We start from the raw sequence: 54607 nt of genomic DNA, 5'->3' as shown, positions 1-54607 counted from the left end.
GCCCGGTCCCCGATTCCGCCGCAGGGGTGTCCCCGACCACCCCGAAACCGGACACCCGACGCAGCCCGGACCCGGCCCCCTCCCGCCGAGCCCGCAATGTCCCCGCCACCGACGTCCCGCCCGCCCGCGTCGCGCCTGCCCGCGTCCCGCCGCGTCGATCATGAACTTAGCGGCATCGTCTGTCCGATTTGTCTCCGCCAACCTCATGATCGGCCCTGCGGGTGGGGCCGCGAGGGCGGGACTGGTGGCGCGAGCCCGGCCGGAGCGGGGCGTCCGGCGTCCATCCCGCGGTCGGCGGGGAGATCTTGGTACGAAAAGGCCCCCAGAGGGGCCCAAACCTTCCAAGATCTCGCCCGGGTCACGCACCTGAACCCGGCGCGCGCGGCCCGGGCGTCGCCCACGGGACGCTTCCATCAGCCGATCATGAAGTTGGCCGGGATCGGTGTCCGATTCGTCCAGGTCAACCTCATGATCGACGCCGAAGGGGGCGGAGGCGGGCCGGGAGCCGGGAACGGCCGGGAACGGGCTGTCGTTGCGGGACGATCATCGGGGGGCGTACCGCCTAGGGTGGTCAGCGTGGCGACCCTTCTGCTTCTGCGACACGGCCGGACCACCGCGAACGCCGACGGCGGCCTGGCCGGACGGCAACCGGTGGAGCTGGACGACACCGGCCGGGCGCAGGCCACAGCGGTCGGCGCGCGCCTCGCCGGGCTGCCGCTGGCGGCGGTGGTGACCAGCCCGCTCATCCGCTGCCGGCAGACCCTCGACCTGGCGCTTCCCGGCGCCGAGCCGGCGGTCGAGGACGGGCTGATCGAGTGCGGGTACGGCGACTGGGAGGGGCAGTCGCTGAAGAAGCTGGCGAAGGAGCCTCTCTGGCCGGTGGTGCAGCAGCACCCGAGCGCCGCCGCGTTCCCGCAGGGGGAGTCGATGGCGGCGATGTCCGCGCGCGCGGTCGCCGCGGTACGGGAGTGGGACGCGCGGGTCACCGCCGAGCACGGGCCGGAGGCGATCTGGCTGGCGTGCAGCCACGGCGACGTGATCAAGGCGATCGTGGCGGACGCGCTCGGCGTACACCTTGATCTCTTCCAGCGGATCGTGGCCGACCCGGCGTCGGTGACGGCGATCCGCTACACCCCGTTGCGGCCGTTCCTGGTCCGCCTCAACGACACCGGCGGTGACCTGTCGGCGCTGGTCCCGCCGCCGCGCAAGCGGCGCCGGCGACCGGCGCGGGCGGCCGAGTCCGACGCGGCGGTCGGCGGGGGCGCGGGCGCGGCCGGGTGAGGCAGGCGTACGCGGTGCGTTCGCTCTGGGCGGATTCGGCGTCGGTGGGCTGCGCGGTGCTTCCACACGCCGGATAGGGTCGTGGGTATGACGCACCAGGTGCACGCCTTCGAGCCGCCGGAGCGGTTCGTCGCCGGTACGGTCGGCCCGCCGGGGGAGCGCACGTTCTTCCTCCAGGCGCGCGGCGGCGGCCGGCTGGTCAGCGTGTCGCTGGAGAAGGTCCAGGTGTCGTTGCTCGCCGAGAAGCTGGAGGAACTGCTCGCCGAGGCGCAGCGCCGCTTCGGCGTGAAGCTCCCGGAGCCGGTCACCACCGTGACCGGTGACAACGAGCCGCTCGACACGCCTGTGGACGAGGAGTTCCGGGTCGGCACGCTGGGCCTGGCCTTCGACGTGGACACCGCCACCGTGGTGATCGAGGCGATCGCCGTCGGCGAGGCGGAGGTCGAGGTCGAGCTGGGCGACGCGGACGACGACGCCGACGAGGATCCGGACGAGCCGGACGACGACCTCGACCGCCTGCGGGTGCGGCTGACCCCGGAGGCGACCCGCGAGTTCATCGAACGCGCCAAGCGCGTCGTCAACGCCGGCCGGCCTCCCTGCCCGCTGTGCGGCCAACCGCTCGACCCGGCCGGTCACCTCTGTCCCCGGCACAACGGCTATCACCGGTGACCTCGTCGGAACTGCAGCCCCGACAGGACGGCGCCGAGGCGCTGCGGCTGCTCGCCGACGGTGAGCTGACCCTGGAGGGGCGGCTCGTCGACGCCTCCAACGCGACGCTGCGCGGCGTGATCGCGCTCGGCGACGTGAGCGCGCACTGCGTCTACAAGCCGGTACGCGGGGAGCGCCCGCTCTGGGACTTCCCGGACGGCACGCTCGCCGGCCGGGAGGTGTCCGCCTACCTGGTGTCCCGGGCCACCGGCTGGGGCCTGGTGCCTCCCACGGTGCTGCGCGACGGCCCGTTCGGTCCCGGCTCGTGCCAGCTCTGGATCGACGAGCCGGACGACGCCGAGCCGCTCGTCGGGTTCGTGCCGGCGCGGGAGATCCCGCCGCGCTGGTTCCCGGTGGCCGCGGCCCGCGACGACGACGGGGCGGCGTACGCGCTGGCGCACGCCGACGACCCCCGCCTGGCCCGGCTCGTCGTGCTCGACGCGATCATCAACAACGCGGACCGCAAGGGCGGGCACGTCCTCGTCGGCCCGGACGACCGGATCTACGGCGTCGACCACGGCGTGAGCTTCCACGTCGAGGAGAAGCTGCGTACGGTGCTGTGGGGCTGGGCCGGCCGCGAGCTGCCGCCGGACGCGGTGGAGATGCTCGACGGCCTGGCCGGGCAGCTACGCGGACCGCTCGGCGAGGAGCTTGCCGAGCACCTGACCATCGGCGAACTGGCCGCGCTGGCGGAACGGGTCGAGCGGCTGGGCGAGAGCGGCCGGTTCCCGCTGCCGCCGCAGGAGTGGCCGGCGATGCCCTGGCCACCGATGTGAGCTGCTGTCGCGTTGATCACCTGTGGGGCGGCACCCGAGCGTCTGACGGATCGTTAGGCTGGCGGTCATGGAGTCTTGGGCGGGACATGACGTGCCACGGCTGCCCGGCGAGGGCGTGTCGCTGAGGTTGTACGACTCGGCGCGGCAGGGCGCCCATCCCAGCCGGCCCGAGGGCGCGGCCTCGATGTACGTCTGCGGCATCACCCCGTACGACGCGACGCACCTCGGGCACGCCGCCACCATGATCACGTTCGATCTGGTGCAGCGGATGTGGCGCGACGCCGGCCTGGACGTGCGGTACGTGCAGAACGTCACCGACATCGACGACCCGCTGCTGGAGCGCGCCGAGCGCGACGGCGAGGACTGGAAGGTCCTGGCCATGCGGGAGACCGCGCTGTTCCGCGAGGACATGGAGGCGCTGCGGATGATCCCGCCGGCGCACTACGTCGGCGCTGTCGAGTCGATCCCGGACATCGCCGAGAAGGTGCTGGTGCTGCTCAAGGACGGTGCGGCGTACCGGCTCGAGGACGGCACCGGCGACGTCTACTTCGACGTCTCCGCCGCGCCCCGGTTCGGCTACGAGTCGAACCTGTCCCGGGAGCAGATGATCGAGCTGTTCGCCGAGCGCGGCGGCGACCCGGAACGCGCCGGCAAGCGCGACCCGCTCGACCCGCTGCTGTGGCGCGGCGCCCGCGAGGGCGAGCCGTCCTGGCCCGGCGGCGAGCTGGGCGCGGGCCGTCCCGGCTGGCACATCGAGTGCACGGTCATCGCGCTGAACCTGCTCGGCGACCGGATCGACGTGCAGGGCGGCGGCAACGACCTGATCTTCCCGCACCACGAGTGCTCCGCGGCGCACGCCGAGCGGCTGACCGGCGAGGCGCCCTTCGCCGACCACTACGTGCACGCCGGCATGATCGGCCTGGACGGCGAGAAGATGTCGAAGTCCCAGGGCAACCTGGTCTTCGTGTCCCGGCTGCGGGCCGACAAGGTCGACCCGATGGCGGTCCGGCTGGCGCTGATGAGCGGGCACTACCGCAGCGACCGCTCCTGGACCGACGAGCTGCTCACCGAGGCGCAGGAGCGGCTGGGCCGCTGGCGGCGGGCCGCCGCCGCGCCGGCCGGGCCGTCGGGGGCGGCGTTGCTGGCCGAGGTACGCGAGCGCCTGGCCGACGACCTGGACACGCCGGGTGCCCTGGCGGCAGCCGACCGCTGGGCCGACGGAGCCCTCAACGGCGTCACCGACGACCCGACCGCCCCGAAGCTGTTCGCCGAAACCGTCGACGCCCTCCTCGGCATCGCCCTCTAGCCCCACCCTTCCCCCGCGCTCCCCACCTTCACACGCGTCGATCTTGCACTTGTGGCCGTCGGAGTGTCGTGAATGCCCCGTCTGTCCGGGCGGAGAGTGCAAGATCGCCGAGCCGGGCCGGGCCGAGCCGGGCCGAGCCGGGCCGGGCCGAGCCGGGCCGAGCCGGGGGGTCAGCCCAGGACCAGGCCGGGGTCGGGGTCCTGGTCGGGAGCGGGGGCGGGGATCTTGTACTCCTCGGTCAGCGTGGTCATCGGACCGGGCCAGGTGGCCTGCGCGACCTCGATCGGCTTGTGCCGCTCGTCGTACGCGACGTGCAGCAGGTGCAGCACCGGCGTGTCCGGGCGGATCTGGAGGATCTCCGCCTCCTCCCGGCTGGGTTGACGCGCGCTGATCGTGTCGGTGGCGGTGACGTACCGCCGGCCGGTGACCTCCTCCGCCTCCTGGTAGAGCGGCCGGCCGAACGCCTCGGCCCGCTCCAGTGACGTGCCGGCGGTGTCGGCGGGCAGGAACCAGGACGCGCCGACCTCGACCGGGGAGTCGTCGGTGCGTACCAGGTGCCGCCGGCAGAGCAGCTCGGTGCCGTCGGCGACGCCGAACGCGTCGGCCACCTCGGCCGGGGCGGGGGAGCGGCCGACCGAGACGAGCTGCTGGCGGTACCGGGCGGCCAGGTCGGTGTGGTAGCCGCGGAAGCCGCCGTACCGGCCCCGGGACAGACGGTTGAGGCGGCGCCGGGTGCCTCGGACGTACGTACCGGAGCCGGGTTTGGTGATCAGGATGCCCTCGACCCGTAGCTGGTCGACGGCGCGCTGCACGGTCTGCTTCGCGACGCCGAACATCTCGGCTATGGCCGGGATGGACGGCAGCCGCTCGCCGGGCCCCCAGTCGCCGCGGCGCACCTGGGCCTTGAGCTGCGCGGCGATCTGCCGGTGCGGGAACTCGGCCGCGCCCGGGTTGATCTGCATCCGGACCTCCTCAGAACAGCTAGGTTCCTAGGATGCCCTAGAGGGTGTGACGGCGCCACCCCGGACACGAAGAAGCCGGGCCCCCGATCCGAGGCCCGGCTTCAGCGAAGCGGGAGAACTACCAGGAACCCGCTGTCGGCCCGGCGGAACCACCGCGACGACGCAGGTACTTCTCGAACTCCTGGGCGATCTCGTCCCCGGTCAACGGGGTGATGCCGGCGTCGCCCACGCGTTCCTCCAGCTCACGCACGTACTCACCGAGTTCGGCGTCCTGCTCGGCGGCGCTGCGCACCCGCTGCTCCCACTCGGCTGCCTCCTCGGCCAGGTCGGCCATCGGCACCGGCAGGTCGAGCACCTCCTCGACCCGGTGCAGCAGCGCGAGGGTGGCCTTCGGGCAGGGCGGGTTGTTGGCGTAGTGCGGCACGTGCACCCAGAACGACACCGCGTCGACCTCGGCCCGGGTGCACGCGTCGTGCAGCACGCCGACGATGCCGGTCGGCCCGTCGTACCGGGTGGGGGTCAGCTGGTAGCGCTTGGCCGCGTCGGCGTCCGACGCGCTGCCGCTGATCGGCAGCGGCCGGGTGTACGGCACGTCGGCCAGCAACGCGCCGAGCAGCACCACCCGCTCGACCTCCAGGCTGTGGCAGATCTCCAGCACCTGCTCGCAGAACGTCCGCCAGCGCATGCTCGGCTCGATGCCGCGGATCAGCACCACGTCGCGCTCGGTGCCCTCCGGACTGGCCACCATGAATCGCGTGGTGGGCCACTCGACGCGCCGGGTCTCCCCGTCGGCCATGGTGATCGTCGGCCGGCTCACCTGGAAGTCGTAGAAGTCCTCCGGGTCCAGCTCGGTCACCTGCCGGGCCTGCCAGACCTGCTCCAGGTGTTCCACGGCGGCGGTGGAGGCGTCGGCGGCGTCGTTCCAGCCCTCGAAGGCCGCGATGGCGACCGGCGAGCGCAGTACCGGCAGCCCGTCGAACTCGGTCACGCCGTCACCTCACCCTGCTCGTCGGGCGCGGCGCCGCCCGGTCGCACTGTCGCACCCCTGTTGTCCTTCACGTCCGTCAGCCTACGTGTCCCCGCGAGGGCCGGCCCGTCGGCCGCGCCGGTCGCCGGGCCGGACCACCCGGGCGAACCGGCGGAAAGGGGTACGACGGCCCGGTGGGCAGAATGTGGGAAGGCCCGGTTCGGGTGACTCTGCCGCACTCGGGCGCACTACCCTGGAGCATGTGTCTATCTCGTTGCGTGACCTGCTGGCGGATCGGATCCTGATCGCGGACGGCGCGATGGGGACGATGCTCCAGGCTGCCGACCTCACCCTCGACGACTTCGACGGACTCGAAGGCTGCAACGAAATCCTCAACGTGACCCGGCCGGACGTGGTCCGCGGCGTGCACGACGCCTACCTGGCCGCCGGCGCGGACTGCGTGGAGACCAACACCTTCGGCGCCAACCTGCCCAACCTCGCCGAGTACGGCATCCCCGGCCGCATCCGGGAGCTGTCCGAGGCGGGCGCGCGGATCGCGCGGGAGGCAGCCGACGCGTACGCGACGCCGGAGCACCCCCGCTTCGTGCTCGGCTCGATGGGCCCGGGCACCAAGCTGCCCACACTCGGACACGCGAGCTACGCCTCGCTGCGTGACGCGTACCAGGAGAACGCCGCCGGCCTGATCGCCGGCGGCGCGGACGCGCTGATCATCGAGACCTGCCAGGACCTGCTCCAGGTCAAGGCGGCGGTGGTCGGGTCGAAGCGGGCCCGCGCCGAGGCCGGCCGGGACGTCCCGATCATCTGCCAGGTGGCGGTGGAGACCACCGGCACCATGCTGCTTGGGAGTGAGATCGGCGCCGCGCTGACCGCGATCGAGCCGCTCGGTGTCGACCTGATCGGGCTGAACTGCTCCACCGGCCCGGCGGAGATGGGCGAGCACCTGCGTTACCTGGCGCAGCACTCACGTATCCCGATCTCGGTGATGCCGAACGCGGGCCTGCCGGTGCTGACCGCCGACGGGGCGTACTTCCCGCTCAGCCCGGACGAGCTGGCCGACGCGCTGGAGCAGTTCGTCACCGACTACGGCGTGGCCCTGATCGGCGGCTGCTGCGGCACCACCCCGGAGCACATCCGGGTGCTGGTGGAGCGGCTGGGCGGGCGGGCGCCGGTGGCGCGGGAGCCGAAGCCGGAGGCCGGGGTCTCCTCGATCTACCACCATGTGCCGTTCGCCCAGGACGCCAGCATCCTGATGGTGGGGGAGCGGACCAACGCCAACGGCTCGAAGGCGTTCCGCGAGTCCATGCTCGCCGGGGACTGGCAGGCCTGCGTGGAGGTCGCCCGCAGCCAGGCCCGCGACGGCTCGCACCTGCTGGACCTCTGCGTCGACTACGTGGGCCGTGACGGTACGCAGGACATGCGGGAGCTGGCCGGCCGGTTCGCCACCGCCTCGACGTTGCCGATCGTGCTGGACTCCACCGAGCCGGCGGTGATCGAGGCCGGGCTGGAGATGCTCGGCGGCCGGTGCGTGGTCAACTCGGTGAACTTCGAGGACGGCGACGGCCCCGAGTCGCGCTATGCGCGGATCATGCCGGTGGTCCGGGAGCACGGCGCCGCCGTCGTGGCGCTGCTCATCGACGAGGAGGGCCAGGCCCGCACCCGCGAGTGGAAGGTACGGGTGGCCTGCCGGCTGATCGACGACCTGACCGGCCGGTGGGGGATGCGCCGGGAGGACATCCTCATCGACGCGCTGACGTTCCCGATCGCCACCGGGCAGGAGGAGACCCGGCGCGACGGCATCGAGACGATCGAGGCGATCCGGGAGATCGCCGCGCGCTACCCGGGGGTCAACTTCACCGCCGGCATCTCGAACGTCTCGTTCGGCCTCAACCCGGCGGCCCGGCAGGTGCTCAACTCGGTGTTCCTGCACGAGTGCGCCCAGGCCGGGCTGACCTCGGCGATCGTGCACGCCAGCAAGATCCTGCCGATGTCGCGGATCCCGGACGAGCAGCGTGAGGTGGCGCTCGACCTGGTCTACGACCGGCGCCGCGAGGGCTACGACCCGGTGCAGCGGTTCATCGAGGCGTTCGAGGGCGTGGACGCGGCGTCGGCGCGCGCCACCCGGGCCGAGGAACTGGCCGCGCTGCCACTGGACGAGCGGCTCAAGCGGCGGATCATCGACGGCGAGCGCAACGGCCTGGAGGCCGACCTGGACACCGCGATGGCGCAGGGGCGTACGCCGCTGTCCATCATCAACGACCTGCTCCTGGACGGCATGAAGGTGGTCGGCGAGCTGTTCGGCTCCGGTCAGATGCAGTTGCCGTTCGTGCTCCAGTCCGCCGAGGTGATGAAGACCGCGGTGGCGTACCTGGAGCCGCACATGGAGAAGACCGACGACGACGGCAAGGGTCGCATCGTGCTCGCCACGGTCAAGGGCGACGTGCACGACATCGGCAAGAACCTGGTCGACATCATCCTGTCCAACAACGGCTACGACGTGGTGAACATCGGCATCAAGCAGCCGATCAACGCGATCCTCGACGCCGCCGAGGAGCACCGGGCCGACGCGATCGGCATGTCCGGCCTGCTGGTCAAGAGCACAGTCATCATGAAGGAGAACCTGGCCGAGATGGCCTCTCGGGGCGTGGCCGAGCGCTGGCCGGTGCTGCTCGGCGGCGCGGCGCTGACCCGCGCGTACGTGGAGGACGACCTGCGGTCGATCTACCCGGGCCAGGTGCACTACGCGCGCGACGCGTTCGAGGGGCTGTCCCTGATGGACCGGGTGATGGCGGCCAAGCGCGGTGGCGCTCCGGTGATCGACCCGGAGCGGGAGGCGGCGCTGGCCGCCCGCCGGGAGCGCCGCGAACGGCAGCGGGCGCAGGTCCGCGAGGCGCTGCCCGAACTGGACGACGCGTCGGTCCGCTCCGACGTGGCGGCCGACGTGACGGTGCCGAAGCCGCCGTTCTTCGGCACCCGCGTCGTCAAGGGCGTGCCGCTGGCCGACTACGCGGCGCTGCTCGACGAGCGGGCCACGTTCCTGGGCCAGTGGGGGCTGCGCGGCGCACGCGGCGGCAAGGGCCCGTCGTACGAGGAACTGGTGGAGACCGAGGGCCGGCCCCGGCTGCGGTACTGGCTGGACCGCCTGATCTCCGACCAGGTGCTGGAGGCGGCCGTGGTGTACGGCTACTTCCCGGCGTACTCCGAGGGCAACGACCTGGTGGTGCTGGACGAGAACGGGCACAGCGAGCGGGCCCGCTTCTCCTTCCCGCGGCAGCGGCAGGAGCGGCGGCTGTGCCTGGCCGACTTCTTCCGGCCCCAGGGCGACCAGCTCGACGTGGTGGCGTTGCAGCTGGTCACCGTCGGGCAGCCGATCAGCGAGTACACGGCGAAGATGTTCGCCGGCAACGAGTACCGCGACTACCTGGAGGTCCACGGCCTGTCCGTGCAGCTCACCGAGGCGCTCGCGGAGTACTGGCACCGGCGGATCCGGGCCGAGCTGGTGCTGCCCGGCGGCGGCACGGTCGCCGACGACGACCCGGCCGACCTGGCCGGCCTGCTGCGCACCGACTATCGGGGCTGCCGGTACGCGTTCGGCTACCCGGCCTGCCCGGACCTGGAGGACCGGGCGAAGATCGTGGAGTTGCTGGGCGCCGAGCGGATCGGGGTGCAGTTGTCGGAGGAGTTCCAGTTGGTGCCGGAGCAGGCCACCGACGCGATCGTGGTGCACCACCCGGAGGCGAACTACTTCAACGCCAAGTGACGTGCCCGGCGTCGAACAGGACCGAGGCGTACGGGTGGCGTCGGACGTGCACGCGGTTCTGCCGGGTGTCCTCGATCATGGAGTCATGCATCACGTCCTGGATGATCCGTCGGGGTTGTCGCCGAGAGCCGTCCGCTTCCTCCGACACGCCGCCGAACGAACGTCGCTCGACGTGTCGCACTGGCCCACGACCGACGAGCTGCCGCTGCTGTCGAGCCGTCTGCCAGGCGTCGACGTCCAGGCAACGCTGACCCTGTTCCGGCGCGCCGCGGCCCGGTACGGGGGTCTGCGGTACCGCAGTGTCGCTTGGTCGTTCGAAGAGACCGTCACGCTCGTACCGGTCCCGTGGGAGGCGGACGACTACGGCCCCGAGGACCGGGAGGCGATGGCCGACCTCATCGCGCACGACACCGCGCACCCGTACGCGGTATGGCTGCGCGGGGACGGCGCGGTCGTCTACTGCTTCACGGGCCCGCACTCAGCGCCGGCGGTGCCCGTCTTCCCCGGCGTCGACGCGATGCTCGAAGCCGAGGCGCTCTACCAGGAATGCGCCACCTGGATCCCGGTGTCGCTCGACGACGCGCCAGGCCTGGCGGCGGTCGAGGCGCACGCCGCGCGCCTCACCCCGATACCCGAGGCCTCCGGGTACACCGAGCGCTGGTGGGAGCAGGACGGTTTCCGGCTGCACATCTGGAAGACGTTCGCCGCCGTGTTCCCCGGCTCCGGAGCCCGGTGGGCGGTGTGGGCCCGCAGCCGTTCCGGCGAGCTGGCCGCCCGAACGTTCCTCACGCAGGCAAGGACGTAGCCGTCCCTGATTGATCGTGTGACCCGTCAGCTGGATCCGACAGCTGAGGTGCGACGCACACCTGCAACCGTTGCCTCCGCTGCGGCTCACGGGCATACCGCCACGGGTTCCCGCCAGTAGCCTTGATGAATGAGTGGTAACGATGCTCCGCGACCAGTTGATGCAGATCCACTCTCCGCTGACCGCGGCCGTCGGAGCGGTGCTCCGCCTCCGTTCGATTCCTCCACGGTGGTCGGAAGTGCCCCGAACCCGGGCGACGTGGCCACCTGGTTCGGGGCAGCGATGGCTGCCGGAGTTGTGGGCAACGCCGCCTATGATGCGCTCAAGGGAGCACTGAGCCGTCTCTCTCGACGGGAGGGACGTCCCCCCGCATCACCCGAGTTGAAGGCTGACGCATCGCTTGTCGCCAGGACTGTCGTGCGGACGCGGATCCACCTGCCCAGCGACGCCGTGCTGAGTGTTGACTGCCGGCCTACGCCGGATGGTTGGCAGGTCACCGTCTCCGGCGACGGTGTCGTGGCAGAGGTGCGGATCCGCTCGTCAGGCATCTCAGAAGAGGGTGCCATGGTCGTCACACGGATCTCCCAGCGTCGCATCGAGGCCCGTCCGAAAGAGAGGGTAGGCGTGACGCGCAGGTGGATCCCGGGTTTCCTGTCGATGCGCATCTTCCGCCGACGAGGCTGATCGTCCACTACGCCGAGCGCGCCGGCGGCTTCGAGCTTGCCTGCGGTGTCTTCGACGAGGTCGCGGTGTCCTTCGCAAGACGCGGCATCTCCAGCCCCAGCAACGCTTGATCTGCAGCGATGAGGTCACCACACGGAAGGTCGGCCGTCGGTGACACGTGGGACGTGCGGCGGTCTCTGGGCGACGGTTGGTCGGTCGAGCTGTCCGGCTCCTGGACGCGGGAGACCACCGATGACGGTGTTACCAGGTGGCACGTGCCCGGCCGGGCGATGCGGGCCGGTCCAGGGACCGTCGTGGCGGTGTGCCGACGGAGCCGACATCATCGCCTCGCTCGATGCCGAGATGCCACCGAACCCGACAGCCAAAGTGGGGGAGGGCGGCAGAGACGGGGTGGGGCATCGCGCCGCCTGGCTCTACCACCGTGACGACGGTTTCGAGCTCTACGGCTTCACCTTCGTCGACGGCGCGTACCTGGAAACGGTCTTCGCCGGTGCGGACACGGCCGACCTCGATTGGGCCTTCGACGCCTGGCGTTCGGTGGCCCGGTCTGACGACGCGTGATGGGACGACTCGTCCACCGTCGGCGCCCACCGGTTACTCGTGTAGCCACTGACGAGCGCGGGGCGTCCGCCGGAATGGCGGACGCCCCGAAGGTAGGCGCGTCGGTCAGCCGATCAGCGTGACCGAGTAGTCGTACGTCGTCCCGGTCACCGAGTACGTCGCGGTCTGCCCGTTCTCGCAGTACGACACGAAGCTGCTCGGAGTGCGTTGCGCCCCGGCCACCGCGTCGACCACCGGCCGGACATCGGACCCGACGGGCAGCGCGGTGGTGGTGAGATCGATCGTCCGCGACTGGTTGATCGGGTAGGTGTCGGTGTTCGCCGTCTCCAGGCCGTTGCTCGCCTGAACGCTGAAGGACATCACGAAGGCGGCGTTGTTCACCACGGCGATGCGCTGAACGCAGGGTTCGGCCTGCGCGCTGGCCGCGGAGGCCCCAGCCAGTGCCGATGCACCGGCGGCGAGCGTCCCGGCGAGTGCGGCTCCGACGAGCCTGGCGCGGAAGGTCATGGTGTCACCTCTCGGTCGTACGTGGCGCCGGGCGCCGACTGGGGGCGCCCGGCGTATGGTCCGTATCGAAGTGCCCGAGTGTTCTCGATCGAACCCTGTGGATCACATGAGATTCTCCGGACGGGTCCACAGCTCTCGATCCGTCGAACTGAGGGATCGGTCCTCATGGCGTGCGAGCGTCCCGATGCGAGGAGTCCGAAGTGGTGATCTCCGCCCTCTCCGCTGTCGTCCACGCGGTCGGAGCCGGCCCGCCACGGCTCGCGGACTCGGATCTCGACCCCGGCGCGACTTACTCCACCTTCGTCGTCCTGTCCGGCATGTACTTCGCCCCCATTCTCATGTCCGGGCTCGGGTTTCTCTGCGCCGCGGGCATCGGGCTCAGCCGCCGGATCGGTACGGCTGTCACGATCGTGATCGTCCTGTTCTACGCGTTGTCGCTGCTCGGCAGCGCCTTCACCTGGCCCGAACTGGAGCACCAGGGAGAACCGAGTGAGACGCTGTGGCTGATCGTGATCGGTTGCGGCGGCTTCCTGGCCTTACCCTGGCTCCTCGCGTTCGGCGGCACCAAGGTGGCCCTCCGCCGTCGCGGAGTCACGGCCGAGTAGCCGGATGGTCCGCCCGATCACGGTTCCCTGTCGAGGGTGCAGCTACCCGCGGTCGCCCTTCCTCGGCCACGTGGCCAGCGCCGCCAGGACGGCGCACGGGAGCAGACAGCCCAACAGGCCGCACAGCGCTACGACGGGCACCCAGAACAGACCCTCCACGGGTGGGGATGGTAGGCGTTCGGTCGAAGCCGTCGCCTGGTGGGAGGTTCGCGGACCACCGTGCCTCCGGCCGGAGACAGCAGGCACCCCGGAGCCGCGATTCGCCGCCGGAGGCGGGCGTCAGCCGGTTCTCGCGCGCAGGCTCCGCGTCAGGGCGGGGATCATCACCGCCGCCGCCACCAGATGCAGCCCGACCAGCGTGACAGTGGTGGCTGCGTCGCCACCGGCGATGAACGGCGGGACCATCGACAGCGCGGTCAGCGCCACCGCCGTCCAGACGAACCGCCGCGCGGGACGCGCGCTGAACCGCAGCAGGACGGCGGCGATGACGACGCCGACGAGCGAGAAGAATCCGGTCACCACGGCGAACCCGCCCAACGGGATCGTCTCGCCGCCACCGTCGGGGATCTCGAAGTCCACACCGGCGGCCCGGGCGAGCGCGGCCGCGAGCGTGGTGACCACCGCCGCCGCGAGCGTGGCGACCAGACCGGTGACGGCGAGCCGCCGGAAGCCGTGCGCACGGCGAGAGACGACGCCGGTGTCGGTGCTGCTGATCATGTCGTTCCTCCGAACGTCTTCATGAGGGGTGAGGATCCGTACCGTCGCGGTGCGACGGCCGGGATTGCGCAGCGCGCGTACGCCGGTGCCGCGCAGCCAGAAACCGGCGTCGCGGCCGAGGACCGGCCCGGGGCTGCCGTCGTGCAGCTCCAGCTGCACCCGGCCGCGCGTCACCACGCCGTACGCGTGATGCCACTGGGCCGCGACCACCGGAACGCGCGCGCCGCCGGGCAGCGCGAGCGTCCGCGCGGGCACTACGGCGTACGGTCGGCGGGCAGGCGCTCGGGCAGCCCGAGCCGCGGAAACCGGTCGGCGTGGAACGTGACGATCTCGGTGATCGCCCCGCCGGTGACGCGCAGGGCGTCGACGGTGAGCGGCAGGTACGCGCCGTCGCTGTCCTGCCAGAGGTAGAACGCGACGGCGGGCTGCCGGTTCACGGCGGTGGGCACTGCTCGCATGCTGCCCAGGCTCTCGAAGCCGTCCGCGATCCAGTCGCTCACCACCGCGTCGCGGCCGATCTGCAGGCCGGGGGTGGGCGGCATCGAGCAGCGCACGTCGTCGCGCAGCATGGTGGCGAGCGCGCCGACGTCCTTGGCGACGGCGGCGTCGGTGAAGCGGCGTACCAGCTCGCGGGTCCGGGTGTCCGTCTCGTCGCCGGTCCAGTCCTGCCGCTGGGCGGGCAGGTGTTCCCGCATGCCCGCGCGGGCACGCTGCAACGCGCTGTTCACCGAGTTGACCGAGTCACCGAGCAGCTCCGCGACGTCCTTCGCGGGCCAGCCGAGCACGTCCCGCAGGATCAGCACGGCGCGCGGGCGCGGTGCCAGGTGCTGCACCGCGACCAGGTACGCCAGCTCGATCGTCTCCCGCGCCACCGCCACGGTCTCCGGCTCGTCCGCGCCGGCGGCGGGCAGCTCGTCGAGCAGCCGGTCCGGGTACGGCTGGAGCCACCGCACCTCACCGCCGGTCGCCGGCTCGGGCCGGCATTTCGCGAGCAGGTCCAGGCAGGCGTTCGTGGCGATCCGGTACAGCCAGGCCCGGAACGTCGACCGGCCCGCGAACGTCTCCCGCCGTCGCCAGGCCCGCAGGAACGTCTCCTGGACGGTGTCCTCGGCGTCCTCGAACGACCCGAGCATCCGGTAGCAGTGCACGTGCAGCTCCCGCCGGTGCCGCTGGGCCAGCCCGGTGAACGCCGGTTCGTCGACCTCGGCCAGATCGCGTACGCCCGGCTCCGCCGGTCGCGTCTCCGCACCCATCACGTCATCCTCCCGCTTCGTCGTGTGCCGTCGTCTGTGTGACGGGTACGGGCGGGAGAACTCATCACCTGCGCTCGCGCCGCCGTCAGCTCGCGCGCGGGGCGTACATGATGACCGCGACGCCGGCCAGGCAGATGGCCGCGCCGACGAGGTCGTAGCGGTCGGGCCGGAACTTGTCGACGACCATGCCCCAGGCGAGCGACCCGGCGACGAAGACGCCGCCGTAGGCGGCGAGGATGCGGCCGAAGTTCGCGTCCGGCTGGAACGTGGCCACGAACCCGTAGGCGCCGAGCGCGATCACACCGGCGGCGATCCAGAGCAGCCCACGGTTCTCCCGCCAGCCCTGCCACACCAGCCAGGCACCGCCGATCTCGGCGAGCGCGGCGAGCAGGAACAGCAGGATGGAGCGCACGACCGTCATGTGTCAGACCGTAGCCGGGCCTCGGTCCGCACCGGTGAAGGGCAGCGGGCAGCGCCGGCCCGCGCGGCCGTGGGCCGCAGGGCCAGGGCATCGAGTACGGCGACAGCCAATACATCCCTTCGTGAATACAGCGGACGCTGTACAGTCACGGCATGCGGACGCTGCACCACTCCCAGGCGCTGTCCCGTTTCGGTCACGCGCTGTCCGACCCGCTGCGCGCCCGGCTGCTGCTCGCCCTGCGCGACGGGCCCGGCTACCCGGCCGAACTGGCCGAGGCGCTCGGCACCAGCCGGCAGAACCTGTCCAACCACCTGGCCTGCCTACGCGGCTGCGGCCTGGTCGTGGCCGTCCGGGAGGGGCGCCGCACCCGGTACGAGCTGGCCGACGCCCGCCTCGCCCACGCGCTCGGCGACCTGGTCGGTGTCGTGCTCGCTGTCGACCCGGCCGCCTGCCCGGCCGCCGCGGACGGATGCTGCTGATGAGCCTGCCGCTGATCCCGGCCACGCCCGCCGGCCCGGCGCCGGACCGCCGCGCGCTGCTCACCCGCCGGGTACGCCTGCTGGTCGCCGCGACCATCACCTACAACGTCATCGAGGCGGTCGTGGCGATCAGCGCCGGCACCGTCGCGTCCTCGACCGCCCTGATCGGTTTCGGTCTGGACTCGGTGATCGAGGTGGCCTCCGCGGCGGCGGTGGCGTGGCAGTTCGCCGGTCCGGACCCGCAGGCCCGGGAACGGGTCGCGCTGCGCGTCATCGCGGTGTCGTTCTTCGCGCTCGCCGCGTACGTCTCCGTCGAGGCGGTCCGGGCGCTACTGGGCGGCGCCGAGGCCGCGCACTCACCGGTCGGGCTGGTGCTCGCCGGGCTCTCGGTGATCGTGATGCCGGTGCTGTCGGCCGCGCAGCGGCGCGCCGGGCGTGAACTGGGCTCCCGGTCGGCGGTGGCCGACTCGAAGCAGACGTTGCTGTGCACGTACCTCTCGGTGGTCCTGCTCGTCGGGCTGGCCCTCAACGGCCTGTTCGGATGGTCCTGGGCCGACCCGGTCGCCGCCCTGGTGATCGCCGTCGTCGCGGTCCGCGAGGGCCGCGACGCCTGGCGCGGCGACACCTGCTGCGCCGCCTGCGGCCCGGGCGGCCCGCAGGCGTGATCACCGGCCGCTACCTGCGGCGACGTCGGGAATACGGCTGTGCTCGGCGGCCCGGCGGGCTACCGTCACCGGAGTACGGGCCGGCGTGGGTCAGGCGCGCCGCGTCCACGCCCCGCCGTCGGCGTTGACGTGGCGGAAACGCCCGCGGACGAGCATGGGTACGACGAAAGGGGCGGACATGACCGACGAGGTGACGTCGCAGGTCCCGCCGGAACCGGCTCCCGTGCTGACCCGACCCGCCGGCACGGGCCCGGTCGGGCCGCCGAGCAGCCTGGATCTGTGGGCGCGCGCCCAGGTGCTGCACCGCTGCTTCGGCGACGACGACGGCGAGCCGCACATCATGCGCGGCCTGGACTGACCGCAGCCCGGTCAGCGCACCGTCACGCCGGCCCGCGCCAGCACCTCCCACCAGGACGCGAGGTCGGGGATCGGCTCGGCGCGGGCCGTGTACTCCTCCAGCCGCCGCCGCTGCTCCGCGCTCGGCGCCGGTGAGACGGTGGCGCCCACGCCGACCAGGGCGTACCGGTGGCCGCCGACGGTGAGCAGCATCGTGCCGACGATCGTTCCCCGGGCCTCGACCTGCCCGGCGGGCGCCGCGAACACCTCCGCGCCGCGCCGGTCGCGGGCGCGCAGCCGGCCCTCGTCGAGCGTCAGCAGCACCGGTACGCACCGCATGCCGTTCCAGAGGCTGCGTCGCCAGTAGACGATTCCCGCGTACGACCGGTCCACGACGCCGACCGTACCGTTCCCGTGCGCCGGTGAACGATTCCCGGCGGCGGTGCGTGAGAGCCGGTGAGCATCACCGGCGGCCGCCGGGGGTACTGCTGCCGGACACGGGAACGACAGCCGGGAGGTCATGGTGGGGGACAGGGCGGGACGTCTGGGGCGCGGGCCGATCGCCGGACTGGTGGTGGCCGCGCTGGTGGCGGCCGGCTGCATGGCCGGCGGCTACGACCAGGGCGAGCCGCAGCAGCCCGCACCCCCGCGCAGCGCGCAGCCCGAGTCGCAGACCACCCGCGCGGACGGCACGACGAGCGTGGCCGAGTTCAAGCAGGACATCCAGGACGCGGTGCGGCTGGCCGAACGCTACTGGGCGGAGCAGTTCCGCGCCTCGGGTCAGCGGTTCACCCCGATCCGGCGCGTGGTGGCCTACAGCCGCGAGGGTGAGGTGGCCTGCGCCGGGCAGGGCCTGCCGCGCAACAACGCGGTCTACTGCTCGGCCGGCGACTTCATCGCCTACGACGTGAACTGGTCGGTGGCGGCGTTCCGGCAGATCGGCGACGCGTTCCTGTTCTACCTGCTCGGCCACGAGTACGCCCACGGCATGCAGGTGCGCCTCGGCATCCGCTACAACTTCACCATCCAGCAGGAACTGCAGGCCGACTGCATGGCCGGGGCGTACCTCGGGGACAGCGTGCGGTCCGGGGCGCTGGAACTGGAGGACGGTGACCTGGAGGAGTTCCGGGAAGGGCTGCTGGCGGTCGGCGACGACCCGGACCAGCCGTGGTTCGCCGAGGGCTCGCACGGCACCGCCGAGCAGCGCAGCGAGTCGTTCTTCCGGGGGTACGAGAAGTCGCTCCGCGCCTGCGGCCTCGGGTGATGCCGCGGGTCACCGGAGATCGGGGACGGTGGCTGGCGCACCGGACGCGGCTGGCAGGATCGGCGGGGTACGCGTACCGAAGGAGGCCCCCGCTGAGCAGCAAGCACCCCGCCGCCGTGCTCTTCGACATGGACGGCACCCTGGTCGACAGCGAGAAACTGTGGGACGTCGCGTTGCAGGAACTGGCCGCCGTGTACGGCGGTGTCCTGTCCGAGGACGCCCGCCGCGCGATCGTCGGCACCGGGATGGCCGACGCGATGCGGATCGTGCACGACGACCTGGGCCAGCCGGAGCGGGACGTGCAGGAGAGCGCCGACTGGATCAGCGCCCGGATCCTGGATCTGTTCCGCACCGGGCTGCGATGGCGCCCCGGCGCGCTGGCGCTGCTGCGGGCGGTACGCGACGCCGGCATCCCCACCGCGCTGGTCACCTCCAGCGGCCGGTCCCTGGTCGAGGTGGCCCTGGACACGCTAGGCCGGGACAGTTTCGACGCGGTGGTCTGCGGCGACGAGGTGGACGCGGCGAAGCCGCACCCGGAGCCGTACCTGACCGCCGCGCGTCTGCTGGGCGTGCCGGTCGAGCGGTGCGTGGCGATCGAGGACTCACCGACCGGGGTGGCCAGCGCGCTCGCCGCCGGTGCGGCGGTGCTGGCCGTACCGGCCGAGGTGCCGCTGGCGCCCGCCGACGGCGTGCACCAGCTGGAGAGCCTGCTCGGGGCGGACCTGGAGCTGCTCGCGGCCCTGCTCAACCGTTAGGAAGGGCCCCTTCTTATGCACGAGGCGTTAAGAAGGGGCCCTTCCTTTCACGTCAGTCGTGGGCGATGGCGCCCAGGACGTTGATCCGCGCGGCCCGGATCGCCGGCAGCACCGCGGCGACCACACCGATGATCGCGGCCAGGATCAGGAACGTCACCATCTGACCCCACGGCAGGACCAGGTCGGTGATGCCCTCGTCCTTGAGCGCCTCGACCACCGCCGCGCCGAGACCCGTGCCGACCACCACGCCGAGCAGCGCGCCGAAGATGGAGATCACCACCGCCTCGACCGTGATCATGCGCATGGTCTGGGCGCGGCGCAGGCCGATCGCCCGCAGCAGACCCAGCTCGCGGGTCCGTTCCAGCACCGACAGCGCGAGCGTGTTGATGATGCCCAGCACCGCGATCACGATGGCCAGCGCCAGCAGGATCTGGATCATCTGGAGCAGGGAGTCCAGCTGACCGGTCTGCTGCTCGATGAACCCGGCCCGGTCGGCCACCGACACCTCGGGGCTGTCCGCCAGCAGCCGCTCGATCTGCGGCTGCACCGCGTCCACCGACGTGCCGGGGGCGAGCTGCAGGAAACCCTGGATCGGCTGCGGGATGGCGAAGTCCGCGGCGGCCTGTGGCGGCAGCGTCACCGGGTTGGTCAGCTGCGAGCTGGAGTAGATGCCGCTGACCGTGTACGTGCGGGCGTCGCCGCGGGACAGCTGCACCGGCACCGTCGAACCGACGCTGAGGTTGCGTGCCTTCGCGGTGTCCGAGCTGACCAGCATCTGGTCCGGTGCCAGCTTGCTGATGTCACCGGCGGCGGCCTTCGCCCCGAAGATCTGCTGGAGCGCCGCCACGTTGCTCGACACGGCCACCCAGGTCCGCTCGCCGCCGACCACTGCCATGTCGCCGTACTCGCCGTCGACCATCCGCACACCCGGGATCGCGGCGGCCTTCTCCAGCACCGCCGGGTCGAAGCTCGCCGGACGCGGCCCGGACGTGGACCCGGAGATCACCAGTTCCGCCTTGATGGTGTCCTCGGCCAGCGCGCCGATGCTGCCCTTGGCCGAGTCCAGGATCACCGTCACGCCGGTGACCAGGGCGATGCCCACCATCAGCGCGGCGGCCGTGATCGCGGTCCGGCGCGGGTTGCGGCCGGAGTTGAGCCGGCCCAGCTTGCCTGGCACCGACCAGGAGAACATCGCGCCGAGCAGCGCGACCACCGGCCGGCTGATGATCGGCGTCAGCAGCGCCACGCCGATGAACGCGAACAGCACGCCGCCGAGGATGGTCGCCAGGGTGCTGTCGCCGGCGTGCCCGCCGAGACCGAGGAACAGCAGCACCGCGCCGATGCCGGTCACCACGGCGCCGCCGATCGTGACCTTCGTCAGCGGCCGGTCCGGCGTGGCGACGTCCTGCATCGCGGCGATCGGCGGGATGCGCGAGGCACGCAGCGCCGGCAGCAGCGCGGCGATCACCGTGATCAGCATGCCGACCGCGAACGCGCCGATCACCGCCGAGGCCGGCACGCCCAGCCCGGCCAGGGTCAGACCCCCGGCGAGCTGACCGAACAGGTACGCCAGCAGCGCGCCCACGCCGATGCCGGCGGCGAGCCCCAGCACCGAGGCGATCAGGCCGACAGCGAGCGCCTCCAGCACCACCGAGCCGATGACCTGCTTGCCGCTGGCCCCGATCGCGCGCATCAGGGCCAGCTCACGGGTGCGCTGGGCCACGATGATCGAGAACGTGTTGAGGATCAGGAACGTGCCGACCAGCAGCGCCACCGCGGCGAACCCGAGGAGGATCTTGTTGAAGAACGACAGCCCCTCCTTGAGGCCGGCCGACGCGTCGGCGGCGAGCTGCTCGCCGGTCTTGACCTGGTAGTCGGTGCCCAGCGTGCGGGCCACCTCGTCGCGCAGCGCGGCCGGCGTGGTGCCGTCGGCGGCCTGGACGCTGACGTTGCTGAACACGTCCGGCTCGCCCAGCATCAGCTGCTGCGCCACCGGGGTGGTGAAGTAGACCTCGTTGGCGCCACCGATCGAGTCCCGGCCACCGCTGTAGCCGAACACGCCGACGAGCGTGAACTCCTTCTTCGGGGCGAGCGTCAGCACGCCGACCCGGTCGCCGACCTTGACCTTGCCCGCCTCGGCCAGCGCGGCGTTGATCACGATCTCGTCGTCGGCCTGCGGCGCGCGGCCCTCGCGGATCTCCACCAGGTCGCTCTCGCCGAGCCAGTTCTGGCCCAGTTGCGGCGGACCGAACGAGGTGACCACCTTGCCGTTGCTGCCGATCATGCGGGCGCCGTCGGCGGCCACCACGCCCTTGGCGTCGGCGACGCCGGGCACCGCCTTGATCCGGTCGAGCACCGACGCCGGCATCGGGGTGCTCAGCGGCATGCCCTCCGCGGTGGAGACGTCGATCTTCGGCTTCGCCTCGACGCTGACGTCGACCTCGGCGTACGCGTCGGCGAAGACCGCGTCGAAGGACCGCCCGAGCGTGTCGGTGAGCACGAACGCGCCGGAGACGAACATGACGCCGAGCACCACGGCCAGGCCGGACAGCAGCAGGCGCAGCTTGCGCGCCAGCAGGCTCTTGAGCGTTGCCCGCAGCATCAGTTGCCCACCTCGACCGGGGCGTCCAGCTTCTTCATCGTGTCCAGCACCGTCTCCGCGGTCGGCTCGATCAGCTCCGAGACGATCTGCCCGTCGGCGAGGAAGACCACCCGGTCGGCGTACGCGGCGGCGGTCGGGTCGTGCGTGACCATCACGATGGTCTGACCGTGCTCGCGGACCGAGTTGCGCAGGAACTTCAGCACCTCGGCGCCGGAACGGGAGTCCAGGTTGCCGGTCGGCTCGTCCGCGAAGATCACCTCGGGGCGGGCGACGAGCGCGCGGGCGCACGCCACGCGCTGCTGCTGGCCGCCGGAGAGCTGCGCCGGGCGGTGCCCGAGCCGCTCCCGCAGGCCGACCGTGTCGATCACCGTGTCGTACCAGGCCGGGTCGGGCTTGCGCCCGGCGATCGACAGGGGGAGCAGGATGTTCTCCTGCGCGGTGAGCGTGGGCAGCAGGTTGAACTGCTGGAAGATGAAGCCCACCTTGTCCCGGCGCAGCTTCGTCAGACCCGCGTCGTTGAGACCGGTCACCGTCGTGTCGCCGATCATCACGGTGCCCTTCGTCACCGTGTCCAGACCGGCGAGGCAGTGCATCAGTGTGGACTTCCCGGAGCCCGACGGCCCCATGATCGCGGTGAACCGGCCGCGTTCGAACTCGGCCGTCACGCCCCGCAGCGCGGCGACCTGCGCCTCGCCGCTGCCGTACACCTTCCACACATCGTTCGCCCGGGCCGCGGCCTGCTCTCGGCCTACCGTCGCGGTCACGTCATCTACCTCTTCCATATGGTCGTTCTCATGCCGCACCGCCCCCGCTGGCCGGTGCGGCGGAATCCATCCTCGGGGCCGTGAGGCCGAAAACCCTCCGACCTGGGGTGGAATCCGCGCCGATCTTCCGCTGAGGGTCGCCCCCCATCCGGGCTCAGGGTGACCCCTGACCGGTCGGCGGCGCCGACGTTAGGGCCTCACCCGGCGTGATGGTCAACACATCGGCCCCACCGCTGGTCACGGTAGGTGAGCCGTGCCACCTCAGCCGCCGGGACGGATCAGTCCCGTCTCGTACGCGAGCACGACCGCCTGGACCCGGTCGCGCAACCGTAGCTTCGTCAGCACATGGCCGACATGGGTTTTCACAGTCGTCTCGCTGACCGACAGCACCCGGGCGATCTCCGCGTTGGACAGTCCGCGCGCCATGTGGGTGAGCACCTCGCGCTCCCGGTCGGTCAGCGGCGCCAGCGCCCGCGCCGGCGCGGCGGCCGGGTCCGGCAGCACCTGGGCGAAGCGGTCCAGCAGCCGGCGCAGGACGCGCGGGGACATCACCGCGCCCCCGGCGGCCACCGTGCGGATCGCGGCGACGAGGTCCTCGGCCGGCACGTCCTTGGTGAGGAAGCCGCTCGCCCCGGCCCGCAGTGACCCGACGACGTGTTCGTCCTGCTCGAACGTGGTGAGCACGAGCACCCGTACCGGCAGCCGGGCCGACACGATCGCCCGGGTCGCGGCCACCCCGTCCAGGCGCGGCATCCGGACGTCCATCAGCACCACGTCGGGCAGCAGCCGCCGGGACAGGTCCACCGCCTCCGCGCCGTCGCCGGCCTCACCCACCACGTCCAGGTCGTCCTCCGCGCCGAGCACCATCCGGAATCCGGTACGCAGCAGCGGCTGGTCGTCGGCGAGCAGAACCCGCACCGGCCGGGACACGGCGCCCTCGGTCATGCGTCCCCCTCGTCGTCCGGGCGGGTGGTCCGGCCGGGACCCGGGCACCGGCACGCGCCCGCGATCCGTCCGGCGTGGAACCGGGCCGCCGCGAACCACCGTAGAGGGCGACGGCCGCCCGGCCGCCGATCAGGCCGCCCGATCCCGCGGGTTGGCCGGGCTCTGCGCGCCCGGCCAACACGGGATCGCGGGGCACCACGGTGACCCGGCGCCGCATTCGTCCGAGGGTGACCGGCATCCGATTCGCCCCGCGGTGACCTGCCACGGGACTCGCCCGGCTCGGGGAGCGCGGCGCGCCGGCTCGGCGAACCCGTCCCGGCCGGTGGTGCACGCCCCACACGCTCGATCGACTCCATTTCGCCGAGGTGGCTGCATCCCACCCCCGTCGACCCCGCCACCTCCCCGAGGTGGCGCGTCCCGCTCCCGTCGACACGGGGGTGGTTTGCCAGCGGGATCGCGGGCGGCTGTGCGTGCTGGCCCTGCACGGGAGCGCCTGCCGATCCGGTGCCGCCCGGCCCGGCGTCAGCCCGGGCATCCTCCGGCGGGAACGGAGGTCACTCGTCGGCGCCGGGGGCCGCGGGGCGGGAGCGGGCGTCCACGAGCGGATCGGGCGCGGCGGCGGCCACCGGGAACGGCGGCGGCGTACCGCCGTAGCTCGGGCACAGCGCCTGGTGGTTGCACCAGTCGCACAGGCGGCTCGGCCGGGGACGGAAGTCCTGCCGGGCGGTGGCCTGCTCGATCGCCCGCCACAGCGCCACCACGGTGCGCTCGAAGCGCACCAGCTCGTCGGCGTCCGGCGCGTAGTCGCAGACCTCGGCGTCCTTGAGGTAGAGCAGGCGCAGCACCCGCGGCACCACACCCCGGGTACGCCACAGCACCAGGGCGTAGAACTTGAGCTGGAACAGCGCCCGTGCCTCGAACGCCTCGCGCGGCGCCCCGCCGGTCTTGTAGTCGACCACCCGCAGCGCGCCGTCCGGCGCGACGTCGAGCCGGTCGAGGTAACCCCGGATGAGCAACTCGTCGTCCACCACCGCGGAGATCAGCGCCTCGCGCTCGGCCGGCTCCAGCCGGCGCGGATCCTCCACCGCGAAGTAGCCGTCCAGCAGCGCCGTCGCCGACCGGAGGAACTCCTGCGGCCCGACGGCGTCGCCGTCGGCGAACAGCGTGGCCAGCTCCGGCTCCTCGGTGAGCAGCCGGTCCCACTGCGGGGCGACCAGGTCACCGGCCGACTCCGGGGTGCGCGCGGCGGCGGGCAGGTCGAACAGCCGCTCCAGCACGGCGTGCACGAGCGTGCCCCGGGCCTGCTCGACGGTCGGCCGCTCGGGCAGCCGGTCGATGCTGCGGAACCGGTAGAGCAGCGGACAGGTCTTGAAGTCGGCCGCCCGCGACGGCGACAACGAGGCCCGCACCGTGGCCGGCGCCGCTGCCGCCGTCTGGTCGCCGGGACTGTCGATCATCGGTTCCGCCGTCATGCCCGGAAGGTTAGGGCACGCGTGTGACAGGGCCCCCGTCGCCGCACCGAAGCATGATCGGAACCGCGCGACCGCGGCGGCCCGCTTCCCGCGCTCACGTAGCATCGGGCCGGTGCAGCAGCGGAGCCGAGGACCCCGCCGGCCGGGCCTCAGCCTCGGCCGGGTGCTCGGGGTGCCGCTGCGCGTCGACGCCTCGATGCTGCTGCTCACGGTCGTGGTCACCGTGCTGTACGCGGCGCTGGCCCGCCGCCAGCTCGACCTCGGCCCGCTCGGCGGCTACCTGGTCGGCCTCGGGTTCGTGATCTCGCTGCTCGGCTCCGTGCTGCTGCACGAGCTGGGGCACGCGCTGACCGCTCGCCGGTACGGAATCGGTGTGCGGGGGATCACGCTGGAACTGCTCGGCGGGTACACCGAGATGGACCGCGACGCCCCCAGCCCCCGGGTCGAGCTACTGATCTCCCTGGCCGGGCCGGCCGTCTCCGCGGTTCTCGGCGCCGGCGCGGTCGCCGCCACCCTCGCCCTGCCCGCCGGCACGCTCGGCCACCAGCTCGCCTTCCAGCTCGCGGTCAGCAACGTCGTGGTGGCGATCTTCAACAGCCTGCCCGGGCTGCCGCTGGACGGCGGCCGGGCGCTGCGCGCCGCCGTGTGGGCGCTCACCCGCGACCGGCACCGCGGCACCGAGGTGGCCGGCTGGGTGGGCCGGGCCGTCGCGCTGGGCACGCTGGCGCTGGTCGTCGTGCTCACCATGCGCCGGGCGCTGGCCCCGCTGGCCCTGCCGCTGCTGCTGCTCGTCGCGCTGACGCTGTGGCGCGGCGCCGGCCAGTCGATCCGGATGGCCCGCATCGGCCGCCGGCTGCACCTGGTCGACCTGGCCCGGCTGGCCCGCCCGGTGCTGCCGGTGCCCGCCGGCACCCCGCTGGCCGAGGCGCAGCGCCGCCGCGACGAGGCGGGCACCCCCGACGCGGCGCTCGGCGTGGCCGACTCGGCCGGCCGTACCGTCGCCCTGGTCGACCCGGCGCGCGCCGCCCGCGTACCCCCGGAACGGAGGCCGTGGGTCGCGGTGGACGAGGTGGCCCGCGACCTGGCCGCCGTGCCGGCCCTGCCGCTCGGGGCCGACGGCGAGCGGGTGCTGGAGACGGTGCGCACCCACCCGGGCGCGCAGTACGTCGTGACGGCAGGCGAAGATGTGGTCGGCGTGCTGCACATCGCGGATCTCGCCCAGCTCCTGGAACCCGAACGGAAGACGAACACGTGACCGCAGAGATCTCCACCGTCCCGGCGTTGCCCCCGGTGCACCGTGGGCCGTTCCGGCCCGGCGACCGGGTCCAGCTGACCGACCCGAAGGGCCGGATGCACACCGTGACGCTGGAGCCCGGCAAGGAGTTCCACACCCACCGCGGGATCCTCAAGCACGACACCCTGATCGGCCTGCCCGACGGCAGCGTGGTCACCACCGCCGGCGGCGGCACCGCGTTCCTGGCGCTGCGGCCGCTGCTGTCGGACTACGTGCTGTCCATGCCGCGCGGCGCCCAGGTGATCTACCCGAAGGACTCGGCACAGATCGTCGCGATGGGCGACGTCTTCCCCGGCGCCAAGGTGCTGGAGGCCGGCGCCGGATCCGGCGCGCTGTCCTGCTCGCTGCTGCGGGCCGTCGGCACCGAGGGCGAGCTGCACTCGTTCGAGGTACGCGACGACTTCGCCCAGATCGCCCGCCGCAACGTCGAGGCGTTCTTCAACGGCCCGCACCCGGCCTGGAACCTGCACGTCGGCGACGTCGCCGACTGCGCCGAGACCGGATTCGACCGGATCATCCTGGACATGCTCACCCCGTGGGAGATGCTCGACATGGTCGAGCGGGCGCTCGTGCCCGGCGGCGTGCTGATCGGCTACGTGGCCACCACCCCGCAGCTGTCCGAGCTGGTCGAGGCGCTGCGCGAGCGCGGCGGCTGGACCGAGCCGCGCGCCTGGGAGTCGCTCGTGCGCGACTGGCACGCCGAGGGGCTCGCCGTCCGCCCGGACCACCGGATGATCGCCCACACCGCGTTCCTGGTGTCCGCGCGCAAGCTCGCCCCCGGGGTCACCGCGCCGCCGCGCCGCCGCAAGCCCAGCAAGGGCGCCGAGGCGTACGCGCAGCGCCGCGACGCCCTGCGCGCGGCCGCCGCGGCCCGCGCGGCGGAGGATCCGCAGGAGTCCTGACCCCCGCCGCGCGGGCGCGCGCGCACGGGCGGATCATGTGTGCCGGTGGGGACGACACCTGAGCGGGTGGAGACGGTGGCATGAGCGAGCGGATCGGGGCGCGCGTCGGGCGGCGCGCCCGTGCCGGTGACCGGAACCGATGGCAGTACGGCGGCGCGGGCCGGCGGGAGGCGGCGTGAGCAATCCCGGCTACGGCAACGGCGACCTGCCGGCCGTCTTCCCGGACTGGTCGCCCTACACCGACCTGGAGTCGGCCGCGCGGGCGTACCTGCGGGATCCGGACATCGCGCTGGAGGCGCTCGACGGCGTGCTGCGCGGCGCCTCCGTGCTCGGCTTCACGCTGGAACGCTTCGTCAACGAGGTGAACGGGGTGTGGCAGGAGGTCGTCGTCTGCGACGGCAGCCGGCTGGTGCTCTGGCACGGCGAGGACGTGCCGCCGGGGGAGGGGCCGCCCGGCGCGATGACCTCCTCGCTGCGGGTGGTGCCGCTGTCCACCGTCACCGAGGTCGGCTGCCGGCGGCGGCTCATGCGCGCCGACAACGGCAGCGTACGGGTCGACAGCATCGACGTGTACCTGCTGCTCAGCTCGCTGGACGAGGCGCCGCCCAGCGACGAGGCGATCGGCGCGCCCCGGCACGACGCGCTGCGCTTCGGCAAGACGCTCGACGACGGCGGGGCCGGGCAGATCGCCCGGTTGGAGGAGTTCGCCCGGCTGGTCGCCTCGGTCGTCGGCCGGCCCCTGCTCTGAGGCGGACGCACGACGGGCCGGGGACGTGTCGTCCCCGGCCCGTCGTGTCCGTCCACGGTCAGTCGTCGGCCTCCGGGCCGGCCACCTCCACGCCGTCGCTGCCGCGCACCACGTGGATGCACTCGCCCGGGCACTCCTTCGCCGAGTCGATCACCTCGAGGCGCAGGTGCTCCGGCACGTCCACCCGGGCGCCCGGGGCCTGCCGCAGCTCGCCGTCCGGGCCCTTGACGTACGCCAGGCCGTCGACGTCGAACTCGAAGACCTCCGGCGCGTACTGCACGCAGAGCCCGTCACCGGTGCAGAGGTCCTGATCCACCCAGACCTGCAACTGGTCGGTCGCGACGTCGGTCACGAAGCACCCCCCATGTTCTCCCGTCCCACACTCCGACGGTACCCGAACGCCCGTACCCGCCCCGCGACCAGCCCTTCGCGATCAAGCTTCGGTGACGAGCGCGTTGCTGTGGACCGAATCGGGCTCATAGCGGCTAGTGTTAGGTCAGAACGTTCAAGCCCCCCGGGGAGGTGGGACGTGGCACGCAGCGACGACGCGGACTCGCGCGCCGCACGGTGGGAAAAGGAAGCCCACGATCTCTCCACGCAGGTCGCGTTCCTGCAAGAGGAACTCGCTCTGGTGCGGCGCAAGTTGACCGAAAGCCCCCGACACGTCCGGCAGCTCGAAGAGCGGCTGGCGGCCACCCAGGCACAGTTGGCGCGGCTGACCGAGAACAACGAACGGCTCGTGAGCACCCTCAAGGAGGCTCGCGCGCAGATCGTGACGCTCAAGGAGGAGATCGACCGTCTCGCCCAGCCGCCGAGTGGCTACGGCGTCTTCCTGGCCAAGCACGACGACGGCACGGTGGACGTGTTCACCGGCGGGCGCAAGCTCCGGGTGGCCGTCTCGCCCTCGCTGGAGGTCGACGAGCTACGCCGTGGCCAGGAGGTCCTGCTCAACGACGCGCTCAACATCGTCGACGCGTTCGGCTACGAGCGGGTCGGCGAGGTGGTGATGCTCAAGGAGATCCTGGCGGGCCCCGAGGGCGCTCCGGGTGACCGCGCGCTCGTGGTGTCGCACTCCGACGAGGAGCGCATCGTGCACCTCGCCGAGACCCTGATCGGCAGCGCGATCCGGGCCGGCGACTCGCTCATGATCGAGCCCCGCTCGGCGTACGCGTACGAGCGGATCCCGAAGAGCGAGGTCGAGGAACTGGTCCTGGAGGAGGTGCCCGACGTCAACTACGAGGACATCGGTGGCCTCCAGGCGCAGATCGAGCAGATCCGCGACGCTGTGGAACTGCCCTTCCTGCACTCCGACCTGTTCCGCGAGCACCAGCTCCGGCCGCCGAAGGGCATCCTGCTCTACGGCCCGCCCGGCTGCGGCAAGACGCTCATCGCCAAGGCGGTGGCGAACTCGCTGGCCAAGAAGATCGCCGAGCGGGAGGGCAAGGAGCGGCACACCAGCTTCTTCCTCAACATCAAGGGCCCCGAGCTGCTCAACAAGTACGTCGGCGAGACCGAGCGGCACATCCGGCTGATCTTCCAGCGGGCGCGGGAGAAGGCCGGCGAGGGCACTCCGGTGATCGTGTTCTTCGACGAGATGGACTCCGTGTTCCGCACCCGCGGCTCCGGCGTCTCCTCCGACGTGGAGAACACCATCGTCCCGCAGCTGCTCAGCGAGATCGACGGTGTCGAGGGCCTGGAGAACGTCATCGTCATCGGCGCCTCCAACCGGGAAGACATGATCGACCCGGCGATCCTGCGCCCCGGCCGGCTCGACGTGAAGATCAAGATCGAGCGGCCGGACGCCGAGGCGGCGAAGGACATCTTCTCCAAGTACATCCTCGCCGGCCTGCCGCTGCACGCCGACGACCTGGCCGAACACGGCGGCGACGCCCAGGCCACCGTCGCGGCGATGATCGACGCGGTGGTCCTGCGGATGTACTCCGAGACCGAGGAGAACCGTTTCCTCGAGGTCACCTACGCCAACGGCGACAAGGAAGTCCTCTACTTCAAGGACTTCAACTCCGGCGCGATGATCCAGAACATCGTCGACCGGGGCAAGAAGATGGCCATCAAGGAGTTCCTCACCTCCGGCCGCAAGGGTCTGCGGCTGCAGCACCTGCTCGACGCCTGCGTCGACGAGTTCCGCGAGAACGAGGATCTGCCCAACACCACAAACCCGGACGACTGGGCGCGCATCTCCGGCAAGAAGGGCGAGCGGATCGTCTACATCCGCACGCTCGTCTCCGGTGGCAAGGGCACCGAGGCCGGACGGTCCATCGAGACCGCCAGCAACACCGGCCAGTACCTGTAGTCCGACCCCCTCGACGAAGGCCCGTGGCGCACGCGCCACGGGCCTTCGCGCGTACCCGGGGAGGCCGCCACACCGGACCCGGCGCTGCCGCCACGCCCCCTGCGCGCGTCACGCCGACTACGCTCGACGTGACGGGGACCGGGACGGCGAGCGGAGCGGGCAGGTCGATGAGCGTTAGACGGATCATGGGCACCGAGGTCGAGTACGGCATCTCCGTGCCCGGTCAGGCCGGAGCCAACCCGATGGTCACCTCCTCCCAGGTGGTCAACGCCTACGGGGCGCGGCCGGAACTCAACCGGGGCGGCCGGGCCCGCTGGGACTACGAGGAGGAGTCGCCACTGCGCGACGCCCGCGGCTTCACCTACTCCGGCGCCGCGTACGACCCGGCCGAGGCGCTCGCCGACGAGGACCTCGGGCTCGCCAACGTCATACTCACCAACGGCGCCCGCCTCTACGTCGACCACGCGCACCCGGAGTACTCCACACCCGAGGTGACGAACCCCCTCGACGTGGTGCGGTGGGACAAGGCGGGGGAGCGGGTGATGGCCGAGGCGGCCCGCCGCGCCGCGACCATCCCGGGCACCCACCCGATCCACCTGTACAAGAACAACACCGACAACAAGGGCGCCAGCTACGGCGCGCACGAGAACTACCTGATGCGCAGGCAGACGCCGTTCGCCGACATCGTGGCGTACCTGACGCCGTTCTTCGTCACCCGGCAGATCGTCTGCGGCGCCGGGCGGGTCGGCATCGGCCAGGACGGCGGCCAGGCCGGTTTCCAGATCTCCCAGCGGGCCGACTTCTTCGAGGTCGAGGTGGGACTGGAGACGACGCTCAAGCGGCCCATCATCAACACCCGGGACGAGCCGCACGCCGACGCCGACAAGTACCGCCGGCTGCACGTCATCATCGGCGACGCCAACCTCTCCGAGATCTCCACGTTCCTCAAGGTCGGCACCACCTCGCTGATCCTCGCCATGATCGAGGAGAAGGCGCTCGGCGCGGATCTGGGCATCGCCGACCCGGTGGCCGAGCTGCGCGCGGTCAGCCACGACCCGTCGCTCAAGCACCTGATGCGGATGCGCGACGGCCGCAAGCTCACCGCGCTGGACGTGCAGTGGGCGTACCTGGAGCGGGTGACCTCCTTCGTGGACGACCGCTACGGCAAGGACGTGGACGCGCAGACCGCCGACGTGCTGCGCCGCTGGGAGAGCGTGCTGGACCGGCTCGGCCGGGACGCCTTCGAGTGCGCCGACGAGCTGGACTGGGTGGCCAAGCTGCGGCTGCTGGAGGGCTACCGGGAGCGGGAGAAGCTCGCCTGGGGCTCGCACAAGCTGCAACTGGTCGACCTGCAGTACTCCGACGTGCGGCCGGAGAAGGGCCTCTACCACCGCCTGGTGCAGCGCGGCTCGATGAAGACGCTGCTCACCGACGAGCAGACGCGCACCGCGATGACCGAGCCGCCGGAGGACACCCGGGCCTACTTCCGGGGCCGCTGCCTGGACCGGTACGCCTCCGAGGTGGTCGCTGCGAGCTGGGACTCGGTCATCTTCGACGTGGGCCGGGAGTCGCTGGTCCGGGTGCCGATGATGGAGCCCGAGCGGGGTACCCGCGCGCACGTCGGTGAGCTGTTCGACCGTTGTGAGAGCGCCAAGGATCTGCTGGAGACGCTCACCGGCGGGTGACCACGATGCCGGAAGGCCCGCCGGGTGCCGGAAACGGGCACGCGACGGGCCTTTCGTCGCTCCCGCGAGGTAAGTTGATCGCAGGCGATCGTGGAGGAGGCACCACCATGGCGACGCAAGAGGGTGGGCAGACCCAGTCCGGCAAGTCCCGCGAGGAGGTCGAGGAGGTCACCGCGCAGGCCAACCCCGAGGTGGCCGAGCGGCACGCCGAGATCACCGAGGACGTCGACGACCTGCTCGACGAGATCGACTCCGTCCTGGAGGAGAACGCCGAGGAGTTCGTGAGGGGCTACGTCCAAAAAGGCGGCCAGTAGGGCATATGTCCGTTTCATCCGTCAGGGTGAAGGGCGGGCCGTCAGCCACCGGCACCACGATGATCGCGCCGGACGGGTGCGCGGGATAGTCTGCTTCAACTGCAACGGTGGTCTTGGTCGGTCCCGGGACAGTCCCGTGGGACCGGCCAGGGCGATCACGTACCTGAGAGGAACCACGTGGCAGCGGGTTTTGATCCATCCGGGCGTCTTCCAGATGTGTTCACCAACGCGGGGACGTCCTCCTTCACAGCGTTCCTGAGCAAGGTGGCCCCCGAGATGCTGCCCGGCCGTCGGCCGCTGCCGCCCGGCATGGCCGCCGACATGGCGCCGCACGCGACCACCATCGTGGCCATCTCGGCCGCCGGTGGTGTGGTCATGGCCGGCGACCGGCGCGCCACGATGGGCAACCTGATCGCCCAGCGCGACATCGAGAAGGTGCACCCGGCCGACGCGTACTCGCTCGTCGGTATCGCGGGCACGGCCGGCATCGGCATCGAGCTGATGCGACTGTTCCAGGTGGAGCTGGAGCACTACGAGAAGATCGAGGGCGCGATGCTCTCGCTCGACGGCAAGGCCAACCGGCTGGCGTCGATGATCCGGGGCAACCTGGGCGCGGCCATGCAGGGCCTCGCGGTGATCCCGCTGTTCGCCGGCTTCGACCTGGCCGCGAGCGACCCGGCGCGGGCCGGGCGGATCTTCAGCTTCGACGTGACCGGTGGCCCGTACGAGGAGACCGGTTACGACGCCATCGGCTCCGGTTCGCTGTTCGCCAAGTCCGCGCTGAAGAAGCGGTTCCGGGCCGGCCTGTCGGTCGAGGACGCGACGCGGCTGGCGGTCGAGGCGCTCTACGACGCGGCGGACGACGACACCGCCACCGGCGGCCCCGACCTGACCCGGCGGATCTACCCGGTCGTGATGACCGCTACCGCCGAGGGCACCCACCGGCTCACCGACGCCGAGACGGCGGCGATCGCGGAGAGCGTGGTGTCCGGCCGGATGGAGAACCCCGGCGGCTGATGCCGCCCCGCACCGTCCACCGAGTCAGCAGTCCCGCAGAAGGAGAACCGCCGCCGTGGCCATGCAGTTCTACGCCTCGCCCGAGCAGATCATGCGCGACCGCTCCGAGTTGGCCCGCAAGGGCATCGCCCGGGGCCGCAGCGCGGTGGTCCTGAGCTACGCGGGCGGGGTGCTCTTCGTCGCCGAGAACCTGTCCAGCACGCTGCACAAGGTCAGCGAGATCTACGACCGGATCGGCTTCGCCGCTGTCGGCCGGTACAACGAGTTCGAGAACCTGCGCCGCGCGGGCGTGCGGATGGCCGACCTCAACGGGCTGAGCTACGACCGCCGGGACGTGACCGGCCTGGCCCTGGCGAACGCGTACGCGCAGACGCTCGGCGCGATCTTCACGGAGCAGTCGAAGCCGTTCGAGGTGGAGATCTGCGTGGCCGAGGTGGGCGCGACCGCCGAGGACGACTCCCTCTACCGGGTGACCTACGACGGCTCGGTGAACGACGAGCCGGGCCGGATGGCGATGGGTGGCCAGGCCGAGGCGATCAGCGGGGTGCTGAAGAACGAGCACCGGCCGGAGATGTCGCTGTCGGAGGCGGTCCGCGCCGCCATGAAGGCGCTGAGCAGCGTCGGCGGCGAGGGTGGTGCGGCCCGCACGATCGCCGCGAACCAGCTGGAGGTGGCGGTCCTGGACCGGCGCCGGGTGGGGCGTACGTTCCGGCGGGTGACCGGCGCCGCGCTGACCGCGCTGCTGGAGGGCGATGCCGAGGCCGACACCGCGCCGGCGCCGGGCCGGGCGAAGACGCCGACGGTGCCGACGGAGGAGGCGAAGAAGCCGACCACGTCGGCGGGTTCGGCCGATCTGGAGGGCAACGCGGAGGACAAGCCCGCCGAGTGAGATCCGCGCTCGCGGACCCCGCCACCTCGCCGAGGTGGCGGGGTCTTCCGTGTACGGAGCCCGCCACCTCCCCGATCCGGTGGGGGAGATCGCAAGCGGCGAGCGTCGGCGCTGCCCATCGGAGGCTCCGGGCGGCTAATGTCTCATCATGGAGCGGCGAATCTTCGGCCTCGAAACCGAGTACGGCGTCACCTGCACCTATCGCGGGCAACGCCGACTGTCCCCCGACGAGGTCGCGCGGTACCTGTTCCGGCGGGTGGTGTCGTGGGGCCGGTCGAGCAACGTGTTCCTCCGCAACGGTGCCCGCCTCTATCTCGACGTCGGTTCGCACCCGGAGTACGCGACTCCGGAGTGCGACTCGGTGACCGACCTGGTGGCCCACGACCGGGCCGGTGAACGGATCCTGGAAGGGCTGCTCGTCGACGCGGAGAAGCGGCTGCACGACGAGGGCATCGCGGGCGAGATCTACCTGTTCAAGAACAACACCGACTCGGCCGGCAACTCGTACGGCTGCCACGAGAACTACCTGGTGTCCCGGCACGGCGAGTTCGGCCGGCTGGCCGACGTGCTCATCCCGTTCCTGGTCACCCGGCAGTTGATCTGCGGTGCGGGCAAGGTGCTGCAGACGCCGCGCGGCGCGGTCTACTGCCTGTCCCAGCGGGCCGAGCACATCTGGGAGGGCGTCTCGTCGGCGACCACCCGCAGCCGGCCGATCATCAACACCCGGGACGAGCCGCACGCGGACGCGGAGCGCTACCGCCGGCTGCACGTGATCGTCGGTGACTCGAACATGAACGAGGTCACCACGCTGCTGAAGGTCGGCACGGCCGACATCGTGCTGCGGATGATCGAGGCCGGCGTGGTGATGCGTGACCTGACGCTGGAGAACCCGATCCGGGCCATCCGCGAGGTGTCGCACGACATCACCGGCCGGCGCAAGGTGCGGCTGGCCTCCGGCAAGGAGGTCTCGGCGCTGGAGATCCAGCAGGAATACCTGGCCAAGGCCACGGAGTTCGTGGAGCGCCGGGGCGGCGACCAGACCGCGAAGCGGGTGGTCGACCTGTGGGGCCGGGTGCTGCGCGCGGTCGAGACCGGCGACCTGGACCCGGTGGCCCGGGAGATCGACTGGGTCACGAAGCTGAAGCTGATCGAGCGTTACCAGCGCAAGCACGATCTGCCGCTGTCGCACCCGCGGGTGGCGCAGATGGACCTGGCCTACCACGACCTGCGGCGCGGGCGCGGCCTGTACGGGCTGCTGGAGCGCCGCCGCGAGGTGGACCGGGTGGCGACCGACCCGGAGATCTTCGAGGCGAAGGAGACGCCGCCGCAGACGACCCGGGCGCGGCTGCGCGGCGAGTTCATCCGTCATGCCCAGGAGAAGCGGCGCGACTTCACCGTGGACTGGGTGCACCTGAAGCTGAACGACCAGGCGCAGCGCACGGTGCTGTGCAAGGACCCGTTCCGGGCCTACGACGAGCGGGTGGAACGGCTGATCGCCAGCATGTGATCGTGCGGGCGGCCGGTGCCCGGCACCGGCCGCCCGCCCACGGGTACGCTGGCGTCGCGATGAACACTTCCGAATCCGCCGGTGGGCCCGGCCGCGAGACGTCCTCGGACCGTGACGGCACCGAGAAGCTCAACTGGATCGACCGTCGGCGGGAGAAGATCCGCGCCGAGATCGAGCGCAACAGGCGCGGCGACTACACGGTGCCGACGTGGGTGCTGGCGGTGGCGCTGGCGCTGATCGTGGGCGCCTGGCTCGGGCTGATCCTCTTCCTCGGCTGAGCGCCGCGCCGGTCAGGTCAGCAGGCCCGCCGCGTACCGGCCGGCGGCGGCCGCGGCCAGGAAGTAGGCGTGGTCGGCGTCCAGGCCCCGGCCCATCGTGGACAGGCCGACCGGACTTGCCCGCAGCGCCGCGTCCAGGCCGTCGGTGGACACGGTGACGATCCGGTGCCGGTCGGCCAGCGGCGTCAGCGCCGCGGCGACCTCCGCGGCCAGGCCGGGGTCGAGGCCGTCCGGCACGACCAGCTCCGCGGGGGCCAGCGCGACCCGGCCGTACGCGGTCAGGCTGTGGTGGGAGACGCCACGGTGCCGGGGCCGGGCGTCGGCGTCGGAGATGCGCAGCGAGCCGACCGGGCGCCCGCCCAGCGTGGCGATCGCGTTCACCGCCTCGCCGACGGCGACGCCGGAGAAGCCCCATCGGGTGCCGGTGCCGAGGTTGCCCGGCCCCTGGGCGACGATCGTCAGGTCGGCGTCGAGCACGTGCCGGGCGGCGAGCAGGCCGCTGTGCAGCGTGCTCGCCTCCAGGTCGCCGCCGAACGCCTGGCCCACGCTCACCGTGCCCACGAGGTGCCCGGCCAGCCCGGCCAGGGTGCGGGAGAACCAGGCCGGCAGCGCCCCGCCGTCGGTCAGCACGTACGCGACGCGGGCGTCGGGCGCGTCGGCGCGTACCCCGGCCAGGATCGCCGGCAGCCCGGAGTGCAGGTCGGCGGTGACCACCGGCATGCCGTCGACGGTGTCCGCGGCGGCGAGCCGGTCGTGGTGCGGTGAGGCTTCCTCGTCCACGCCGAGCAGGATCGGTTGCAGCGGCGTGTAGCGGGCCTTGACCAGGTGACCGGCGTCGCGGCTGTCGCCGGCCAGCGGCGGGTCCGGGGGCAGCCGGTCGGGCAGCGCCACGACCAGCGCGTAGCCGCCGGTGCCGAGGCCCATCAGCAGCGCGCCGGCGTTGAGGAGCACCCGGTCGCCGGGTTCCGGCTCGCCGACCAGGGCCGGGTAGGCCAGGGCGCGCAGCCTGGTGCCGTCGGGCAGGTCGACGTCGAGTTCGACGGCGCCGGTCCACCGTCGCCGTACCGTCGTGACCGTGCCGGACCGCCATCGCACCATGCGGTGCACGGTATCGGCCGCCGCCGGGACGGGCGCCGGGCGGGTCAGGCGTCCGGGTCGTCGACCGGGCGGCCGGCCTCGTCCTGGGTGGTGCGGGCGGGCCGGCCGGCGGCGCGGGACCGGGTGGGGTCGAGGAAGACGTACGCGATCTCCGGGAAGTGGCCGGTGAGCCGGCGTTCGGCCTCGTCGGCGGCGGCCTCGATGTCGGCGCCGGTGGCGTCGTCGCGGAAGTCGACCTTGGCGGCGACGAGGATGTCGTCCGGGCCGAGGAACATGGTCATCAGCGTGTCGATCCGGTCCACCGTCGGCACGTCGGCCAGTTCGCGTTCGATCCGCCGGTGCAGCCGGTCGGAGACGGAGCGGCCGACCAGCAGCGAGATGTTGCTGCGGGCCAGCACGACGGCGACCACCAGCAGCAGCACGCCGATGAGGATCGAGGCGATGCCGTCGTACAGCTCGTCGCCGGTCAGGTGCGACAGGGTGAGCCCGCCGGCGGCGATCAGCAGGCCGATCAGCGCGGCGCTGTCCTCCAGGAAGACGGCCTTGACGGTGGTGTCGGCGGTCAGGCGCAGGTAGCGGCGCGGGGTGGTGCCCCAGCGACGCGACTCGCCGCGCACCTGCCGGACCGCCCGGGCCAGCGACACCGACTCGATCGCGAAGGAGACCGCCAGCACCACGTACGCGACGAGGTACTCGCCGCTGTGCTCGTGCACCAGGATGGTGGTGACGCCGTGCGTGATGGCGAAGCCAGCCCCGGCGACGAAGGTGAACAGCGCGGCGAGGAACGCCCAGACGTAGCTCTCCTTGCCGTACCCGAAGGGGTGCCGGGTGTCGGCGGGCCGCGCGCCGCGGCGCAGCGCCAGGTAGAGCAGCACCTCGGTGGTGGTGTCGGCGAGCGAGTGGGCGGCCTCGGAGAGCATCGCCGCGGAGCCCGAGATCAGGCCCGCGACCAGCTTCGCGACGGCGATGGCGAGGTTCGCCGCGCCGGCCACCACGACCGTGCCGACGCTCTCGGTCTTGACCTCCGGTTCCGCCATGCGATCACCCTATGACCGGCCGATGCCCCCGCCGGACGGGAAGACCCCCGCGCCGCGCCGCGCGGGTGCCCGCGCCCGTCGTGCGGGCTGCTAGCGTTTGGGCCGTGTCCCGGACCCGTACCGAACGCCTGGTCAACCTGGTGATCTGCCTGCTGTCGACGCGACGCTTCCTGACCGCCGCGCAGATCGCCGCGACCGTGCCCGGCTACGAGCACGACCCGGACGACGCCAAGGACCACGAGGCGTTCCAGCGCAAGTTCGAGCGCGACAAGGCCGAGCTGCGTGAGCTGGGGGTGCCGCTGGAGACCGGCACGGCGAGCGTCTTCGACGCCGAGCCGGGTTACCGGATCGCGCCGCGCGCGTACGCCTTGCCCGACATCCCGCTCGAACCGGACGAGGCCGCCGCGGTGGGCATCGCCGCCCGGCTGTGGCAGCACGCCGGGCTGGCCGCCGCCGCGTCGTCCGGGCTGGCGAAGCTGCGCGCCGCCGGCATCGACGTCGACCCGCAGGCCACGCTGGGCCTGGAGCCGATGGTGACCGTCGACCCGGCGTTCGCGCCGCTCACCGCCGCCGCGCGGGACCGCCGCGAGGTCAGCTTCGACTACCGGGTGCCGGATCGCGACGCGCCCACCCGCCGCCGGGTGCAGCCGTGGGGCGTGGTGTGCTGGCGCGGCCGGTGGTACGTCGTCGGCCACGACCTGGACCGGGCGGCGACCCGCTGCTTCCGGCTGTCCCGGGTGGTCGGCACGGTCCGGGCGACGGGTGAGCCGGGCGCCTACGAGCCGCCCGCCGGGGTCGACCTGATCAGCCACGTGGCCCGCTGGTCCGGGCCGGTGGAGCGCACCGGCCGGGCCACCGTGCTGGCCACGCCGGGCCGCGCCGCCGGGCTGCGCCGCTGGGCGGTGGAGTGCCAGGCCGGCCCGGACGGCGACCGGCTGGTGCTGCCGTACGCCGACGCCGACTACCTGGCCGGTCAGATCGTCGGGTACGGCCCGGACGTGCGCGTGCTGGAGCCACCTGAGGTGCGGGAGGCGGTCATCCAGCGCCTCAAGGAGGTCGCCGCCCGCCACGACGAGCTGGCAGTGGCCGGGGGTGCCCGGTGACCCGCCCGGCGGCCCGCGCGGGCCGTGCCTCCGCCGACCGGCTGGCCCGGCTGCTCAACCTGGTGCCCTACCTGCTGGCCCGCCCCGGCATCGAGATCGCCGAGGCGGCGCACGACCTCGGGGTGACCGAGAAGCAGCTCCGGGAGGACCTGGAACTGCTCTGGGTGTGCGGGCTGCCCGGCTACGGCCCCGGCGACCTGATCGACATGGCGTTCGACGGCGACCGGGTGACCATCACCTACGACGCCGGCATCGACCGGCCGCTGCGGCTCACCCCGGACGAGGCCCTGGCCCTGGTGGTGGCGCTGCGGATGATCGCCGAGACGCCGGGCGTGGCCAACCGGGAGGCGGTCGAGCGGGCACTCGCCAAGATCGAGAACGCCGCCGGTGACCTGGCCGGCGCGCCGGTCGAGGTCCGTCTTCCCGGCGACAGCGCACGGGTACGCGAGCTGCGCGCCGCCGTCGAGCGCGGCCGGGCGCTGCGGATCACCTACTACACGGCGGCGCGGGACGAGACCACCGAACGCACCATCGACCCGCTGCGGATGCTGATGGTCGGCGGCCGGGCGTACGTGGAGGCGTGGTGCCGCCGCGCCGAGGCGGTGCGGCTGTTCCGGGCGGACCGGATCGACGCGGTGACCGAGCTGCCGGAGCAGGCGGTCGTGCCGCCGCAGGCCCGCCCGCACGATCTCAGCGACGGCGTGTTCCGCCCGTCGGCCGACCTGCCGCTGATCACGCTGCGGATCGGCCGGGGCGAGCGGTGGATCACCGAATACTATCCGTGCGAGCGGGTCGAGGCGGACGGCGAGCAGTGGGTGGTGTCGCTGCGCGTCACCGACCTCGGGTGGGCCCGGCGGTTCGTGCTCGGGCTCGGCCCGGAGGTGACCGTGGTGGCCCCGGCCGAGCTGGCCGAGCAGGTACGCGCCCAGGCCGTGGCCGCGCTCGACGCGTACGCCACCCCGGCCGGCAGCGCCGACCCGGCGGCCGCCGGCGTCACCCGATAGGCTGACCGCCGTGGTGACGTGGATCGTGCTCGGGGTCGTGGTGTTCGCGCTGGTCGTACTGGCCCTGGCGATCCGTCCGGTGGTGAGCCGCCTGCCGGGGCTGCGCCGTTCCGCGCTGGCGTTGCAGCGCCGGGCGGGCGAGGCCGAGTCGCTGCGGTCGGCCGCCGAGCAGTTGCAGGCGCGGGCCGAGTCGCTCCAGGAGCGGGCGGCGCTCGCGCAGGAGCGGATCACGTTGATCAAGGCCAAGCGCGGCGACTGATCGACGGCTGTCGCCCCGGTGAGCGTCGCCTGCGCGTTCCCGGGCGGTTACGCGCAGGAATGCGCGGACCTGGACGGTTGACGGGACACTTCGGGTTGGTCGAAACTTCACCGATCGGGCCCGCACGAGCAGGCCCGCGGGGGTGGCAAGCCGCTGCGACACACGTACGATGGGCGACGACTCACCCCTCACCGACACAGAGCGACTGGAGCTTCCCATGGGTGCCCTCAAGCCGTGGCACATCGCCGTACTCGTGGTCGTGCTGATCCTGCTGTTCGGCGCGAAGCGGCTCCCCGACGCGGCCCGCTCGCTGGGCCGTTCGCTGCGGATCATCAAGGCGGAGACCAAGAGCCTGCACGACGACGACCGCGATCTCGCCGAGAAGGCCGACGCGCAGGCCGGCTACCAGCCGCTTCAGCCGCAGCAGCCCGTGCAGGGGCAGCCGTACGTGCAGGGCCAGCAGCAGTACGCCCAGCAGCAGCCGTACGCGCCGCAGCCGCAGCAGCCCGTGGCCCCGCCGGCCGACCCGGTGCAGCGCGTCCGCGAGAACTGATCCGAGAGGGCCTCAATCACCGTGGCCTTCGGGTTGAAGAAGCGCGGCCCGAGCAACTTCGCGCGGGCCGCCGACGGCTCGATGACGCTCATCGAGCACATCCGTGAGCTGCGTAACCGGCTGTTCCGCGCATCGCTGGCGATCCTGGTCGGCTTCGGCTTCGGCATCTGGCTGGCCACGCCGGTCCGGGTGTTGCTGTCGAAGCCCTACTGCGACCTGCCGCAGTCGATCGATCCGGAAACCGGCAAGTGCCTGTTCGTGCAGCTCGGCGTCGCCGACGTCTTCCTGCTGAATCTGAAGATCGGTCTCTGGGTCGGTCTGATCATCGCGGCGCCGGTCTGGCTCTACCAGCTCTGGGCGTTCATCGCGCCCGGTCTGCACCGGCACGAGCGGCGGTACGCGTACGTCTTCACCGCTCTGGCGGCCCCGCTGTTCGCGGCCGGCGCGGTGCTGGCGTTCTTCGTCACCACCAAGGGACTGGAGTTCCTGCTCAACGTCTCCGGCGACGACATCGCGACCAACCTCGAGGTGACCCGCTACATCTCGTTCGTCACGAACCTGATCCTGCTGTTCGGGGTGGCGTTCGAGTTCCCGCTGATCGTGCTGATGCTCAACTTCGTCGGCCTGGCCAGCGCCAAGCGGCTGCTCAGCTGGTGGCGGGTGGCGGTGTTCGTGTTCTTCGCGTTCGCCGCGGTGGTCACGCCGACACCCGACCCGTTCGGCATGACCGCGCTGGCGATCTGCCTCTGCGCGCTCTACTTCGCCGCCGTGGGGGTGGCGTTCCTCAACGACAGGCGGCGCGGCCGCGGGCGTGAGGCCTACGCCGGCATCGCCGACGACGAGGTGTCACCGCTGGACCTGTCGGACGAGCCGGTGCCCACCGGTGGCCGGATCGAGGCGTCCGAGCCGATCGGCGCACCCGAGCCGATCGTCGCCCCGAAGCCGATCGAGCGCCGCTACGACGACATGACCTGACCGATCCCGTTCACCGCCGGACGCCGTCCCCACCTCACGGGGACGGCGTCCGCGTTTCCACAGCAGCCCTGCCGAGCTCTCCGGCACCCCACCGCATCCCACGTCGGTCTTGGATTCTGCGCCCCTCCGGTGCCCGATATGCACCCTCTTTCTGGGCCGAAACTGCAAGATCGCCGGGCGGGGCGGTGGGTCAGGGGAGGCGGCGGGCTGCTGTGGGGTGAGGTGGGGAGACGGAATGGGGGTGCAGGATGGCGGCTATCGTCTCGGCGCCGTCGACCAGGCGCGGGCCGACGCGCACGATCAGCCCGTCCGCGTCCAGCGCCCACACCTGCGCGTCGGGGAAGTGCCCGGCCACCGCGGCGGCCTGCTCGGCCGCGCCGTCGAGGCGGAACCCGCACGGCGCCACCAGCACCACCTCGGGACGGGCGGCCCGCAGCGCCGCCCAGGTGGTCGGCGTGGACCGGACGCCGCGATGGGCGGCGACCGGCTCGCCGCCGGCGACGTCGACCAGGTCGGGGATCCAGTGCCCGGCGCCGAACGGCGGGTCGACCCACTCGACCACCGCGACCCGTGGCCGGGGCCGGCCCGCCACCGCCGCGCGCACCGCCGCGAGCCGGGCCCGCAGACCGTCGACGAGGGCCTCCGCGCGGTCCGGCACCCGGGCCGCCGCGCCGACCGCCCGGATCGACTCCAGCACGTCGTCCAGGGTGTACGGGTCGAGCGACAGCACGTCGGCCCGGCACCCCAGGTGCTCCACCGCGTCGGCGACCCGGCCCGAGGGCAGCGCGCAGACCCGGCACAGATCCTGGGTGAGGATGAGGTCCGGGTCGAGCCCGGCCAGCGCCCCGGCGTGCAGCGTGTAGAGGTCGGCGCCGGCCGCGACCTGCGCCCGGACGTACGCGTCGATGTCGCCGGGACTCATGCCCCGGGTGTCCCGGCCGCCGACGACCACTGTGGTGCCCGACCGGTACGACGCGGGCACCTCGCACTCGAACGTGACGCCGACCAGGTCGTCGCCGAGGCCGAGCGCGTACACGATCTCGGTGGCGGAGGGGAGCAGGGAGACCAGCCGCATGCCGCCATCATGCCCCGCGCGCGGACCACCGCCGGCCGGGGCCGCACTTCGGTCGCCCTCGGGCCTTGCCGGGACGCCGTACCCGCTTAGACTCTGCTGACTCCGCCGAGCCCCCCGGGCGGTGTGCCGGGGTGCGTCGGCGCCCCGTTCCGGTCAGCCCGTCTGACCTGCGCTCCGGAGAACCCGATGAAGAGCCGTACCGCCGCCGTCCTGACCGTCCTCTGCGCGGCCACCGCGCTCACCGCCTGCGGTGACGACGAGCCCGCGCCGAAGGGCCAGCAGGTGCCGGTGACCGCCACCGACACCAGTTGCGAGGTCACCACCACGCTGTTCACCCCGGGCACCGTCACCTTCACCGTGACCAACCGGGGCCGGCAGGCCACCGGGGTCTACGTCTACGGCCGGGAGGGCGACGCCTTCACCAAGGTGATCGCCGAGGTCGCGGACGTGCCGGCGGGCCGCACCGGTGACCTGCGCGCGTCGCTGCAGACCGGCACGTACGAGGTGGCCTGCAAGCCCGGCCGGCAGGGCGACGGCGTGCGTACGAAGATCACCGTGTCGGACGACGGCAACCTGGCCAGCGCCGCGGCCGAGGTGGCCTACGACCGGTCGGTGACGATCGAGCTGACCGACGACGCGATGACCGGTGTGGACGCACTGATCGCGGAGCCGGGCGAGAAGCTCGCGTTCAAGGTGACGAACAAGACCGCCGGGGCGCGGACGCTGTACGTGCTCAACCCCGACGGCAAGCGGGTCGCCGAGATGAAGGCCGAGGCCAACGGCACCGCCGAGACGGTGGTGACGCTCGGTGCGGCGGGGGACTGGTCGCTGAAGGTCAAGGGCGACGGTGTGCCGTCGGTGAGCAAGCGGCTGGTGGTGCGCTGAGGCGGCCGCGAAAACGCGTCGATCCGGCTGCATCCACCGGGGACGGTGCGGGCGAAGCAATGGTCGTGACGACAGTCACGGACCTGGTCGCTTCGACGAAAGGCTCCCCGATGAACATCGCTCGTCTCGCCGCCCGGCTGGCCGTGGGCGCCACCGCGGCGGCGGTGGCCACCACCGCCGTCGCCGTGCCCGCCCAGGCCGGCGCCAAGCAGCCGGGTACGCGGTCGCTGGCCGCCGTGCTCACCGCCGACAAGAGCGGCTTCGACCACAACTCGCGGGACTTCGACGTCCTCACCAAGGCGGTCCTCACGGTGCTCCAGGCCAAGCCGGACTCGCCGGTGAAGGTGCTCACCGACGGCACCGTCGCGCTGACCGCGTTCGTGCCGAACGACTACGCGTTCCGCGAGCTGGTGCGGGACATCACCGCCGCGAAGAAGCTGCCCGGCGAGAAGGCCGCGTTCGACGCGGTCGCCGGCCTGGGCGTGGACACCGTGGAGGACGTCCTGCTCTACCACGTCGTGCCCGGCGCGACGATCGACCGGAAGGCGGCGCTGAAGGCCGACGGCGCGGACCTGACCACCGCGCTCGGCGCCACCGTCGAGGTGGACGTGAAGCGCTGCTGGTACGGCCGCGAGGTGCGCCTGGTCGACGCCGACACCAGCGACCGCAACGCCAAGGTGGTGCGGTACGACATCAACAAGGGCAACAAGCAGATCGCCCACGCGGTGGACCGGGTGCTGCGCCCGATCGACCTCCCCTGAACCACCCCCGCCACGGCGCCCGGCACCCCCTGCCGGGCGCCGTCGGCGTGTGCCGCCCACCCGCCGTGTGACCTGGCTCTGGTGGGCGGCCTGAGCCGTGCCGTACGGTGCTCGCCGTGACCGCGCACGATCATGTCCCGCCCGGCCCCGTCGCCGTGCTCGCCAACCCGACAGCGGGCAGGGGGCGGCACCGCGGTCTGCTGCCCGGGGTCCTGGAGCGCCTCGCCGGAGCGGGCCGCCCGGTCGAGCTGCTACGCGCGCGTACCCCCGAGGAGGCGGAGGCGGCGTGCCACGCCGCGGTCGCCGGCGGCGCCGGGGCGCTCGTCGCGGTGGGCGGCGACGGCACCGTGCACCGGGCGATGCAGGCGGTCGCCGGCACCGATGTGCCGTTCGGGCCGGTCCCGGCGGGCACCGGCAACGACTTCGCGCTGGAGACCGGCTTCCCGACCGACCCGATCGCCGCGGTCGAGGTGATCACGGCGGCGCTCGCCGCCGGCCGCTCCCGGCCGGTGGACCTGGCGCGGCTGTCCCGGCCCGGCGTGGCCGACCGCTGGTTCGGCGCGGTCCTCGCGGCCGGCTTCGACGCGATCGTCAACGAACGCGCGAACCGGATGCGCTGGCCGCGCGGCCCGCGCCGGTACGACCTGGCGATCGTGGTGGAGCTGGCCCGGCTGCGGCCGCGCCGCTACCGGCTGGTCCTCGACGGGGTGGCGCAGGAGATCGACGCGGTGCTCGTCGCGGTGGGGAACACGGCCAGCTACGGCGGCGGCATGCGGATCTGCCCGGACGCCGACCCGCACGACGGCCTGCTGGACGTGGTGGTGGGCGGCCGGTTCGACAGGCGCACGCTGATGCGGGTCAAGCCGCAGATCTACCAGGGCACCCACGTGACGCACCCACTGGCGCGCGTCTACCGGGCGCGGACGGTGGAGCTGGCCGCCGAGGGCATCACCACGTACGCCGACGGGGAACGCTCCCTCGACCTGCCGGTGACAGTCACGGCCGCGCCGGCGGCGCTGCGGCTGCTGCGCTGACCGCCGCCGGGTCCGCCTCAGACGGCACGCCGGGAACGGCCGGCGGCGCGGGCGAGGGCGGCGCGGGCGAAGGCGGCGGCGCGGCGGCGCGGACCGCGCCGGCGCTCGCGGCGACCACGAGCGCGATGGCGAGCACCTCGACCGGCCGCAACGCCTGGCCGAGCACCAGCCAGCCGGCCACGGCGGCGATCGCCGGACCGAGACTCATCATCACCGCGAACGTCGCTGTCGGCAGCCGCCGCAACGCGGCCAGCTCCAGGCTGTACGGCAGCACCGAGGCGAGCAGCGCCAGTCCGGTACCGAGCCCCAGCACCACCGGGTCGGCGAGGCGGCCGCCGCCGTCGGCCAGCCCGAACGGCAGCGTCAGCAGCGCGGCGACGGTCAGCGCGAGCGCCAGCCCGTCCGCGCCGGGGAACCGCGCGCCGATCCGCGCCGAGCAGACGATGTACGCCGCCCACATGGCGCCCGCCGTCAGCGCCAGCGCGGCGCCGACCGGGTCGAGCCGGTCGAACCCGCCCTGGCCGAGCAGGACCACACCGGCCAGCGCCAGCGCGGCCCAGCACCAGGCGGCCACCCGGCGCGCGGCGATCACCGACAGCGCCAGCGGGCCGAGCACCTCCAGGGTGACGGCCGGGCCGAGCGGGATCCGCTCGATCGCCTGGTAGAAGATCGAGTTCATGCCGGCCAGGGCCAGCCCGAACGCCAGCACCGCCGCCCAGTCGCGACGTCCGTACCCGCGTACCCGGGGTCGGCAGACCACGAGCATCAGCAGCGCGCCGATGGTCAACCGCAGCGTCACCGCCCCGGCCACCCCGGTACGGGGGAACAGCAGCGCGGCCAGCGCGGAGCCGAACTGCACCGACAGCGCCCCGCCGAGAACCAGCGCGACCCCGCCGAGCCGTCCCGGCGCACGCGGCGGCAAGGGGTGGACACCGGTCATGCCCCTGACGGTATCCGGTGCGCCGCGACGGGTTCGCGCCGCTGGGGGTGTGCTCAGGCGGCCCCGGCCAGGTCGAGCACCGCGCCGAGCCCGTTCGGGCGGCCCGCGTCGGCACAGGGCAGCACCAGCACCCCGCACCCGGCGGCCACCGCGCCCGCGTCGGCCGGGGTGTCACCCACCATGAGCGTGCGCTCCGGGTCGACGCCGAGCATCCCGCAGGCCCGCAGGAAGATGCCCGGGTCCGGCTTGCAGCGCCCCACCTCGTACGACAGCGCGTACGCGTCGACGAGCCCGTCGAGATCCCAGGCGGCGAACAGCGGCCGCAGGTCGAAACCGATGTTGCTGACCACCGCCACCTTCACCCCGGCGGAGCGCAGCGCACCCAGCACGGGAGCGGTGTCCGGGTACGGCACCCAGCCCTCGGGCACCAGCACCCGCTCGTAGAGCGCGTCGGCGAACCCGTCGATGCCGGTGTCCACGGTCTCGGCCAGCCCGGTGTACGCGCCCCGGTGCGCGTGCGGGTAGAGATCCCGGTCGGCCCACAGCTCGGCCAGCCGGGGCGGCACCCGCGCCGGCAGCGGACCGCCGGCGCGCCCGGCGGTGAGTAGACGGTCGGCCAGTGAGGTGGCCCGGATGCGGTCCAGTTCGATGCCGCAGGCGGCCGCGGCGGCGAGCACCCAGGCCAGCGGCTCCTCCACCTGGGCGAGAGTGCCGTGGAAGTCGAAGAGCACCGCCTCCACGGGCCGGCGGGACGGGCCCGGGCGGACGGCGTCGTCGGCGCCGTTCGAGACGTGGGGCAGTTCGGTACGGTCCGGCACGTCGTGCACCCTACCGACCGCTCCGACCGTCCTGCCGGATGGCCTTGACCGGTACTCCTCGGCAGCACCGATTAATCTTGGATCCATGTCGAGTCCCGCCGAGCGGTACGCCGCGGCGCGCCGCCGGGCCGCGCAGGCCTCCGCCTTCCCGGCCCTGGACGAATTCTCCCTGGATCTCGGGTTCGATCTCGACGACTTCCAGCGCGAGGCGTGCGAGGCGCTGGAGCGGGGCAGCGGCGTGCTCGTGTGCGCGCCCACCGGCGCCGGTAAGACCGTGGTGGGTGAGTTCGCGGTGCACCTGGCGCTGCGCGGCCGGCCCGGCGGCGACGCGCCCACGACCCGGCGCAAGTGCTTCTACACCACGCCGATCAAGGCGCTGTCGAACCAGAAGTACCACGACCTGGTGGACCGCTACGGCGCCGAGCAGGTCGGCCTGCTCACCGGCGACAACGCGATAAACGGCGACGCGCCGGTGGTGGTGATGACCACCGAGGTGCTGCGCAACATGCTCTACGCCGGCTCGGCCACCCTGGAGGGCCTGGCGTACGTGGTGATGGACGAGGTCCACTACCTGGCCGACCGGTTCCGCGGCGGGGTCTGGGAAGAGGTGATCATCCACCTGCCCGAGTCGGTCACGCTCGTGTCGCTGTCGGCCACCGTCTCCAACGCCGAGGAGTTCGCGGACTGGCTGGTCACCGTGCGCGGCGAGACCGCGGTGGTGGTCTCCGAGCACCGCCCGGTGCCGCTGTGGCAGCACATGCTCGTCGGCAAGCGGATGTTCGACCTGTTCCACGACGCCGACGCGGCCCGCAAGCACGACGTGCACCCCGAGCTGCTGCGCTACACCCGGGACACGATGCGCCGGCTGGAGCTGGGCGAGGGCCGCAGCGCCGGCCCCGGCGGCGGGCGGCGCGGACCCCGCTGGCGCGGCCCGATGCGCCCGGACATCGTCGACCGGCTCGACCGGGAGGGGCTGCTCCCGGCCATCCTGTTCATCTTCAGCCGGGCCGGCTGCGACGCCGCCGTGCAGCAGTGCCTCGCCGCCGGGCTGCGCCTGACCTCCCCTGACGAACGCGCCGAGATCCGCCGGGTGGTGGAGTCGAGGGTCACCGCCATCCCCGGCGAGGACCTGTCCGTGCTCGGCTACTGGGAGTGGCTCGACGGCCTGGAGCGCGGCCTGGCCGCCCACCACGCCGGCATGCTGCCCGCGTTCAAGGAGGTCGTCGAGGAGCTGTTCGTCCGCGGGCTGGTCAAGGCCGTCTTCGCCACCGAGACGCTCGCGCTGGGCATCAACATGCCGGCCCGCTGCGTGGTGCTGGAACGCCTGGTGAAGTTCAACGGCGAGGCCCACGTCGACCTCACCCCCGGCGAGTACACGCAGCTCACCGGCCGGGCGGGCCGCCGGGGCATCGACGTGGAGGGCCACGCGGTGGTCGTCTGGTCGCCGGAGACCGACCCCCGGCACGTGGCCGGGCTCGCCTCCACCCGCACCTACCCGCTGCGTTCCAGCTTCCGGCCCTCGTACAACATGGCCGTCAACCTGGTCGGCAGCGTCGGCGCGGCGCCGGCCCGGGAGCTGCTGGAGTCCTCGTTCGCGCAGTTCCAGGCCGACCGGTCGGTGGTCGGCCTGGCCCGGCAGGTGCAGCGCAACACCGAGACGATCGAGGCGTACGGCGCGGAGGCCGCCTGCCACCACGGCGACTTCGACGAGTACTTCGCGCTGCGGATGGCGATCGCCGACCGGGAGCGCGCCATCGCCCGGCAGGGCCAGACCCAGCGCAAGGCGGCGGCGGTCGCCTCGCTGGAGCGGCTGCGGGTCGGTGACGTGATCCGGGTGCCGTCCGGGCGGCGGGCCGGCCTGGCGGTGGTGCTGGACCCGGCCACCGGCGGGTTCGGCGAGCCCCGGCCGCTGGTGCTCACCCAGGACCGCTGGGCCGGGCGGGTCACCCCCGGTGACTTCACCACACCGGCCGAGGTGCTCACCCGGATCCGGGTGCCGAAGCACTTCAACCACCGCTCGCCGGCGGCCCGGCGGGATCTGGCTGCCGCGGTCAGCGGCACCGGCCTGGACCGGCACGGCGGCCGGCGGGGCGGCCGGTCCCGGCAGGCGGCGGGGGAGGACCACCGGCTCAGCCAGCTGCGCGTCGAGCTGCGCGCGCACCCGTGTCACGCCTGCCCGGACCGGGAGGAGCACGCCCGCTGGGCGGAGCGGCGGCGCCGGCTGGAACGCGACACCGAGGAGCTGCGCGAGCGGGTGTCCGGGCGGACCGGCTCGCTGGCCCGTACCTTCGACCGGATCGTCGCGTTGCTGACCGCGCGCGGTTACCTGGCCGCCGACGGCGAGGTCACTGACGCCGGGCGGATGCTGGCCCGGATCTGGACCGAGGCGGACCTGCTGGTGGCCGAGTGCCTGCGCCGCCGGGTGTGGGACGGCCTGTCCCCGGCCGAGCTGGCCGCCGCCGTGTCGGTGGTGGTCTTCGAGGCCCGGCGGGACGTCGACGAGCGGGCGTCGCTGCCGCGCGGCGCGGTGGCCGACGCGGTCGACGAGACGCTCAAGCTGTGGGGCGACATCGAGGCGGACGAGGCGGCACGCGGCCTGGCCGTGACCCGGGAACCGGATCTCGGCTTCGCCTGGCCGATCTACCGGTGGGCGCGCGGCGAGGCGCTGGCGAAGGTGCTTGCGAGCGGCCACCAGATCGACGGGGAGATGCCGGCGGGCGACTTCGTCCGCTGGGCGCGCCAGGTGGTCGACCTGCTCGGGCAGGTCGCCGACTCGGGTGGCGCCTCGGCCGAACTGCGCGGCACCGCCCGGCAGGCCATCGCGGCGGTCAACCGGGGCGTGCTGGCGTACCACGCCTCCGCATAGGGTCACTTTCGGTCACCGGCCGCCGGGAATCGACGCACCGCTGCGTCACGGCGCTGCCACCGGGCGAATTGTCGGGGGGCCGATGCATGCCCTGGTCAGGGCCTGCCCGATCATTGCCCCGGGGCGCCGTGGACCGCGCTCGGCCGATGGTGAGGGAAGGGCGTCGTGGGCGAGATCAATCACTTTGAGTACGGGTGGATCACACCCGCGCTCAGCTACGCGTTGTCGGTGCTCGGCTCGGCACTCGGCCTGGTCTGCGCCGGGCGGATCCGGACCGCCACCAGCGCCGGCCAGCGTGCCTGGTGGGGCCTGCTGGCCGCGTGGGCGCTGGGCGGCACCGCCATCTGGGCCATGCACTTCATGGCGATGCTCGGCTTCGCCGTCGGCGGCACCCGGATCCGCTACGACGTGCCGCTGACGGCCGCCAGCACGGCGATCGCGGTGGCGGCGGTCGGCATCGGGCTGGCGATCGTGGGCACCGGCCGGCTCGCCGCGCCCCGGCTGCTCGCCGGCGGGTTCTTCACCGGCGCCGGCGTGGCGGCCATGCACTACACCGGCATGGCCGCGATGCGCCTGGACGGCTCGTTCGGCTACGACCCGCTGCGGGTGACGCTGTCGGTGGTCATCGCGATCGTGGCCGCCACCGTCGCGCTCTGGCTGGCGATGACCGTCCGGCGCGGGCTGGCCATCGCCGCCTCGGCGCTGGTCATGGGCATCGCGGTGAACGGTATGCACTTCACCGGCATGAGCGCGCTGTCGGTGCACCTGCACGAGAGCCGCGGCCCGGCGTCCGGCACCGAGGTGAGCGGACTGCTGGTGCCGATCGTGCTGGCAGTGGTCTTCGGCGTGGTCGGGCTCGTCTACGCGCTGCTCGCCGCGCCGTCGGACGACGACCGGGCCGGGGCCGCGTATGTCAGTTCGCGGCTCGACGAGGCTCCGTACGCGGCCGCCGCCGAACCCGCGCCGGACCCGGTCGGCCTGCGTGCCCGCTCGACGCTGGCGCAGCCCGGCGCCCAGTTCCCGACCCGCCGGAGCACCGACCGCCCCTCGTGATCAACTGATCACGATCGGTCGCCGGCCAGCGCGTCGACGAGGCGGCGGCACGAGCCGGCCAGATTCCAGCGCTGCGCCAGCTCCAGCAGCCGGTCCGGGTCGGCGGGAGACGTCGGCAGTGCCGGGTCCAGCTCGGGCAGCGGCACGTCGGTGGCGACCCGGACCACCTTCGGCGCCACGGCCAGGTAGTCGCGGGCGGCGTCGAGCTTGGCCCGCAGCCCCGGCGCGAAACCGGAGCGCGGGTCGTCGAGCGCGGCCAGGATGCCGTCGAGCCCGCCGTAGCGGTCGATCAGCCGGGCGGCCGTCTTCTCGCCGACGCCGGCGACGCCGGGCAGCCCGTCGCTGGGGTCGCCGCGCAGCGCCGCGAAGTCGGCGTACCGGTCGGCGGGCACGCCGTAGCGGGTGCGGACCGCCGCGTCGTCGCAGTCGTCCAGCTTGGCCACGCCCCGGCCGACGTAGAGCAGCCGTACCGGGTGCGCGTCGTCGACGAGCTGGAACAGGTCGCGGTCGCCGGAGACCACCTCGACCGGGCCCGGCTGGGTCACCGCGAGCGTGCCGAGCACGTCGTCGGCCTCGTAGCCGGTGGCGCCCACGGCCGGGATGCCGAGCGCGTCCAGCACCTCCAGGATCATCGGCACCTGCGGGGACAGTGTGTCCGGCACGACCTCGCCGCCCTCGGGCGCGACCCGGTGCGCCTTATACGACGGCAGCAGCTCGACCCGCCACGCCGGCCGCCAGTCGTGGTCCATCGCGCAGATCATCCGGTCGGGCCGGCGGGTGCGCACGAGCTGGGCGAGCATGTCGAGGAAGCCGCGCACGGCGTTGACGGGCTGGCCGTCGCCGGTCTTCGCGGCCGACTCGGGGATGCCGAAGTAGGCGCGGAAGTAGAGGCTGGGGGAGTCGATCAGGAGGATCGGCTGTCGGTGTGCCACGGCGACAAGCCTTCCACAGCCCTGTGACGCGATGGGGGAGGCGACCGCCGGAGGCGGAAACCCGGGCGCGCGACGGGCGTGGCATGAGCAGACTGAGGGGTGAGCTTCGTACCCGGCCTGACCCTGGCCCGCCGGTTCCACGACGAGGTGGTGGGTCCGCTGCTGGCGCGGCGGCTGCCCGGCCTGCCGTACGCCGCCGGTCTGCTCGACGGCGGCTCCGAGCTGCTCGGCCTCGACACGCCCCGCTCCACCGACCACGACTGGGGTCCGCGTACCCAGGTCTTCGTGGGCAGCGCGCACGACGTGGCGCCGGTACGGGCGGCGCTGGACGCGGAGTTGCCGGCGCGGTTCCTCGGCTGGCCGACCCGGTACGCGGGCGGCCCGGCGGCGCGGCTCGGCACGGTCCACGCCGACGGCGACCGGCACGGCGTTCCGGTGGACGAGCTGGGCGGGTGGCTGCGGGAGCGGCTCGGCGCCGACCCGCGCGCCGGACTGACGACGGCGGACTGGATGGCGACGCCGACGCAGCGGCTGGCCGAGCTGACCGGGGGAGCGGTGTTCCACGACGGGCTCGGCGGCGCGCTCACCGCCGTCCGCGCCCGGCTCGCCTGGTATCCGGACGACGTGTGGCGGCACGTGCTGGCCGCCGGATGGCAGCGGGTCGCGCAGGCCGAGCACCTGGCCGGCCGGTGCGCCGAGGTCGGCGACGAACTCGGCAGCCGGGTCGTGGTCGGCGGGCTGGCCCGGGATCTGATGCGCCTCGGCCTGCTGCTGCACCGCCGCTGGCCCCCGTACGCGAAGTGGCTCGGCACGGTGTTCGCGGCGCTGCCGCGAGCGGCGCCGGTGGTGGACGGGCTCGCCGCCGCGCTCGGCCCGGGCGACTGGGCGGCCCGGCAGCCCGGCCTGGTCCGGGCGCTGGAGACGGTCGCCGGCTGGACGAACGATGCGGCGCTGGCACCGCCGGTGGATCCGGCCGCGCGGCCGTTCCACAACCGGCCGTTCCTGGTGGTGCACGCCGGCCGGTTCGTCGAGACGCTGCGCGCCGCGATCACCGACCCGGAACTGCGCGACCGGCCGCCGGTGGGCGCGGTGGACCAGTACGTGGACAGCGTGGACGTACTCACCCATGCGGACCGCGCCCGCCGGGTGGCCGCGGCGGTTGTCGGCCCGCCGGGCGGAGCCTAGACTCCGATTCGAGTCGCATAGATCCGCGACTGTCTATCTCGTCTCCGAGGGTCCGGGCCGCCCGTCGCAGGCGCCTCGCCGGCGAGGACGCCGCCCCGTGCGGCGTTCCCACCACCGAGGAGAACAGCATGCTGTCCAGAATGAGCAGACTCCGGCTGCTCGGCGCGGCGCTCGCCGCCGCCGGGCTCGCCGTCGGAGCGGCGCTCGCCGTCCCCGGGCCGGCCTCGGCCGCCGCGCTGACCGAGGTGACGAACTTCGGCGCCAACCCGAGCAACCTGCGCATGTACCTCTACGTCCCGGACACGGTCGCGGCCCGACCCGGGCTGCTCGTGGTGAACCACTACTGCACCGGCAGCGGCCCGGCCATGTACTCCGGCACCCAGTTCGCGTCGCTCGCCGACCGGTACGGCTACATCGTGGTCTACCCGTCGGTGACGCGCAGCAGCAAGTGCTTCGACGTGTCCTCGCCGCAGGCGCTGCGCCGCGACGGCGGCAGCGACCCGGTGGGCATCAAGTCGATGGTGGACTACGTGCGGCAGCGCTACCCGGTCGACTCGCAGCGGATCTTCACCACCGGCACCTCGTCCGGCGCGATGATGACGAACGTGCTGCTCGGCGACTACCCGGACGTGTTCCGGGCCGGCGCCGCGTTCGCCGGTGTGCCGTTCGGCTGCTTCGCCACCACGAACGGCTCGGAGTGGAACAGCGAGTGCGCCAACGGCCAGGTGCTGAAGACCCCGCAGCAGTGGGGTGACCTGGTGCGCAACGCGTACCCGGGCTACACCGGCCCGCGTCCGCGGATGCAGCTCTGGCACGGCACGAACGACGAGACGCTGCGCTACCCGAACTTCGGCGAGGAGATCGACCAGTGGACGAACGTGAACGGGCTGAGCCAGACGCCCGCGTACACGGACAGTCCGCAGCCCGGCTACACCCGTACCCGCTACGGCGGCACCGGCGGCACCGCGACCGTCGAGGCGATCAGCATGCAGGGCGTCACGCACAACCTGCCGGTGGACGCGGCCCAGGCGATCCGCTTCTTCGGCCTGGACTCCACCGCGCCCCCGACGACCGCGCCCCCGACCACCGCGCCCCCGACGACCGCGCCGCCCACCACGGCGCCGCCGACCACGCCGCCGCCGACCACGCCGCCGCCGTCGGGGGCCTGCCGGATCGGGTACGTGGTGAACGCCTGGAACAACGGCCTGACCGCCGCGGTGACCATCACCAACACGTCCACCACGGCGATCAACGGCTGGAACCTCGCGTTCACGCTTCCTGCCGGCCAGACGATCACCGGAGGCTGGAACGCGACGTACAGCCCGTCCAGCGGCACGGTGAGCGCCCGCAACGTCTCCTACAACGCGTCGATCCCGCCGGGCGGCTCGGTGGACATCGGCTTCCAGGCCACCCACACCGGCAACACCGGTAGGCCCGCCTCGTTCACGCTCAACGGCAGCGCCTGCACGAC

General features: G+C 72.9%; 54 protein-coding genes. 36 read left to right on the top strand and 18 right to left on the bottom strand.

The genetic code is table 11. The annotated features are described in order from the left end of the window. Positions 1 to 567 precede the first annotated feature (567 nt). The 4 genes from ACPCK6_RS17590 to mshC all read left to right on the top strand — a co-directional run bounded on the left by ACPCK6_RS17590 (position 568) and on the right by mshC (position 4071). The gene (locus ACPCK6_RS17590; RefSeq protein ID WP_423481652.1) at positions 568 to 1281 is read left to right on the top strand and encodes a histidine phosphatase family protein; all 714 of its coding nucleotides are present in this window, start codon (positions 568 to 570) and stop codon (positions 1279 to 1281) included. Between the two features lie 87 nt (positions 1282 to 1368). Continuing rightward, on the top strand, positions 1369 to 1950 hold the full coding sequence (locus ACPCK6_RS17585; protein ID WP_013286077.1) for an Rv2134c family protein: 582 nt from the start codon (positions 1369 to 1371) through the stop codon (positions 1948 to 1950). Then, the gene (locus ACPCK6_RS17580) at positions 1947 to 2765 is read left to right on the top strand and encodes an Rv2133c family protein (protein ID WP_423481651.1); all 819 of its coding nucleotides are present in this window, start codon (positions 1947 to 1949) and stop codon (positions 2763 to 2765) included. Before ACPCK6_RS17585 ends, ACPCK6_RS17580 begins: the two co-directional genes overlap by 4 nt. A gap of 67 nt (positions 2766 to 2832) precedes the next feature. Further along, positions 2833 to 4071 carry a cysteine--1-D-myo-inosityl 2-amino-2-deoxy-alpha-D-glucopyranoside ligase gene (gene mshC, locus ACPCK6_RS17575; protein ID WP_423481650.1) on the top strand — a complete coding sequence of 413 codons (1239 nt, stop codon included), beginning with the start codon at positions 2833 to 2835 and terminating at the stop codon, positions 4069 to 4071. Between the two features lie 170 nt (positions 4072 to 4241). On the opposite strand, the gene ACPCK6_RS17570 is transcribed toward mshC, so the two are convergent. Both ACPCK6_RS17570 and ACPCK6_RS17565 read right to left on the bottom strand, forming a co-directional pair. Next, on the bottom strand, positions 4242 to 5033 hold the full coding sequence (locus ACPCK6_RS17570) for a GntR family transcriptional regulator (protein WP_030504101.1): 792 nt from the start codon (positions 5031 to 5033) through the stop codon (positions 4242 to 4244). Between the two features lie 118 nt (positions 5034 to 5151). Next, entirely contained in the window at positions 5152 to 6021 is an 870-nt protein-coding gene (locus ACPCK6_RS17565; protein ID WP_030504102.1) for a PAC2 family protein, read from the bottom strand. Positions 6022 to 6262: 241 nt separating this feature from the next. Here ACPCK6_RS17565 and metH point away from each other — a divergent pair, with 241 nt between their 5' ends. From metH to ACPCK6_RS17550, 3 genes are all read left to right on the top strand, one after another. Beyond that, positions 6263 to 9778, top strand: a complete 3516-nt coding sequence (gene metH / locus ACPCK6_RS17560) for a methionine synthase (RefSeq protein ID WP_423481649.1) — start codon at positions 6263 to 6265, stop codon at positions 9776 to 9778. 172 nt (positions 9779 to 9950) lie between these two features. After that, entirely contained in the window at positions 9951 to 10583 is a 633-nt protein-coding gene (locus ACPCK6_RS17555; protein WP_423481648.1) for a hypothetical protein, read from the top strand. A 915-nt stretch (positions 10584 to 11498) separates the two neighbouring features. Beyond that, complete coding sequence (locus tag ACPCK6_RS17550) at positions 11499 to 11828, top strand: hypothetical protein (RefSeq protein ID WP_423481647.1); 330 nt, start codon at positions 11499 to 11501, stop codon at positions 11826 to 11828. A gap of 105 nt (positions 11829 to 11933) precedes the next feature. Here ACPCK6_RS17550 and ACPCK6_RS17545 read toward each other — a convergent pair whose 3' ends face one another. Further along, positions 11934 to 12335: a hypothetical protein gene (locus ACPCK6_RS17545; RefSeq protein ID WP_260041547.1), complete on the bottom strand. Its 402-nt coding sequence runs from the start codon at positions 12333 to 12335 to the stop codon at positions 11934 to 11936. A gap of 200 nt (positions 12336 to 12535) precedes the next feature. Between ACPCK6_RS17545 and ACPCK6_RS17540 the strand changes: the two genes are divergently transcribed. After that, a complete protein-coding gene (locus tag ACPCK6_RS17540) occupies positions 12536 to 12940 on the top strand; it encodes a hypothetical protein (RefSeq protein WP_423481646.1) in 405 nt (134 codons plus the stop codon). Positions 12941 to 13219: 279 nt separating this feature from the next. Here ACPCK6_RS17540 and ACPCK6_RS17535 read toward each other — a convergent pair whose 3' ends face one another. The 3 genes from ACPCK6_RS17535 to ACPCK6_RS17525 all read right to left on the bottom strand — a co-directional run bounded on the left by ACPCK6_RS17535 (position 13220) and on the right by ACPCK6_RS17525 (position 15331). Further along, positions 13220 to 13912 (bottom strand): DUF6069 family protein, encoded by a 693-nt coding sequence (locus tag ACPCK6_RS17535; protein WP_423481645.1) that lies wholly within the window; start codon positions 13910 to 13912, stop codon positions 13220 to 13222. Beyond that, complete coding sequence (locus tag ACPCK6_RS17530) at positions 13912 to 14910, bottom strand: RNA polymerase subunit sigma-70 (protein ID WP_423481644.1); 999 nt, start codon at positions 14908 to 14910, stop codon at positions 13912 to 13914. The genes ACPCK6_RS17535 and ACPCK6_RS17530 overlap by 1 nt, the downstream gene beginning before the upstream one ends. Positions 14911 to 14995: 85 nt before the next feature. Further along, positions 14996 to 15331 (bottom strand): YnfA family protein, encoded by a 336-nt coding sequence (locus ACPCK6_RS17525; RefSeq protein WP_396883252.1) that lies wholly within the window; start codon positions 15329 to 15331, stop codon positions 14996 to 14998. Positions 15332 to 15483: 152 nt separating this feature from the next. Here ACPCK6_RS17525 and ACPCK6_RS17520 point away from each other — a divergent pair, with 152 nt between their 5' ends. The 3 genes from ACPCK6_RS17520 (at position 15484) to ACPCK6_RS17510 (ending at position 16833) form a co-directional block, all read left to right on the top strand. Then, complete coding sequence (locus ACPCK6_RS17520; RefSeq protein ID WP_423481643.1) at positions 15484 to 15810, top strand: ArsR/SmtB family transcription factor; 327 nt, start codon at positions 15484 to 15486, stop codon at positions 15808 to 15810. After that, entirely contained in the window at positions 15810 to 16475 is a 666-nt protein-coding gene (locus ACPCK6_RS17515; RefSeq protein ID WP_423481642.1) for a cation efflux transmembrane domain-containing protein, read from the top strand. The genes ACPCK6_RS17520 and ACPCK6_RS17515 overlap by 1 nt, the downstream gene beginning before the upstream one ends. A gap of 178 nt (positions 16476 to 16653) precedes the next feature. After that, on the top strand, positions 16654 to 16833 hold the full coding sequence (locus tag ACPCK6_RS17510; RefSeq protein WP_262016172.1) for a hypothetical protein: 180 nt from the start codon (positions 16654 to 16656) through the stop codon (positions 16831 to 16833). Between the two features lie 11 nt (positions 16834 to 16844). On the opposite strand, the gene ACPCK6_RS17505 is transcribed toward ACPCK6_RS17510, so the two are convergent. After that, on the bottom strand, positions 16845 to 17204 hold the full coding sequence (locus tag ACPCK6_RS17505) for a hypothetical protein (protein ID WP_423481641.1): 360 nt from the start codon (positions 17202 to 17204) through the stop codon (positions 16845 to 16847). A gap of 130 nt (positions 17205 to 17334) precedes the next feature. Here ACPCK6_RS17505 and ACPCK6_RS17500 point away from each other — a divergent pair, with 130 nt between their 5' ends. Together ACPCK6_RS17500 and ACPCK6_RS17495 are read left to right on the top strand one after the other, a co-directional pair. Further along, positions 17335 to 18075: a neutral zinc metallopeptidase gene (locus ACPCK6_RS17500; RefSeq protein ID WP_423481653.1), complete on the top strand. Its 741-nt coding sequence runs from the start codon at positions 17335 to 17337 to the stop codon at positions 18073 to 18075. 116 nt (positions 18076 to 18191) lie between these two features. Beyond that, the gene (locus ACPCK6_RS17495) at positions 18192 to 18830 is read left to right on the top strand and encodes an HAD family hydrolase (protein WP_396883257.1); all 639 of its coding nucleotides are present in this window, start codon (positions 18192 to 18194) and stop codon (positions 18828 to 18830) included. Between the two features lie 52 nt (positions 18831 to 18882). On the opposite strand, the gene ACPCK6_RS17490 is transcribed toward ACPCK6_RS17495, so the two are convergent. The 4 genes from ACPCK6_RS17490 to ACPCK6_RS17475 all read right to left on the bottom strand — a co-directional run bounded on the left by ACPCK6_RS17490 (position 18883) and on the right by ACPCK6_RS17475 (position 24613). Further along, on the bottom strand, positions 18883 to 21432 hold the full coding sequence (locus ACPCK6_RS17490) for an ABC transporter permease (protein WP_423481640.1): 2550 nt from the start codon (positions 21430 to 21432) through the stop codon (positions 18883 to 18885). Continuing rightward, a complete protein-coding gene (locus ACPCK6_RS17485; RefSeq protein WP_396883260.1) occupies positions 21432 to 22196 on the bottom strand; it encodes an ABC transporter ATP-binding protein in 765 nt (254 codons plus the stop codon). Before ACPCK6_RS17485 ends, ACPCK6_RS17490 begins: the two co-directional genes overlap by 1 nt. A 261-nt stretch (positions 22197 to 22457) precedes the next feature. After that, the gene (locus ACPCK6_RS17480) at positions 22458 to 23141 is read right to left on the bottom strand and encodes a response regulator (protein ID WP_423481639.1); all 684 of its coding nucleotides are present in this window, start codon (positions 23139 to 23141) and stop codon (positions 22458 to 22460) included. Positions 23142 to 23695: 554 nt separating this feature from the next. Continuing rightward, positions 23696 to 24613, bottom strand: coding sequence for a RecB family exonuclease (locus ACPCK6_RS17475; protein ID WP_423481638.1), 918 nt, complete (start codon positions 24611 to 24613; stop codon positions 23696 to 23698). Between the two features lie 196 nt (positions 24614 to 24809). On the opposite strand from ACPCK6_RS17475, the gene ACPCK6_RS17470 reads away from it, so the two are divergent. From ACPCK6_RS17470 to ACPCK6_RS17460, 3 genes are all read left to right on the top strand, one after another. Beyond that, positions 24810 to 25868 carry a M50 family metallopeptidase gene (locus ACPCK6_RS17470; RefSeq protein WP_396883310.1) on the top strand — a complete coding sequence of 353 codons (1059 nt, stop codon included), beginning with the start codon at positions 24810 to 24812 and terminating at the stop codon, positions 25866 to 25868. Then, positions 25865 to 26809 (top strand): tRNA (adenine-N1)-methyltransferase, encoded by a 945-nt coding sequence (locus ACPCK6_RS17465; RefSeq protein ID WP_423481637.1) that lies wholly within the window; start codon positions 25865 to 25867, stop codon positions 26807 to 26809. Before ACPCK6_RS17470 ends, ACPCK6_RS17465 begins: the two co-directional genes overlap by 4 nt. A 175-nt stretch (positions 26810 to 26984) precedes the next feature. Then, entirely contained in the window at positions 26985 to 27557 is a 573-nt protein-coding gene (locus ACPCK6_RS17460; RefSeq protein WP_396883262.1) for a hypothetical protein, read from the top strand. 58 nt (positions 27558 to 27615) lie between these two features. On the opposite strand, the gene ACPCK6_RS17455 is transcribed toward ACPCK6_RS17460, so the two are convergent. Further along, complete coding sequence (locus ACPCK6_RS17455) at positions 27616 to 27909, bottom strand: ferredoxin (RefSeq protein WP_043324386.1); 294 nt, start codon at positions 27907 to 27909, stop codon at positions 27616 to 27618. A gap of 177 nt (positions 27910 to 28086) precedes the next feature. Here ACPCK6_RS17455 and arc point away from each other — a divergent pair, with 177 nt between their 5' ends. The 8 genes from arc (at position 28087) to ACPCK6_RS17415 (ending at position 35558) form a co-directional block, all read left to right on the top strand. Then, a complete protein-coding gene (gene arc / locus ACPCK6_RS17450) occupies positions 28087 to 29868 on the top strand; it encodes a proteasome ATPase (protein WP_396883263.1) in 1782 nt (593 codons plus the stop codon). 167 nt (positions 29869 to 30035) lie between these two features. After that, positions 30036 to 31553, top strand: a complete 1518-nt coding sequence (gene dop, locus ACPCK6_RS17445; RefSeq protein ID WP_348651252.1) for a depupylase/deamidase Dop — start codon at positions 30036 to 30038, stop codon at positions 31551 to 31553. Positions 31554 to 31660: 107 nt separating this feature from the next. After that, positions 31661 to 31867 carry a ubiquitin-like protein Pup gene (locus tag ACPCK6_RS17440; RefSeq protein WP_135239959.1) on the top strand — a complete coding sequence of 69 codons (207 nt, stop codon included), beginning with the start codon at positions 31661 to 31663 and terminating at the stop codon, positions 31865 to 31867. 76 nt (positions 31868 to 31943) lie between these two features. After that, positions 31944 to 32126, top strand: coding sequence for an endonuclease domain-containing protein (locus ACPCK6_RS17435; protein ID WP_396883265.1), 183 nt, complete (start codon positions 31944 to 31946; stop codon positions 32124 to 32126). Continuing rightward, positions 32045 to 32884, top strand: coding sequence for a proteasome subunit beta (gene prcB / locus ACPCK6_RS17430; RefSeq protein WP_181726645.1), 840 nt, complete (start codon positions 32045 to 32047; stop codon positions 32882 to 32884). Before ACPCK6_RS17435 ends, prcB begins: the two co-directional genes overlap by 82 nt. A 55-nt stretch (positions 32885 to 32939) precedes the next feature. Continuing rightward, entirely contained in the window at positions 32940 to 33773 is an 834-nt protein-coding gene (gene prcA / locus ACPCK6_RS17425; RefSeq protein WP_318333971.1) for a proteasome subunit alpha, read from the top strand. A 148-nt stretch (positions 33774 to 33921) separates the two neighbouring features. After that, on the top strand, positions 33922 to 35280 hold the full coding sequence (gene pafA / locus ACPCK6_RS17420) for a Pup--protein ligase (RefSeq protein ID WP_013286109.1): 1359 nt from the start codon (positions 33922 to 33924) through the stop codon (positions 35278 to 35280). Positions 35281 to 35339: 59 nt separating this feature from the next. Continuing rightward, positions 35340 to 35558 carry a hypothetical protein gene (locus ACPCK6_RS17415; protein WP_262016167.1) on the top strand — a complete coding sequence of 73 codons (219 nt, stop codon included), beginning with the start codon at positions 35340 to 35342 and terminating at the stop codon, positions 35556 to 35558. A 12-nt stretch (positions 35559 to 35570) separates the two neighbouring features. Here ACPCK6_RS17415 and ACPCK6_RS17410 read toward each other — a convergent pair whose 3' ends face one another. Next, positions 35571 to 36656, bottom strand: a complete 1086-nt coding sequence (locus ACPCK6_RS17410) for a DUF3866 family protein (protein ID WP_423481636.1) — start codon at positions 36654 to 36656, stop codon at positions 35571 to 35573. Positions 36657 to 36700: 44 nt separating this feature from the next. After that, positions 36701 to 37693 carry a cation diffusion facilitator family transporter gene (locus ACPCK6_RS17405; protein WP_396883268.1) on the bottom strand — a complete coding sequence of 331 codons (993 nt, stop codon included), beginning with the start codon at positions 37691 to 37693 and terminating at the stop codon, positions 36701 to 36703. Between the two features lie 104 nt (positions 37694 to 37797). Between ACPCK6_RS17405 and ACPCK6_RS17400 the strand changes: the two genes are divergently transcribed. From ACPCK6_RS17400 to tatC, 5 genes are all read left to right on the top strand, one after another. Beyond that, complete coding sequence (locus tag ACPCK6_RS17400; RefSeq protein ID WP_396883269.1) at positions 37798 to 38796, top strand: helix-turn-helix transcriptional regulator; 999 nt, start codon at positions 37798 to 37800, stop codon at positions 38794 to 38796. Beyond that, a complete protein-coding gene (locus ACPCK6_RS17395) occupies positions 38793 to 39800 on the top strand; it encodes a helix-turn-helix transcriptional regulator (RefSeq protein ID WP_135239964.1) in 1008 nt (335 codons plus the stop codon). The genes ACPCK6_RS17400 and ACPCK6_RS17395 overlap by 4 nt, the downstream gene beginning before the upstream one ends. 10 nt (positions 39801 to 39810) lie before the next feature. Further along, a complete protein-coding gene (locus ACPCK6_RS17390; protein WP_135239965.1) occupies positions 39811 to 40059 on the top strand; it encodes a hypothetical protein in 249 nt (82 codons plus the stop codon). A 217-nt stretch (positions 40060 to 40276) separates the two neighbouring features. Further along, positions 40277 to 40612 (top strand): Sec-independent protein translocase subunit TatA, encoded by a 336-nt coding sequence (gene tatA / locus ACPCK6_RS17385; protein WP_318333977.1) that lies wholly within the window; start codon positions 40277 to 40279, stop codon positions 40610 to 40612. 21 nt (positions 40613 to 40633) lie between these two features. Next, entirely contained in the window at positions 40634 to 41587 is a 954-nt protein-coding gene (gene tatC, locus ACPCK6_RS17380) for a twin-arginine translocase subunit TatC (protein WP_318333978.1), read from the top strand. Positions 41588 to 41777: 190 nt separating this feature from the next. Here the strand turns inward: tatC and ACPCK6_RS17375 are convergent, their stop codons facing one another. Further along, the gene (locus tag ACPCK6_RS17375; protein ID WP_423481635.1) at positions 41778 to 42662 is read right to left on the bottom strand and encodes an ABC transporter substrate-binding protein; all 885 of its coding nucleotides are present in this window, start codon (positions 42660 to 42662) and stop codon (positions 41778 to 41780) included. Positions 42663 to 42848: 186 nt separating this feature from the next. On the opposite strand from ACPCK6_RS17375, the gene ACPCK6_RS17370 reads away from it, so the two are divergent. From ACPCK6_RS17370 to ACPCK6_RS17360, 3 genes are all read left to right on the top strand, one after another. Next, complete coding sequence (locus ACPCK6_RS17370; protein ID WP_030504060.1) at positions 42849 to 43547, top strand: hypothetical protein; 699 nt, start codon at positions 42849 to 42851, stop codon at positions 43545 to 43547. Between the two features lie 110 nt (positions 43548 to 43657). Then, on the top strand, positions 43658 to 44308 hold the full coding sequence (locus ACPCK6_RS17365) for a fasciclin domain-containing protein (protein ID WP_318333980.1): 651 nt from the start codon (positions 43658 to 43660) through the stop codon (positions 44306 to 44308). A 107-nt stretch (positions 44309 to 44415) separates the two neighbouring features. Next, complete coding sequence (locus tag ACPCK6_RS17360; protein ID WP_423481634.1) at positions 44416 to 45342, top strand: diacylglycerol kinase family protein; 927 nt, start codon at positions 44416 to 44418, stop codon at positions 45340 to 45342. Here ACPCK6_RS17360 and ACPCK6_RS17355 read toward each other — a convergent pair. Beyond that, entirely contained in the window at positions 45305 to 46282 is a 978-nt protein-coding gene (locus ACPCK6_RS17355; protein WP_423481633.1) for an EamA family transporter, read from the bottom strand. The two genes, ACPCK6_RS17360 and ACPCK6_RS17355, sit on opposite strands and share 38 nt — an antisense overlap. Before the next feature lie 53 nt (positions 46283 to 46335). Beyond that, positions 46336 to 47100, bottom strand: a complete 765-nt coding sequence (locus ACPCK6_RS17350) for an HAD family hydrolase (RefSeq protein ID WP_423481632.1) — start codon at positions 47098 to 47100, stop codon at positions 46336 to 46338. Between the two features lie 85 nt (positions 47101 to 47185). Between ACPCK6_RS17350 and ACPCK6_RS17345 the strand changes: the two genes are divergently transcribed. Beyond that, positions 47186 to 49966 (top strand): DEAD/DEAH box helicase, encoded by a 2781-nt coding sequence (locus ACPCK6_RS17345; protein ID WP_423481631.1) that lies wholly within the window; start codon positions 47186 to 47188, stop codon positions 49964 to 49966. Positions 49967 to 50131: 165 nt separating this feature from the next. Beyond that, positions 50132 to 51019: an MHYT domain-containing protein gene (locus ACPCK6_RS17340; protein ID WP_396883275.1), complete on the top strand. Its 888-nt coding sequence runs from the start codon at positions 50132 to 50134 to the stop codon at positions 51017 to 51019. Between the two features lie 8 nt (positions 51020 to 51027). Here ACPCK6_RS17340 and ACPCK6_RS17335 read toward each other — a convergent pair whose 3' ends face one another. Then, a complete protein-coding gene (locus tag ACPCK6_RS17335) occupies positions 51028 to 51951 on the bottom strand; it encodes a 5'-3' exonuclease (RefSeq protein ID WP_318333984.1) in 924 nt (307 codons plus the stop codon). A 99-nt stretch (positions 51952 to 52050) separates the two neighbouring features. Between ACPCK6_RS17335 and ACPCK6_RS17330 the strand changes: the two genes are divergently transcribed. Both ACPCK6_RS17330 and ACPCK6_RS17325 read left to right on the top strand, forming a co-directional pair. Continuing rightward, complete coding sequence (locus ACPCK6_RS17330) at positions 52051 to 53136, top strand: DUF4037 domain-containing protein (protein WP_423481630.1); 1086 nt, start codon at positions 52051 to 52053, stop codon at positions 53134 to 53136. Positions 53137 to 53264: 128 nt separating this feature from the next. Further along, positions 53265 to 54607 (top strand): extracellular catalytic domain type 1 short-chain-length polyhydroxyalkanoate depolymerase (locus ACPCK6_RS17325; RefSeq protein WP_423481629.1); only part of this gene is annotated, 1343 nt, incomplete at its 3' end.

This window comes from Micromonospora sp. AB353 (genome assembly GCF_049538395.1).
GTDB lineage: Bacteria > Actinomycetota > Actinomycetes > Mycobacteriales > Micromonosporaceae > Micromonospora > Micromonospora aurantiaca.
Note: the sequence above shows the minus strand (reverse complement) of the source record. Positions and strands in the feature narration are given on the sequence as shown.

Bases quoted from the DNA above. Each gene is read 5' to 3' on its own strand.
- ACPCK6_RS17585 (WP_013286077.1), top strand. From the start codon at position 1,369: ATGACGCACCAGGTGCACGCCTTCGAGCCGCCGGAGCGGTTCGTCGCC.
- mshC (WP_423481650.1), top strand. From the start codon at position 2,833: ATGGAGTCTTGGGCGGGACATGACGTGCCACGGCTGCCCGGCGAGGGC.
- ACPCK6_RS17570 (WP_030504101.1), bottom strand. From the start codon at position 5,033: ATGCAGATCAACCCGGGCGCGGCCGAGTTCCCGCACCGGCAGATCGCC.
- ACPCK6_RS17550 (WP_423481647.1), top strand. From the start codon at position 11,499: ATGACGGTGTTACCAGGTGGCACGTGCCCGGCCGGGCGATGCGGGCCG.
- ACPCK6_RS17545 (WP_260041547.1), bottom strand. From the start codon at position 12,335: ATGACCTTCCGCGCCAGGCTCGTCGGAGCCGCACTCGCCGGGACGCTC.
- ACPCK6_RS17530 (WP_423481644.1), bottom strand. From the start codon at position 14,910: ATGGGTGCGGAGACGCGACCGGCGGAGCCGGGCGTACGCGATCTGGCC.
- ACPCK6_RS17525 (WP_396883252.1), bottom strand. From the start codon at position 15,331: ATGACGGTCGTGCGCTCCATCCTGCTGTTCCTGCTCGCCGCGCTCGCC.
- ACPCK6_RS17520 (WP_423481643.1), top strand. From the start codon at position 15,484: ATGCGGACGCTGCACCACTCCCAGGCGCTGTCCCGTTTCGGTCACGCG.
- ACPCK6_RS17515 (WP_423481642.1), top strand. From the start codon at position 15,810: ATGAGCCTGCCGCTGATCCCGGCCACGCCCGCCGGCCCGGCGCCGGAC.
- ACPCK6_RS17510 (WP_262016172.1), top strand. From the start codon at position 16,654: ATGACCGACGAGGTGACGTCGCAGGTCCCGCCGGAACCGGCTCCCGTG.
- ACPCK6_RS17490 (WP_423481640.1), bottom strand. From the start codon at position 21,432: ATGCTGCGGGCAACGCTCAAGAGCCTGCTGGCGCGCAAGCTGCGCCTG.
- ACPCK6_RS17480 (WP_423481639.1), bottom strand. From the start codon at position 23,141: ATGACCGAGGGCGCCGTGTCCCGGCCGGTGCGGGTTCTGCTCGCCGAC.
- ACPCK6_RS17475 (WP_423481638.1), bottom strand. From the start codon at position 24,613: ATGACGGCGGAACCGATGATCGACAGTCCCGGCGACCAGACGGCGGCA.
- ACPCK6_RS17470 (WP_396883310.1), top strand. From the start codon at position 24,810: ATGCTGCTGCTCACGGTCGTGGTCACCGTGCTGTACGCGGCGCTGGCC.
- dop (WP_348651252.1), top strand. From the start codon at position 30,036: ATGAGCGTTAGACGGATCATGGGCACCGAGGTCGAGTACGGCATCTCC.
- ACPCK6_RS17440 (WP_135239959.1), top strand. From the start codon at position 31,661: ATGGCGACGCAAGAGGGTGGGCAGACCCAGTCCGGCAAGTCCCGCGAG.
- pafA (WP_013286109.1), top strand. From the start codon at position 33,922: ATGGAGCGGCGAATCTTCGGCCTCGAAACCGAGTACGGCGTCACCTGC.
- ACPCK6_RS17415 (WP_262016167.1), top strand. From the start codon at position 35,340: ATGAACACTTCCGAATCCGCCGGTGGGCCCGGCCGCGAGACGTCCTCG.
- ACPCK6_RS17410 (WP_423481636.1), bottom strand. From the start codon at position 36,656: ATGGTGCGATGGCGGTCCGGCACGGTCACGACGGTACGGCGACGGTGG.
- ACPCK6_RS17405 (WP_396883268.1), bottom strand. From the start codon at position 37,693: ATGGCGGAACCGGAGGTCAAGACCGAGAGCGTCGGCACGGTCGTGGTG.
- tatA (WP_318333977.1), top strand. From the start codon at position 40,277: ATGGGTGCCCTCAAGCCGTGGCACATCGCCGTACTCGTGGTCGTGCTG.
- ACPCK6_RS17375 (WP_423481635.1), bottom strand. From the start codon at position 42,662: ATGCGGCTGGTCTCCCTGCTCCCCTCCGCCACCGAGATCGTGTACGCG.
- ACPCK6_RS17370 (WP_030504060.1), top strand. From the start codon at position 42,849: ATGAAGAGCCGTACCGCCGCCGTCCTGACCGTCCTCTGCGCGGCCACC.
- ACPCK6_RS17365 (WP_318333980.1), top strand. From the start codon at position 43,658: ATGAACATCGCTCGTCTCGCCGCCCGGCTGGCCGTGGGCGCCACCGCG.
- ACPCK6_RS17355 (WP_423481633.1), bottom strand. From the start codon at position 46,282: ATGACCGGTGTCCACCCCTTGCCGCCGCGTGCGCCGGGACGGCTCGGC.
- ACPCK6_RS17345 (WP_423481631.1), top strand. From the start codon at position 47,186: ATGTCGAGTCCCGCCGAGCGGTACGCCGCGGCGCGCCGCCGGGCCGCG.